Genomic DNA, 55195 nt, shown 5'->3' with positions numbered 1-55195 from the left:
CGGTGTGGAGAGGGAGCGACGTGGCCGCCTCGGCCCAGGTGGCGGGCTGGGAGGCGATCTCGGCCGAGGTGCGGGAGGAATCTGCGGTGGACATGGGACGAACTCCCCGATGATTGGAACTGCTCAAAGCAGTCAGTTTTCAAGCAGGTTCGAGCGTGGGTCTGTCGTGGGGCGAAGTATCCACGAAGGTGAACACGCAGTCCAGGACACCTTCGTGGGGTTCCCTGGCAGTGCCGCACGCTCCCCGGGGCCGTACCGCCCCGGCGGGCTACCATCACCTTCACGCACGTCTGGCACGAAGGAGTCCGGCCGCATGTCCAAACACGAGCGGTGGAGCGCGCTGCTGGAACTGCTGGCCGCCGAGGGGAGGCTGGAGGTCGAGGAGGCCGCCACCACCCTGGAGGTCTCCGCCGCGACGATCCGCCGGGACCTCGACGAACTCGCGGAGCAGCAGATGCTCGTGCGGACCCGCGGCGGCGCGATCGCGCACGGCGTCTCGTACGAGCTGCCGCTGCGCTACAAGTCCTCCCGGCACGCGTCCGAGAAACAGCGGATCGCCGCGGCCGTGGCCGACCTGGTCGCCGACGGGGAAGTGGTGGGCCTCAACGGCGGCACGACCACGACGGAAGTGGCGCGGGCCCTGGCGCTGCGGACCGGCACCGGACTGCGCGACACGGCCACCGCCCCCACCGCCGGTTCCGTCCCCGCCCCCGTCGGACCGGTCCTGACCGTGGTCACCAACGCGCTCAACATCGCGGGCGAGCTGGCGGTGCGGCCGCAGATCAAGATCGTGGTCACCGGCGGGGTGGCCCGCCCGCAGACGTACGAGCTGGTCGGGCCGCTGACCATGGGCGTACTCAACGAGGTCGTGCTGGACGTCGTCGTCCTCGGCGTCGACGGGGTGGACCCGGACCTGGGCGTCATGGCGCACCAGGAGGACGAGGCGAGCGTCAGCCGGCTGTTCGCCGAACGCGCGCACCGGGTGATCGTGGTGACCGACTCGTCCAAGATGGGCAAGCGTGCCTTCGCCCGGATCTGCGGGCTGGACCGCATCGACGTCCTGGTGACCGACTCCGCCGTCTCCGCCGAGGCGACGGGCCGCCTCACCGACGCCGGAATCAAGGTGATCGCCGTCTGAGGACGGCGCGGCGGGCGTGTCGTCGAAGGCCGGACGGGCTCGTCCGTGCCGTGTGCGGCGGGCTTCGGCCCGTCCGGCGGTCGCGGGCCGGGGCCCGGGGCGGCGCCCCGCGGGGGTCGCCGCCCCTACACGGTCAGGGCGCGATCGCCATGTCGAAGATGTGGACGTTGGCGTTCGAGGGCAGGACCACGAACTCGACCGTCTTGGCCGGATCCAGCGGGACCGAGTGCGCGAAGACGCTGTACTTCACGTCGGCGTTGCCGTATCCGTCCTGCCGGTTGCGGCCGTCGGTCGACTTGACCAGCGTCGCGCCGTGCGCGGTGACCGGATCGAACGACCAGTTGGGGAAGCCGAACGTCCCCGTGCCGGACGACCCGTCGGTGTAGTGCACCGTGGCGCTGCCCGTGGCGGCGCTGGTGACGCCGGAGCCGAGGAACACCAGCTTGCCGCCCTTGCCGCCCAGCGCGACGGCCTGCCCGGAGCCCGCCACGTTGTCCTTCGTGCCGGCCGGCACGTCCGGCCAGGTCAGCTCGGCCCCGAGGGCGTCGACCTTCGCCCCGGGCGTCAGGCCGACGGCCGCCAGCTTCTGCGCCGAGAAGCTGTTGCCCCCGCCGTCGTAGTCACCGGCCCGCGTCGCGGACTCGTCGGTGATCGCCACGTTGTTGTACGCCGCCGACAGGCTCGCCCACGGTGTTCCGCTGCGCTCGGCGCGGGTGCCGGTGGCCGTGCCCTCGCCGTCCCCGCCCCGGTACGTCGCGGTCGCCGTGAACGTACGGATCACGAGCCCGGGCCGCTTCTCCGGCACCTGGATCCGGAACGTCACGTCGGCCGAGGCGCCCGTCGCGAGGGAGCCGTCCACGGCGCGTACGGACGGCTGGACCGCCCACCCGGCCGGCCCGGCGAACGACACCTTCAGCGAGCGCATGCGCTGCGGACCGCCGTTCCTGACGGTCACCTTCACCGTCGAGACGGCCGGGCCGTCGAGGTCCACGGGGGAGATGCCCACCTCGGTCCCGGCCGAAGCCGGTTCCTGCGGCGCGGCCGCCACCGCCGGGGCGGGGACGAGCAGGACCGCTCCCGCCACCGCCGCGGCCAGGGCCCTGAGCGGACTGACCGGTCGTGCTGGTCTCATGACCTGCTTCTCCTTCACGTCCTCAGGAAACGGGGGGCATCTCGGTGGTGCGCGAGTCCAGGCCGGAACGCAGATTGACCCAGCCGCCCCGCGTGAAGTCCGGTATCGCGACCGGACGCCCCTTGTTCGCCAGGGACATGACGCTCAACGGAACCGGCGCGCACCAGGCGGCCGAGTCGTACACGTCGATGTCCGGGACCAGCCCCGCCCGCATCAGCTGCACCGTGCGCCATTGCAGGACGTAGTCCATGCCGCCGTGGCCGCCGTTGTTCGCGGCGTCGTCGCCGATCTTCTTCCACAGCCAGTGGTCGAACTCCTTGCGGTAGGCGTCGAAGGCCCGCCAGGAGTGGCCGCCGTGGTCCGGCTCGACGTAGATGCGGCCGCCGCCGGCCGACGAGACGCCGGCGTAGTCCTCGAAGATGCCGCGGCTGCCGGCGAGGGAGTTGATGCGGCTGTACGGCCGGGGCGAGCTCACGTCGTGCTCGGCCCGGATGACCCGGCCCCTGGCCGTGTCGATCAGGCACGTGACCAGGTCGCCGTTGACGTACGTCTCCCGCCACGAGGGGTGCGACTTCGGGACGAAGCGCTCGCGGTAGTCGGCGAGACCCTTCGGCTCGGTCGCGGTGGCGCGCAGCACGGTCATCCGGTCGCCGCGGTTGATGTCCATGGCCGCCGCGACCGGGGCGAGCCCGTGCATGGCGTAGAAGGACGCGGTGGAGCGGGTGTGCCAGAGCCGGCGCCAGGAGTCCGTGTAGTACGTGTCGGAGAAGAGCAGGGCGCGCAGGTCGTGCAGGTAACCGCCGTGGCCGTTGGTGACGTCGCCGAACAGGCCCTCGTGCGCCATCTTGAGCGTGGCCAGCTCATTGCGGCCGTAGCTGCAGTTCTCGGACAGCATCAGGTTCCTGCGGGTGCGCTCCGAGGTGTCCACGAGGTCCCACAGCTCGCGCAGCTCGGTCGCGACGGGCAGCTCGACGACGACGTGCTTCCCGGCCAGCAGCGCGGCCTTGCCCTGCTCGTAGTGGAACTCCCACGGCGTCGCGATGTACACGAGGTCGATGTCGTCGCGCTTGAGCATGTCCGCGTACGAGTCGGCCGAGCCGCCGTACTCGGCGGGGCGGGGCCTGCCCTTGGAGACCAGCTGGTCGGCCGTGCGCTTCGCGCGGTCGGCGCGGATGTCGCAGACGGCGGTCACGACGCAGCCGGGGACCGCCGACCAGCCGGGGGTCATCCCGGAGCCCCGGTTGCCGAGCCCGATCACCGCGACACGGACCGTCCGGTGGACCTCGAAGGGCACGTTGATCATGGACTTCTGACCCGGTCTGCGGCCGGGCGCCGCGGCGGACGCGTCGGACGCGTCGGAGGCGGCGGACGAGGCCGCCGCCGACGCGCTCCCGGCCGAGCCGATCCCGGCGGCGAGCGCTCCGGTGGCCAGCGTTCCTCCGAGTAGCAAGCGACGTGAGACTGCGGGGATTTCGGGCATGGCGACAACGCTCCTCGTGACGTGACCGGCATCACTTGCGGGGTCGACTCTGGCCGGGTCGCCAGTTACATGTCAATAGGTGTTCGCAGGAACGGTGTTACGAACAGAAACAAGCATCCGGCGGCGTGGAGGCGGCCGGACGAAGGTGTATCCAGGTACACCCGCACAGGGTGTGTACGGCCATCGGCACGGCCCGCCCCCGTCCGTAGCGTCCTTTCCGACGGCACCAGCAGGTGCCACGAGGGAGTGATGACGATGTTCCGGTCCCGCCGCGCGAAGCAGGAGCGCACCCGCAGGCAGGCAGCCCGCGGTCCGGCAGCCGAGGCCCTGCGGCTCGTATCGGTCGGCAAGGTGTACGGGACGGGCGGGAGCGCCGTGACCGCGCTGGACGGGGTGACGCTGAGCCTGGGGGCGGGAACCTTCACCGCCGTGATGGGGCCCTCCGGGTCCGGGAAGTCCACCCTCCTTCAGTGCGCGGCGGGCCTCGACCGGCCGGACACCGGGCAGGTCGTGGTCGACGGCGAGGAGATGACCGGCTCCACGGAGGCCGAGCTGACCAGGTTCCGGCGGCAGCGGATCGGCTTCGTCTTCCAGCAGTACAACCTGCTGCCCACCCTCACCGTCGCGCAGAACACCACCCTGCCGCTGAAGCTCGCCGGCCGCCGCGTCGACCGGGACCGGGCGCGCGAGATCCTCACCGAGGTCGGCCTGGGCGAGCGCCTCGGCCACCGCCCCGACCAGCTGTCCGGCGGCCAGCGCCAGCGCGTCGCCATCGCGCGGGCGCTGGTCACCGAACCCAGCGTGGTCTTCGCCGACGAACCGACCGGCGCGCTGGACACGCGCAGCGCGCGCGACGTCCTGCGGCTGCTCCAGGATGCGGTACGCGTCCACGGCCGCACGGTGGTGATGGTGACGCACGACCCGGTGGCCGCCTCCTACGCGGACTCCGTGCTCTTCCTCGCGGACGGCCGGCTGGCGGGGCACCTGAACGCGCCGACCGTGGACGCGGTCGCGGAGCGGCTCGCGCACCTGGGCGACCGCGTGCACGGCGACGTGCACGACGTGCCGGCGGGGGTGTGAGCGGGATGTTCGCACTGGCCATGAGCTCGGTCCGCCACCGCCCCGGGCGCCTCGTCGCGACGCTGCTGTCCGCCTTCCTGGGGGCCGCGATCATCATGACGTTCCACTCGCTGCACGACACGGCGGGGGCCGAGGGCGTCGACGACGTCAGCGCGGAGTCGATGACCACCACGGCCGCGGTGGTCGGCGGCTACGGATCGCTGCTGGTGTTCTTCGCCGTCGCCTCCACGCTCACCGTGAACGTACGGCAGCGGAGCGCGGAGATCGGCCTGCTGCGCAGCACGGGGGCGACCCCGGCGCAGATCAAGCGGATGGTGCTCGGTGAATCGGCCGTGGTCGCCCTGGGCGGGGCGGCACTGGCGGTCGTCCCCGCGGTGTTCGCGGGGCGGGCGCTTCTGGGGATGTTCCAGGACAGTGGGCAGGTCGCCGGCGGCGTGGAGCACGTCTTCGGTCCCGTCGCGCTCGTGTCCGGCGCCGCCGTCACCCTGCTGGCCTCGGTGGGCGCCGCGTTCCTCGCGGTCCGCCGGGCGACCCGGGCGCCGGGTGCGGGCGACCCGGGTGTGCGCGAACCGGGCGGGCGGGTGCGGAAGTTCGCCGGATACGGCGCGCTCGCGGCCGGTACGGGCTCCGTGCTCACCACCTTCGCCATGGACGGCGCCGACCCCCTGACGATGGCGCCGGCGGCGTACGGCGCGATCCTGCTCGCCGTGGGCTTCGCGCTCTTCTCGCCGGCGCTGCTCCGGGCGGCCGCGGGCCGGCTGGGACGGCCGGCCGAGGCCCTCGCCGGGGCGAGCGGCTATCTGGCGGTGCGCACCATGCGCCGCCGCGCCGGGGAGCTGTCGGGCGTACTGGTGCCGCTGGTTCTCTTCACCGGCATGGCGACGGCGACGCTGTACATGCAGGCCGTCGAGAGCGACGCGGTCACGGCGTCCGGCCTCACCAGGTCGGTCGAGGACAAGAACCTGGAAACCCTGAACCTCGTGGTCGTCGGCATCGTCGTGGTCTTCTCCTGCGTCATGCTGGTCAACAGCCTGTACGCCGCCACCTCCTACCGGAGCCGGGAGTTCGGCGGGCAGCGGCTCGCCGGAGCCACCCCCGGGCAGGTGCTGGGGGCGGTCGGCTGCGAAGGGCTCGTGCTGACGGTGACCGGGGTCTTCTTCGGCACGGCGGCGGGGTTCGCCGGGGTCCTGCCGTTCACGTACGCCCGTACCGGCAGCGTCCTCCCCGGCCAGGGGCCCGGGATCTGGCTCGCCGTCGTGGCGGTCGCCGCCGCGGTGACGCTGGGCACCAGCCTGGGGACGGCCCGCCGGACGCTGCGCACGCCGGCGGTGGACGCGGTGGCGGTGGCTGCCTGAGCGCACCGGAGTCCGGGCCGGCGGGCCGCCGGCCCGGACTCCTTCCGTCTCCCGTGCGCGAGCCGTCTCCTGTGCCCGAGCCGTCTCCTGTGCCCGAGGTGTCAGAGTCCGTCGCCTCAGGCCGGGGCCGGCATGGCCGCCGGGGCCAGCACCACGAATTCGGCGCCGGACGGGTCGTGGCAGACGGCCAGCCGTCCGATGTCCTCGGCGTCCTCCGGCCCCATCTGCACGCTGCCGCCGCCGCTGGTGACCTTGGCGACCGTCGCGTCGCAGTCCTCGACCGCGAAGACCGGGTGCCAGTAGGGCTTGCCGCCGTTCGGCGCGAGTGCGTCCGGGGGGAGCTGCATGAGGCCGCCGTGCATGCGCTCCGGGGGGAGGCCGGGGGGAACGATCATCGAGTACGTCCCGCCCCCGCCCGGGAGTTCCATGTCCTGCGTCTCCCAGCCGAAGAGGCCGCCGTAGAACTGCTTCGCCGCGGCCGAGTCGGTGGTGTAGAGCTCGGTCCAGCACAGGCTGCAGGGCTGGTCGGTGATCTCCATGCCCCGGGTCCTGCCCGGCTGCCAGACGGCGAACTGACCGCCCTGCGGGTCGGTGTACTGAGCCATCCGCCCCTCGCCGTCGGCGTCCATCGGGGCGACCCGCACCGTGCCGCCCGACCGCTCCACGGCCTCGGTGGTGGCGTCGGCGTCCGGGGTGCAGAAGTAGATCATCCAGGCCGACCGGGCCCCTTCCTCGGTGAGCGGGCCGATTCCGGCGACGGTCTTGCCGTCCTGTTTGAAGAAGCCGAAGTCGGCGGCGTCCGGGGCTTCGGCGTCGGCGGTGTAACTCTGGAACTGCCAGCCGAACACCGAGCCGTAGAAGGCGGTCGTGGCGGGTACGTCGGGGGAGCCGAGGTCGATCCAACAGGGGGAACCGGGCACGAAGTCAGTGGTGATCATGGTGTTTCCTCTCGTCGCAGATCCTCGTAAATCCTCGTAAAGCAGCCTGTCATCCGTCACTGACAACCGCCTGTCGGCTTTCTCAGATCGTGCGGCCGGGGGACAGCGCCTGCTCGATCTGCCGGGCGACCTCCGGACCCGGCAGGGCCCGGCCCTCCTTGTCGAAGGCGTGCAGGGAGCGGCCGTTCAGGCGCAGGGACGGCGTGCCGCGCACGCCGCTGCGGTCGAAGGCGTCGGCCACCGCCGCCGCCCACGGGAGGTAAGCGCCGTTCTCGACCGCCTGCTTGAACGCTTCGGAGGGCAGGCCGGCGACCGTTCCGGCGACCACCAGCAGATGGGCCGTGTCGCCGTACGCGTCGTCGCTCTCGGCGGGCTGGTTCGCGTACAGCGCCTCGTGGAGGCCCTTGAACACGGCCTGCCCCTCGTCGGCCGCCGCGCCCAGCGCGCCCAGGGCCAGCCGCGAGCCGCGGCCGCCCAGCGAGGCGTCGAGGAAGGTGGCGAAGTGGTATTCGAGGCGCAGCCGGCCGTCGTCCGCGAAGGCGCGGATCGCGGCGCCCGAGGACCGTTCCATGGCCGCGCAGTACGGGCAGCGCGGGTCCTCGTACACGGAGAGGACCGGCACGTCGTCGCCGTCTGGGCCGTACGGGACGACGAGCCCTCCCGGACCGGTCGTGTGGTCCGGCACGGCTGCCAAGACCCCTGCGGCACCGGGCCCCGGCGGGGGCGTGCGGCTCATGGCGCTTTTCCTCCGTACCCCTCGGATCGTCCCTCTCGAGCGGTCCCGTCCAGCTACGCACGAAGGGGCGCGCGCCGCATCATTTCGTCCGGGGGGCCCGGCGGGGCGTGGCTCTCCGGGCCCTGCTCACCGGGCCCTGCTCTCACCGTGTCTCGCGGTGACGGTGAAGCACAGGGCGAAGTGATCGAGGGTGTACGGCAGCGGACGGCCGGGACGCAGCCGCGCCGGACCGTGCAGCCAGAAGTCGTGACGCTCCATGAGCGCGGCGACGAGCGTCGACGTGACGAGGAGGGCGAGGTCCTCGCCGGGGCACACGCCGGGCCCCGAACCGAACGGCACCAGCGCGGGGCCGGTGTGCGCCGTGCCGTCCAGCCAGATCTCCGGTACGAAGCGGTCGCCGTACGCGGCGGATCCGTCCCGGTGGAAGAAGGGGGCGTACACCAGGAACACCGTGCCCGCGGGCAGGACGGCCCCCTCGCCCCACCGCGTCTGCCGGGTGCTCTCGCGCAGCAGGAACGGCGTCGTCGGCCACAGCCGCACGGACTCCAGGACGCACGCGCGGGTGTAGGGAAGCAACTGCGGCCGCGACAGGTCGGGTACGGCCAGTTCGTTGTGGACCTGCTGTTCCTGCGCGGGATGGGTGGCCAGCAGGGCCAGCGCCCGTACGGCCGCCGCGCCCGCCGCGTCGAACGCGGACAGCCAGTGCGCCATCTGGTCCGCCGGGTCCGCCGGGCCGGGGCCCGGCCCGGCGGCGGCCCGCGCCGCCGCCCCGGCGAGGCTGCCCGGCTCCGCCCGGTCCAGGTGAGCGCGCAGCCGGCCGGGCCGGCCGGTGAGCGCGGTGTCGTCGCGCGCCGCGTCACCGAGGAGGACACGGCGTACGGCCCGCCACCAGGCGGCGCCGAAGGCGTCCTGGTCCAGCCGGCCGGCATGGGCGCCGGCGCTGTCGAGCAGTTCGCCGGCCTCCTCGCGGACGACGCGTACGAACCGGGGGGCGAGGTGGTGGAGGTGGTGCCCGGTCTCCAGGGCCTTCTCGCCGAAGGCCCGGCGTGCCGCGCGTTCCGGACCCGTGGAGAACGGCACGCCGTGCGGCCGCACACGGCCGAACGGGCCGTACTTCTCGTGGGCCACCGGGCCGAACGGCTCCGGGGTCCCCTCCAGGACGCGGCCCGCGTCCTCGGCGCGCAGGGGGAGCGCGATGTCCCGGCCGGCCGGGCGCAGATGCAGCGGGCCGGGACCGTACCGCGCGCGCAGATGGTTCAGGAACTCCACCGCGCGGCGGTCGCTGTCGAGGCGGGCGGCGAGCGCCAGGCCCTGCCGGCGGCGCCCGGTGATACCGCCACCACCGCTGTCGCCGCCACCGAAACCGCCACCGAGGAGCATCGGCAGGGCCGCCCGGACCGCGAGCCGGGCGGTGTCCCGGCCGGACACGCGGGCGGGGACCGACGCGTGACGCCCGGCCCCTGCGGCCCGTCCCGCCCCTTGCGTATGTCCGGCTCGTCCGGTCCGGGCCATCCGGCGGCTCCTTCGGTGCGGGCCGGCCTCAGTGCTGGTTCTCGGCCTGGAACATCCAGCGCTGCTTCTCGAGCTCCGCGGTGAGGCCGATGAAGATGTCCTGGGTCACGGGGTCGGCCTTCTCGGTCGCCTCGATCCGCTCCCGCATCCTGAGGCCGACGGTGCCGAGCGCGTCGACGATCAGGGTCACGACGTCGTTGTCCTGGTTCCAGCCGTTCGGGGGCTCGGGAAGCTCGCTGGTCTTGGCGACCGTCCCGGCCCGGCCGTCCGGTGCGACGCCGATGGCCGACGAGCGCTCGGCGACCACGTCGGCGTACGAACGGGCGAAGGACACCACCTCGTCGAGCTGGAGGTGGATGGACCGGAAGCGCGGGCCCACGATCGTCCAGTGCGCCTGCTTGGCCAGGAGCGACAGGCCGAGCAGATCCACCAGCGCGCCCTGGAGGGCGTCCGCGGTGGTCTGGCGGGCAGCTTCGGGCAGGGTGCTCTTCAGGGCGGTCATGCAGTAGCTCCTTCTCGATGCTCTGTCGTCTGTCGTCTGTCGTCTGTCGTCTGTCGTCTCTGTCGTCTGTCGTGTCGTCCGTCTTCACTTGCGGCCCGGCCGGACCGGCCGTCCCTCCTCACCGGTCCGCCGACGCCCGCAGGCGCCCGGCGTCATGCCGGCTGCCGGCGAGTCAGCCGCCGGGGCCTCCGCTGCCGAACGAACCGCCGGAGTTCTCACTCCACTGCCGTCGCTCGTGGGGGTCCTTGTCGCTGTGCTTGCCGGACGCGTTCCCGGTGTTCCTGAGCTCGTGCGGCAGGAGCCGCCTGCCTTCCGGAGGCACCACCTCGTCGGGCTCCCGGTACTCCACGTCCTCGGGCAGCTCCGCGTCGGGCGGGCGGTGCGGCTGCTCCTCGGGCGTAGGAGGAGCCGACTCACGACTTCTGATGCGGATGCCCCACCACACGGCAGCGGTCAGAGCGGCCACGACGGCCAGACCCGCGATGAACGGCGCGATGCCGACGACCAGGTCACTCGCGGCCACGGGGTCCGTGAGCCCTGCGATTCCACTGGCTCTTGTGCTCTGGAATGCGCTCATGCGCGGCGAGTACCCACGGGCGCCCGACTCATGAGCTTTCGTACAGGTGAAACATTTCCTCACTTCGCGTCGGCATAGCACTCCACGACCGCCGTCGTGAAGGGGAAGCGCACCGGCGTCTGCCCGAAGGCGGCCCGTCCGGCCAGATCACCGGCCGCGCGGATCGCCTCCGCGACCGCCTCCGCCTCCTCGGCGGGACAGTGCACGATCACCTCGTCGTGCTGGAAGAAGACCAGCTCCGCCCGGAGCCCCGCCGCCCGCAGACTCTGCCGCAGCGCCGCCGTCATCAGCAGCGCCCAGTCGGCGGCGCTGCCCTGCACCACGAAGTTCCGGGTGAAACGGCCCCGCGCGCGGGCGTTCACCGACGCGTACCCCGGCGTGAACCCCCCGTCGCGCGCCGCCGCCACCGGTGTGTCGTCGTCCTGCGGAATGCCCGCCTCGCCGTTGCTGTCACCGTCGTCGCCCGACCCCGCGGCCGGCGGGCACGTCCGCCCCAGCCAGGTCCGTACGAGCCGCTTCTCCTCGCCCGCGCGCGCCGCGTCGTCCACGTACGCGACGGCACGCGGGAAGCGTCTTCGCAGCGCCGCGAGGTTCTTCAGGCCGTCCCCGGAGGTCTGCCCGTACACCGCGCCGAGCACCGCGAGCTTCGCCATGTCGCGGTCACCGGCGAACGCCCGGTCCGACACCGCCTTGTAGAGGTCGCCGGGCCAGCCCGCCACCTCCATCAGTCCCGGGTCGCGCGAGATCGCGGCCAGGACGCGCGGCTCCATCTGGTCCGCGTCGGCCACCACGAGCCGCCAGCCGTCGTCGGCGATCACCGCACGCCGGATCACCTTCGGGATCTGGAGCGCGCCGCCGCCATGGGTGACCCACCTGCCCGTGATCGTCCCGCCCGGCAGGTACTGGGGCCGGAAACGGCCTCCGCGCACCCAGTCCTGGAGCCAGCCCCAGCCGTGCGCCGTGTAGATCCGGTACAGCTTCTTGTACGCGATGAGCGGCTCCACCGCCGGATGGTCGATCTCCTTCAGCTCCCACCGCCGCGTCGACCCGACCTTGATCCCGGCCTGCGCGAACGCCTTGATCACATCGGCGGGCAGCTCCGGCCGCACGCGCCGCCCGAAGGCCGCCGACACCTGGTCCGTCAGCTCCGCCAGGCGCCGCGGCTCGCCGCCGCCCGCGTACCGCTCGCCGAGCAGCTCCTCCAGCAGCGCCCGGTGGACGTCCGCCCGCCACGGCAGCCCCGTCCGGTTCATCTCGGCGGCCACCAGCATCCCCGCCGACTCGGCGGCCGTCAGCAGCCGCATCCGGCCGGGGTGCTCCGCCGCGCCGTGTCTGCGCTGCTGATCGGCGTACACCTCCAGCAGGTCCTCGAACGGCACCGCCACCGGCTGCGGCTCGAAGAGCGAGGACTGCGAGCCGGGCTCGGCGGCGCGCTGCGGCGGATCGGGCGGTACGGGCAGGCCGTGCAGCCGCGCCCGGGCCGCCGCCGCCGAGTGCGGCTCGCCGTGCCGCCCCTCGTGGCCGAGCAGCAGGGACTCCGCGTCCTCGATGTCGTAGCACCGCCCGACCCGCACGCCGGCGGCGAGCAGGTGCGGATAGATCCCGGCGGTGGACCGCCACACCCACCGCCCGACCTCGGGCCGGGAGCCGACCGCGGCCACGAGATCGGGCTCTTCGCGCACGTCACCGGCCGGCCGCCCGTCCCGCCCCAGCGGCACGAGCAGCGCCCCACCCCCGTCCGTCGCGGCGACGGCCCAGCGCTCGCTCATGGGTGCGAGTCTGGCACCCGGCACTGACAACGGCCGTGCGCCGGCGGGGTCCGAAGCGGGTCGCGGCGCCCGGTCAGGCCGCCCGCAGCGTGTGCGCCAGGGCGGCGGCCTCACCGCGCGTGCTGACGCTCAGTTTGCTGAGGATGTTCGCCACGTGGAACTTCACCGTGGACTCGCTGATGTGCAGCTCCTGCGCGATGGCCCGGTTCCGGTGCCCCCGCGCGAGATGTGCGAGGACCTCCCGTTCGCGCGCCCCGAGCGCCGCCAGCGAGTCGGCGGGCGCGGCCTCCGGCGCACCCAGCGGGAGGACCGCCGTGACCGTGGTGCCCCAGCCGGGCACCGCGTCGACGTCCAGGCGGCCGCCGAGCGCGGCGAGCCGTTCGCCCACGCGGTGGACGGTGACGGCGTCGCGGGACAGGTCGCCGGGGCCGTCGTCCCGCACGGTCGCGCGCAGTTCGGTGCCCGAGGAGCCGTTCACGCCCCCGTCGCCGATCTGCCAGCCGACGTGGACGCGGCCCAGCGGATCCTGTTCCAGTACGGCGAGGACCACGGCCCGTACGACCGCACGCGCCGCGTGCACGACGTCGGCGGCCAGCGGACGGCTGTCGCCGGGCGGGCCGAGTTCCAGCCGGACCGGCCCGTGGCTCAGCAGCGGACGCAGCGATTCCGCCAGCCGGGCGAAGGCCTGGTCGGCGGGCTCTTCGGCGACGGCCTGGTCCCGTTCCGCTGCGGCGCGCAGCTCGACCAGCGAGGTCACGGCGAGCTCGGTGGCGTGGGCACGGGCCGCCGTGTCGTCGAGGCCGCGGCTGCGCAGTACGCCCAGCAGGGCGGTCAGGGCCGCGGCGTGCGCCTCGCTCAGCTCGGCGATGGCGCGCGCCCGTTCGTCGGCGGCGGTGCGCGACTGGGCGAGCGGGCCGGGCACGGCCTCGGTGGAGAGGCGGTCCGGATGGCCGGTGACGAGGTCCCAGAACGCCTGGACGGCGGTGGCGTCGGCCTCCGGAACCGGGGCGTCCTCCGTCCGTACGAGCACGAGCAGCGCACCGCGGGCCGTCGCGTCGCCGGCCACGGCCAGTACGGGACGCTCCTCCCCGGCGATACGGGCGTGCCCCTGCCAGGGCCGCCCGGCCCGCACGCCGGCGGCGATCGCCGCCAGCTCGGAGCCGGTGATGCGGCCCGCGAGCCCCGGCTCGCCGTGCGCCTCGAAGGGGGAGTGCGCGCGAGCGCCGGGCAGCTCGGCGAAAGCGCGGTGCGGGACGAGCCCGCCCAGCACGGCCGACAGCCTCCCGTGCGCCTGCCCCAGCGGCGCGCCGATCACCTCGGCGGCAGCGGCGGGGGCGGCGTTTCCTGTGTTTCTGTCGGCCTTCGGCTCCATGGCAGACAGCGTAAGACGGCGTTCCCACCCGCCTGCCCGCCTTCCGGACAGGTGGAACCGGCCAAAAGGCGGGCCCTGTCTGGGCACGGCAGGGTCGACGCCGAGAGGGCGGGTGACGATCCCCACAGAGGAGAGACCGTGGACGTGGTCGTTTTCGACGGGTTCGGCGGCCCCGGAGTGCTGCGGCTCACAGAGACCGAGGAGCCGTGCACCGGCCCCGGCCAGGTGCGGGTGAAGGTACGGGCGGCGGCACGGCCCGCCCGCAGGACCGGCTGGCCGAGGACGCCCGGCCGGCGGCGGACGGAGCGCTGCGGCTGACGGTGGCGAAGACGTTCCCGCCGGCGCAGGCGCACGAACTGAGCGAGTCGGGACACGCGGACGGCAAGGCGGCGCCTCTCCTCCCCCGACGGGACGGCTCTCCCCGCGTTCGTGGTTCCTGTGCGTGACTGGGACCATCGTCGGTGGCGGCGCGCGGTCGCGTAAGGAGGCACTCCCATGTCAGCGGGGCACAGGAAGACAACCACCGGATCCGTGACCGGCTGCGGCGAACCGCGGGAGGGCCACGGAATCCCGGCCGTCGCCGGACCGGCAGCGGGAGCCCGCTGATGGAACAGATCGAGAAGGCGGTCGCGGCAGCGGTGTACGCCGAGGACGACGCGGGCCTGGACCTGGGGGCCTCCCTGGTCGCCGCCGCGCCCTGGCCCGAAGCGGGCCGTGAGCTCCTGCGCCGGGGCGAGGAGTCCGTACGCCGGGCCTGGGAGCGCGGCTGGCAGCCCGCCGACGTCGTCCGCGTCGTCCGGCGCGACCTCGACGACCTGCACGTGCGCCTGACGGCCGACCTGATCGCGGCCGAGAACCGCAGGTACGCCACCACGGCCCCCCGCTGGGAGGCGCAGCTGCGCGACCTGGCGGCGACGGAGCCCTGGTGGGGCAGCGACGACCGTTACGCCGACGCGCTCGCCGCCCGCGAGCGGACGGACCGCTTCTCCCTCGCCACGGCCCTCCTCGAACTCTTCCGCCTCCTGATCCGCCTCCCCGCGATCGAGCCGGTGGGCCCGCCCCCGGGCGAACCCGTCCACGCACGCCCGCACGCGCCCACCCCCGACGAACCGCGCATGCTCACCCGCATCCGCGCGCTGCTGGCCAAGGCGGAGGCCACCGACTACCCCGACGAGGCGGAAGCCCTGACCGCCAAGGCGCAGGAGCTGATGGCACGCCACAGCATCGACGCCGCACTGCTCGCCGCCCGGGGCCACACCGGTGACGCGCCGGCCGCCTGCCGGATCGGCGTCGACGCCCCGTACGAGACGGCCAAGGCGATCCTCCTCGACGCCGCCGCCTCCGCGAACCGCTGCCGCGCGGTATGGAACAGCGCCCTGGGCTTCTCCACGGTCATCGGCTTCGAACCCGACCTCGAAGCCGTGGAGCTGCTCTACACCTCCCTCCTCGTGCAGGGCACAACGGCGATGACCCGCGCGGAGGCGGCCCAGCGCGCGGCCGGCCGCAAGCGCACGAAGGCATTCCGCCAGGCGTTCCTGACGGCGTACGCGAGCCGGGTGGGCCACCGCCTGTCCGAGGCGACGCAGCACGTGACCGAGGAGGCCGGGGGTTCGCTGCTGCCGGTGCTGGCGGCGCGGGACGTGGCGGTGGAGGACCGCGCGGAGCGGATGTTCCCGCAGACGACGTCGACGCGGGTACGGGGCGTCAACGACCACGCGGGCTGGGAACACGGCACGGCCGCCGCCGACCAGGCGAAAATGCCCGGCCGCCCGGGCCTCACCCCCTGACCCGCGGCCCGCCCCCACCGGCACGGGAAACCAGCGCCCGGCCCGCACTGCGCCCACCCGGGGGCGCCCCCCGGCCCCCCGGCCCCCCGGCCGAAGGCCCGGGGACTGCCCGCCCCCGCCCAGCCCCCACGGCGCCGGACGGCGAAGGGCCGCGGCCCCGTGAGGGAACCGCGGCCCGCGCGCAGCCCGGCCCGGCCGGCGGGCCGACCGGCCCACCGACCGTCAGGAACCCGGCAGCTTCGGCATGTCCGTGGGAATCCCCTCCGGCAGCGTGCCGCCGGCGGACTTCCTGAAGGAGTCCTTGAGCCCGCTGTCCCACTTCACCGTGAGGGTGCCGCCGTCGGCCCCCGGCGTGACCAGCCCGGCCGTACGGTCGGTGTTGCCGTCGGCGCACCTCAGGTCCAGCGTCACCGTGTCCTCCTTGTTGACCTTGCCGGAGCAGACGTGCTCACCCGCGACGGCCGCGTCGGAACCCTGGACGATCAGTGCGACGACCTTGCCGTCGGTCGTCGCGATCCAGGACCCGGTGACGTCCGCCGACGCCCCCGCCCCCTGGCCGCCGCCGGACGGCGTGCTGCTCTGCCCGGTGCTGCCGCCCTTGTCCTCGTCCTTGCCGCCGTCCGTGCCGCCGCTGTCACCACTGCAGCCGGTCAGGACGAGGGCGGCAGCGACGGCCGCCGCCGCGACGGTGGTACGTACGTACTCACGCACTCCGGGCTCCCCAGTTTCGTCAGGTCAGAACGCGCCAAGCTACCAGGAGGACTTGCGCACACCGGGGAGGAAACCGGCGTGTGCCTGTTCCCGCACCCGGACCCGCGACAGCCCGAACTTCCTGAGGTGGCCCCGGGGCCGGCCGTCCACGCTGTCCCGGTTGCGTACGCGCGTCGGGCTCGCGTCGCGCGGCTGACGGGCCAGCTCCTCCCGCGCCGACCGGCGTTCGGCCTCGCTCGTCCCGGGCCTGCGGAGGATCTCCTTCAGCTCCGCCCGCCGCACGGCGTACCGCTCGACGACGGCCTTGCGCCGCTCATTGCGGGCGATCTTGCTCTTCTTCGCCATCAGACCTTCACCCCCCGGGCGCGGATCCGGGCCACGGCCGCCTCGACGCCGATCACGTCGACGGTCTTGACCGCCCTGGCGCTGAGCGTGAGGCGCACATGGCGGCCCTCGCTCGCCAGCCAGTAGCGCTTGCGCTGGATGTTCGGGTCGAAGCGGCGGGAGGTGCGCCGGTGCGAGTGGGAGATGCGGTTGCCGAATCCCGGCACGGCGCCGGTCAGCTGGCAGTGGGCGGACAAGGTGCGATCACTCCTTTTTGAAAATGAGAACCATTTCCATATACTAACCACATGGCACGCAACGAAATCCGCCCGATCATCAAGCTCAGGTCCACGGCGGGGACCGGCTACACGTACGTGACCCGCAAGAACCGCCGCAACGACCCCGACCGCATGACGCTCCGCAAGTTCGACCCGGTGGTCCGCCGCCACGTCGACTTCCGCGAAGAGCGCTGACCGGCACGGCACCACGCGCTGGCCGGCACCACGGCCTGACCGAACCAACCGCACCAGCCACACCAGAAGGGGGCATCACGCCATGAAGCCCGGAATCCACCCGCCGTACGGCCCCGTCGTCTTCCGCGACAAGGCCGGCGGCTTCGCCTTCCTCACCCGCTCCACCATGACCGGCGACAAGACGGTGGAGTGGGAGGACGGCCGCACGTACCCCGTCGTCGACGTGGAGATCTCCTCGCGGAGCCACCCCTTCTACACGGGGACGGCGCGCGTACTGGACACCGCCGGACGCGTGGAGCGCTTCGAGCGCCGTTACGGGGCGGAGAAGAGGTGAGCGGGAAGGCATCGAAGCTGCCGGTCGTCATCGTCGGCGGGCTGCACTCCGACGCCCGCAAGGAGGTCGTGGAGCAACTGCTGAGCAGGGTCCCCGGCAGCGTCGCCCTGCACCACGACCTCTCGACCGCGGCCGAAGGGACGGTACGCCGCACCGTCCGCGACGCCGGGGGCATATGCGCGTCCGGCGAGGCGCCGCTGGTCAACGACTGCGCCTGCTGCGCGCTGCGCGAAGACCTCGTGCCCGAGCTGGAGCGGCTGGCCGGCGGCGGGCTCACCCGCCTCGCGGTCGTCGAGCTGTGGGACTCGGTCGAGCCCAAGGCGATGGCCGAGGTCGTCGTCGCGCACGGTGGGGACGTACTCGACCTCACCGCCGTCATGACCGCCGTCGACCCCGCGCTGCTCCTGCCCTACCTCGGCTGCGGCGACGACCTGGCGGAGGCCGGCCTGGCCGCGGCCGCCACCGACCGGCGGACGGTCGCCGACACCTGGGCGCGGCAGCTGGAGTACGCGCCCGTCCTGGCCGTCGTGGACAGCGAGGAGGCGGACGAGCAGGACGAGGCGCTGCTGGCGCAGCTGCACCCGACGGCCCGCCGGGTCCGGGCCGCCTCGGACGAGCCGGCCGAGGCGGCCTTCGCCGGCTTCGACATCGAGGCGGCGGCCGACCGTCAGCACCCGGCGTGCGCGCTGCTTCCGCAGGACGCGGACGACAAGGGCGTCTCCACGCTGGTGTGGCGCCGCCACCGCCCCTTCCACCCGGAGCGGCTGTACGCGGCGCTGGAGGACCTGACCTGCGCCGCCGCCCGCAGCCGGGGCCGCTTCTGGCTCGCCGACCGGCCGGACACGCTGATGGCGTGGGACGCGGCGGGCGGAGCGCTGTGCGTGGAGAGCGCGGGGCCGTGGCTGGCGTCGCTGCCGGACGCCGCGTGGGAGATGGTCCCGCCGGTCCGCAGGGCGGCGGCCGCACTCGACTGGCACCCCGAGCACGGGGACTGCTGCCAGCACCTGGTCTTCACGTCCCCCGGGCTCGACCGCGACGGACTCGAAGGGCTCCTCGAATCCTGCTTGCTGACCGACACCGAATACGCGGCGGGGCGTGATGCGTGGAAGCGCCTGCCGTCCGCTTTTGATTCCCTCCTGGAGGCGTGATGTCCCGTCCGTTCCGAGGTAATGACCCCCGCAAATCCGCCGGGTCCCGCCCCAATCCGCTGGACGAGGCGGGTATTACGTACATTGACTACAAGGACACCGATCTGCTGCGGAAATTCATTTCGGATCGCGGGAAGATCCGCAGCCGCCGTGTGACAAGGGTCTCGGCCCAGCAGCAGCGGCAGCTGTCACGGGCCGTCAAGAACGCCAGGGAGATGGCCCTTCTGCCGTACTCCTCGCGCTGAGCGGAAGATCTGTAACCGAGGGAACACCCCGCGTGCACGTGCATCTGCCCATGCATCAGCAAGTGAACAAAGCTATGATCCGGGGCAGTTGACATCTGCACTTTCCGGGAGCGACCTGTGCACCACGCGTACAACGGCATGGCGGCCACAGAGCTTCACGGGGTGGTCTGGCAGAAGAGCAGGCACAGCAACTCGCAGGGCTCCTGCGTGGAGTTCGCCAAATTGCCGGGCGGGAATGTGGCGGTCCGCAATTCGCGCCACCCGGACGGGCCCGCTCTCGTCTACACGCCCGCCGAGATCGAGGCGATGCTGCTCGGCATCAAGGACGGCGAGTTCGACCACCTGACAGCCGGCGGCTGACCGGAAACCACCGGTCGCCGGCCGCCAGCCGTCGGACATCGGCCGCAGGACACCGGTCGACCGCCGCGGCGGTCACGGTCTCCGCCGCTACTGCTCGGTTCTCAGGCGGAACAGCGCCCAGACGACCTTGCCGCTCGGCCTCCCGGCGAGCGGGTGCCAGCCCCAGCTGTCGCTGAACGAATCCACCAGGAACAGGCCGCGCCCCGACTCGGCGGAGAAGTCGTCCGTCTCACGTGTCACCGGACTCTCGTCACTGGGGTCGCGCACCGCGCACACCAGGCGCGAGGTCCAGCGCATCAGGTGCAGCCGTACGGGCGGATCCTGCTCGTCCGTACGCGGGACGTCGGCCGGCAGGGCGTGCCGCAGCGCGTTGGTGACGAGTTCGGAGACGACCAGGGCCACGTCGTCGAAGCGCTCGCCGAGCTCCCACTGGGCCAGCGTCGACTTGGTGAACTGCCGTGCTCCGCCCACCGCTTCGTACCTGGCGGGCAGCGCGCAGGAGGCCGAGCTGGAGACCGCCCCGGGGTCGATGGGCGGAAGGCCCTGCCTTAAAGGCTCGAACGGCTCGAGCACGGTCGATCCATTCGTCCCCATGCGAGGCACTCCCGGGATTCGCGGTCGTTGCGATACAGCGGTAGTGATGCGGCGGTAGTACGGCGTCAGCACGAAAGAGCATGCAGGTGCGCGCGGACCATGGTTCCGAATGCGTACGGCAGATGCAAGGGCAGATGCACGTGCACGTGCCGGACCTGTCCGGCCCCGTGGCGGTTCTTGCGCATTTCTTCCCCTGTCCTCTTTCGGCGCCTTGTGCAGCTCTTGCCGTTTCCGTAATCGGATGAGTACGGGGTGAAGCATTTTGATGGCAGACTGCGCCTCTCGGGGCCCGGGGGGAGGGCTTCCGCTGCCGACTGTCGGACTGGGGAGGGCCGGAGAAGTGACCGCAGGCGAGTCGAGCGGCTCCGTGGTGCGGCGCATCCTGCTGGGGTCCCAGCTCAGGCGGTTGCGCGAGTCGCGTGGTGTCACCCGCGAGGCGGCCGGCTACTCGATCCGAGCGTCCGAATCGAAGATCAGCCGCATGGAGTTGGGACGGGTGAGCTTCAAGGCCAGAGATGTCGAGGACCTGCTGACCCTCTACGGCGTCACGGACGCGGCGGAGCGCGAGTCTCTGCTGAGCCTGGCGCGGGAGGCCAACGTGGCGGGCTGGTGGCACAGTTACGGCGATGTGCTGCCCGGCTGGTTCCAGACGTACATCGGGCTGGAGGGCGCCGCCTCCCTCATCCGGATCTACGAAGTCCAGTTCGTGCACGGTCTGTTGCAGACCGAGAGTTACGCCCACGCGGTCGTCTCCCGCGGCATGCCCCACGCGAGCGCCGCCGAGATCGACCGCAGGGTCGCTCTGCGCCTGGAGCGCCAGAAGGTGCTCGTGTCCGAGCGCGCGCCGCACTTCCACGCCGTGCTCGACGAGGCCGCGCTGCGCCGCCCGTACGGCGACCGGGCCGTGATGCGGAACCAGTTGAAGCACCTCATCGAGGTCTCGGAGCAGCCGAACATCACGCTCCAGGTCATGCCGTTCAGCTTCGGCGGCCACGCGGGCGAGAGCGGCGCGTTCACGATGCTGCGGTTCCCCGAGTCGGACCTCTCGGACCTCGTCTACCTGGAGCAGCTCACCAGCGCGCTCTATCTGGACAAGCGCGAGGAGGTCGCCCAGTACGAGCGGGTGATGGAGCGGCTCCAGAAGGACAGTCCGAGCCCCGCCGAGACCCGGGACGTGCTCCGTGGTCTGCTCCAACTGACGTGACCCACCAGTAGGATGACGTTCCGACAGGAGTCCGCACCTGCTCACCCTGCAGTAAGGGATCGCATGTCCTTCTTCACCGACCTGGCCCACCAGTACATCGACGGCGAGTGGCGGACCGGCAGCGGCTCGTGGGACATCATCGACTTCAATCCCTACAGCGGGGAGAAGCTCGCCGCGATCACGGTGGCCTCGGTGGACGAGGTCGACGAGGCGTACCTGGCGGCGGAGCGCGCGCAGCCCGCCTGGGCCGCGTCGAGCGCGTACCGCAGGAGGGACGTCCTCGAACGCGCCCTGCGGATCACGGAGGAGCGGGAGGAGGAGATAGCCCGGGCCATCACCGACGAGCTCGGCGGCACGCGGCTGAAGGCGTCGTACGAGATCGGCCTCGCCAAGGAGTTCCTGCGCGAGGCGATGCGGACGGCACTGCGCCCCGGGGCGAGCATCCTGCCCTCGCCCGTGGAGGGCAAGGAGAACCGCGTCCACCGGCTGCCGGTCGGCGTGGTCGGGGTCATAAGCCCCTTCAACTTCCCGTTCCTGGTGACGCTCAAGTCGGTCGCCCCCGCGCTGGCGCTCGGCAACGCGGTCGTGATCAAGCCGAACCAGAACACCCCCGTCGTCGGCGGCGGCCTGATCGCCAGGATCTTCGAGGACGCCGGGCTGCCGGCCGGGCTGCTCAACGTGCTGGTCACCGACATCGCGGAGATCGGTGACGCGCTGATAGAGCACCGGGTGCCGAAGGTGATCTCCTTCGCCGGCTCCGACAAGGTGGGGCGGCACGTCGCCTCCGTCGCCGCGAGCCACTTCAAGCGCGCGGTGCTCGAACTGAGCGGCAACAGCGCGCTGGTCGTCCTGGACGACGCGGACGTCGACTACGCGGTGGACGCGGCGGTCTTCAGCCGCTTCGTGTACCAGGGGCAGGTCTGCATGGCCGCCAACCGCATCCTGGTGGACCGGTCGGTCGAGGCGGAGTTCACGGAGAAGTTCGTCGCGAAGGTGCGGTCCCTGGTGACCGGCGACCCGGCGGACCCCGGGACCCACATCGGCCCGGTCATCAACACCTTCCAGGCGGACGCCCTGACGGCTCTGGTGGAGCAGGCGCTCGCGGAGGGCGCGACCGCGCTCGTGCGGGGGGCCACGCGCGGCAACCTCGTCGAGCCGACCGTACTGGGCGGCCTGCCGGCCGGCTCCTCGGTCCTGGAGCAGGAGATCTTCGGGCCCGTGGTGCTGCTGCTGCCCTTCGACGGCGAGGAAGAGGCCGTACGGATCGCCAATGACAGCCAGTACGGGCTGAGCGGGGCGGTGCACACGGGGAACCTGGAGCGGGGCGTGCGGTTCGCCGAGCGGATCGAGACCGGGATGATCCACATCAACGACTCGACCGTCCAGGACGAACCGCAGGTGGCCTTCGGCGGCGAGAAGCTCTCGGGAATCGGGCGGCTGAACGGGGAGTCGGCGGTGGAGGCGTTCACCACCCAGAAGTGGATCTCGGTGCAGCACGGCCGGACGAAGTTTCCCTTCTGACGCGGCCCGTTGCGGACAGAACCTGTCCGCGACGATGCATAACGTGGTTCTTGTCAGCAGGGCGGCACAGCGCCTGAACACCCTTCGGCAAGAGGCGGACACCATGGTCGTACACGTGAACCCGGAGGCCCCCGGCGACGAGCGCGGAGCGCTCCTGGCCTTCCTGGACGCCGAGCGCGGCGGCATCCGCCGGGCGCTGCTGGGCCTGACGGACGAGCAGGCGGCGACGAGGCCGAGCGCGAGCGAGCTCTCACTCTCCGGGCTCCTCAAGCACGTGTCCGAGACCGAGCAGAGCTGGCTGTCCCGGGCGAAGCAGGTCGCACCGGAGGTGCAGCGGTCCGAGGAGGACTGGCACGAGAGCTTCCGCCTCGTCGGTGACGAGACGGTCGAGGGCCGCCTGGCGTACTGGGAGAAGGTCGCCCGGCAGACCGAGGAGTTCATCCGCTCCGTGCCCAGCCTGGACGACACCTTCCCGCTGCCCGACGAGCCCTGGTTCCCCGGCGCGCAGCGGGTGTCCATGCGCTGGCTGCTGCTCCGGCTGATCACCGAGATGTCCCGGCACTCCGGCCACGCCGACATCGTCCGCGAGAGCCTGGACGGCAGGACGGCGTTCGAGCTGGTGGCGCTGGAGCGCGGCGAAACCTGGGGCTGAGCTGGTCGTTTGCGCGTCGCGTGCGCCCGCTACCCTCGGAGCGGAGTTGAGCAGAAGGGTGCGGCGATGTCAGCTATCAGGCTGCTGGTCCTCGGTGCCGTCCGTCAGCACGGGCGCGCGCACGGCTATCAGGTACGCAACGACCTGGAGTACTGGGGCGCCCACGAGTGGTCCAACGCCAAACCCGGGTCGATCTACCACGCGCTCAAGCAGATGGCCAAGCAGGGCCTGCTGCACGCCCACGAGATCGCGCCGAGCACGGCCGGCGGGCCGCCGAGGACCGAGTACGAGGTCACGGAGAAGGGCACCGAGGAGTACTTCCGGCTGCTCCGCGAGGCCCTGACGACGTACGACCAGAAGATGGACGTGCTGTCGGCGGGCATCGGCTTCATCGTCGACCTGGAGCGGGCCGAGGCGGTCGAGCTGCTCAGGGAGCGGATGCGGACCCTGGAGACGTGGCGGTCGGCCGTCACGGAGCACTACACGCCGGAGGAGGGGCCCGAGTCGCTCGGCCACATCGGCGAGATCATGAACATGTGGGTCCACTCGGCGGACGCGGGGGGCGAGTGGACGCGCGGCCTGATCGCCCGGATCGAGGGCGGGGCGTACACCTTCGCGGGCGAGGGCGGTGAGCCCTTCGTGGGGGTGCTCGCGGAGGGCCAGGAGAACCCGTACGCCAGCTAATCAAGTTTGACGAGCGGAAGAAGCGGGTTTACCTTTTCCCTTGTAGTCAAGTTTGACTACGAGGTGGGAGGAGACCGGATGGCACGGGCTGACGCCGACGCGGTGATCGTCGTCGAAGGAGCGCGGAAGCGGTACGGGGAGAAGCGGGCCCTGGACGGACTCGATCTGAGGGTGGGGCGCGGCACGGTGCACGGCGTGCTGGGGCCCAACGGCGCGGGCAAGACCACGATCGTCCGCATCCTGGCCACGCTGCTGCGGCACGACGGGGGACGGGTGGAGGTGGCCGGGTACGACGTACGGTCGCGGGCCGGCGAGGTGCGGCGGCGGATCGGGCTGCTCGGGCAGCACGCGGCGGTGGACGAGGAACTGGGCGGGCGGCAGAACCTGGAGATGTTCGGCCGCCTGTACCACCTGGGAGCGCGCCGGGCGGGCGCGCGGGCCGACGAACTCCTGGAGCGGTTCGGACTCGCGGACGCGGGGCGCAAGGCGGTCTCGAAGTACAGCGGCGGCATGCGGCGGCGGCTCGACCTGGCGGCCTCGCTCATCACGGATCCGCAGGTGCTGTTCCTGGACGAGCCGACGACTGGGCTCGACCCGCGCGGCCGGGCGGAGGTGTGGGGCGCGGTGCGCTCACTGGTCGGGGGAGGCGCGACCGTACTGCTCACGACGCAGTACCTGGAGGAGGCCGACCAGCTGGCCGACCGGATCACGGTGGTCGACCACGGCAGGGCCGTCGCGGAGGGCACGCCGGACGAGCTGAAGGGCCGGGTCGGCGGTGACCGCATCGACGTGGTGCTGCGCGACGTGCGCCGGCTGGGGGACGCGGCCGCACTGCTGGGCCCGGACGCGGAGACGGACGCGGACCGGCGGCGGATCACCGCGCCCGTGACGGACCGGATGGCGGCGCTGACCGGGACCGTACGGGCGCTGGAGACGGCCGGGATCGAGGCCGAGGACATCGCGCTGCGCAGGCCGACGCTCGACGAGGTGTTCCTGCACCTCACGAAGGAGACCGGCGGGAGCAAGGACGGGAGCGAGAACGAGAACGAGAGCAAGGGGGTGGCGGCATGAGCGCGGGCGCGGCCGGGTGGGCGGTCACCGATGCGTGGACCATGACGCGGCGCGAGCTCGCCCACTGGGCGCGGCAGCCGGTACAGGTGATCGTCGGCCTGGTCTTCCCGGTGATGCTGCTGCTGATGTTCGGGTTCCTGGTCGGCGGCGGCAGGGGCGTGTCGGGGGAGTACATCGACTTCCTGGTGCCCGGCATGCTGGCGCTGACCATGGCCTTCGGCCTGGAGGCGACGATGCTCGCGGTCACCCAGGACCTCAACAAAGGGGTGATCGACCGGTTCCGCTCCATGCCGATGGCCTCGGGGACGGTACTGGTGGGGCGCGCGGTCGCGGACATGCTCCAGTCGGCGGCCGGCCTGGCCGTCATGATCGCCGTCGGCCGGGCGATCGGCTGGCGCTGGCACGGCGGTCCGCTCGCGCTCCTGGGCGCGATCGGGCTGTTGCTGCTGCTCCGCTTCGCGATGCTGTGGATCGGCATCCAGCTGGCGATGGTCGCGGGCCGGCCGGAGATGGTCCAGGCGGTGCAGATCCTGGTCTGGCCGGTGGGCTTCCTCTCCAACGCCTTCGCGGCCCCGGACTCGATGCCGGGCTGGCTCGGTGCGGTCGTCGAATGGAACCCGCTGTCGGCGACGGCCACGGCGGTACGGGACCTGCTGGGCAGCCCGGCGGCGGCCGGATCCTCCTGGCCCGCCGACCACGCGGGGCTGCTGGCGGTGGTGTGGCCGGTGGCGCTGGTGGCGGTGTTCTTCCCGCTGGCGGTACGGCGGTTCGGGCGGCTGAGCCACTGAAAGTGACGGCCTGAGAAGGGGAACCCGGGCGCGGTCCGCGGTGTACCAGAAGGACAAGCGGTCCACCGTGGGACCGCAGACCGCGAGACCGGGGGGCTTCGATGCGCAGGCCGTTCAGATCAGCAGGGGCGCTGACCGGCGCCGTTCTCGCGGCGCCGGCACCGGCACCGGTGCCGAAGGTGCCGTCCGGGAGCGACCTGCTCGGCTGGGCGCACAGGGTGGGGTTCGCCTCGGACGGCAGCGGCTTCGCGCTGCTCGCGCGGTGCGTGCAGGACGCGGAGCGGCCCCGGAACGGATTCTGCCGTCAGTACGTGGCGGCCTTGGACCGGGGAGCGTCGCAGTGGCGGCGGCGCGCGTCACCACTGGGCGAGCGGCCCGGCACGGACGGGGTGTCGGCGCAGCTGGGGGTCCTCGGCCCCGGCCGGGCGTGGGTGCACGAGGCGTCGGACGAGGGCCGGGACCGCACCTGGTTCACGGCGGACGGCGGACGGTCCTGGCAGGCGCGCGGCGTGAAGCCCGCCGGGAAGACGCGGTCGGTACCGACTCGACGGGCCGGTGGAGAGGCCGGGCTGGGACGTGCGGGTCTCGGTGGGCGACGGCGTGGTCTACGCGGCGGAGACGGGAGAACTGCCGGCCGGCGAGCCGGTCAAGCATCCGTTACGGGCCGTTCACCGCAGCAGGGACGGCGGCCGCACCTTCAGGCGGACGGGCCCGGGCCCGGAGCACGCGTCGACGGTCCCGCTCGGCCGGCTGGTGGCGGGGAGCGGCTGCCGGTACCGGATATCGGCCGACGGGGAGCGGTGGGACACCTTCGAGGTGGGCGGCTGCCGGGACTGGCCTCGACGGCCGGCACCCGGGACTTGCACCTCACGTGACGTGAGGACTCAGGCTGAGGTGCGTACCGAGAAGAAGAAGGAGCGGAAAGCGATGAGCTACTCCGTGGGACAGGTCGCCGGATTCGCCGGAGTGACGGTGCGCACGCTGCACCACTACGACGGGATCGGACTGCTCTCCCCGAGCGGCCGCAGCCACGCGGGCCACCGGCGCTATGACGACGCCGACCTCGACCGGCTGCAGCAGATCCTGTTCTACCGGGAGCTCGGCTTCCCGCTCGACGAGGTGGCGGCCCTCCTCGACGACCCGGACGCGGACCCGCAGGAACACCTGCGGCGCCGGCACGAGCTGCTGTCCGGCCGGATCAGGAAACTTCAGGAGATGGCCGCCGCCGTCGAGACCGCCTTGGAGGCACGGAAGATGGGCATCAACCTCACCCCGGAAGAGAAGTTCGAGGTCTTCGGCGACCACGACCCCGAGCAGTACGCCGAGGAGGCCGAGCAGCGCTGGGGCGCCGGCGAGGCGTACAGGCAGTCGCGGCGCAGGACCGCGTCGTACACCAAGGAGGACTGGCTGCGGATCAAGGCGGAGAGCGAGGAGAACACCGCCCGCCTGGTCGCCGCCATGGAGGAGGGCGCGGCGCCCGACTCGGTCCGGGCCATGGACCTGGCCGAGGAGCACCGCGCCCTGATCAGCGGCAGTTACTACGACTGCGGCTACGCCATGCACGTCGGTCTCGCCGAGATGTACGTCACGGACGAGCGCTTCACCGCGTCCATCGACGCGGCGAAGCCCGGCCTGGCCGCCTATCTGCGTGAGGCGATCCTGGCCAACGCCGCCCGTCACGCGTAGCACGGCGGAACGGCGCAACGGCGGAGCGAGCGACAGGACAAACGGCCCATGTGGGCTCCGGAGGCGCCCCGGGGCCCACAAGAACGCCTCCTGGAACCCGGAGTACCCCGGCCACGTTGATAGCTTTGGTCGGCAACCCCGCCGCAGACGATCCCACCCTGGAGCCGGTACCCGATGAATACGCTTGCGCTCGGACCGGCCTGGCTGGATCCGGACTACCTGCTGGAGCAGTTCGGCCTGATCGGCCTGCTGGTCATCGTCTTCGCCGAGTCCGGCCTGCTCATCGGCTTCTTCCTGCCGGGCGACTCGCTGCTGTTCACCACCGGTCTGCTGGTGACCACGGGGGTCCTGGACACCCCGCTGTGGCTGGTGTGCACGCTGGTCTGCATCGCGGCGATCGTCGGCGACCAGGTCGGCTACCTCTTCGGCCGGAAGGTCGGCCCCGCCCTCTTCAAGCGCCCGGACTCCAAGTTCTTCAAGCAGGAGAACGTCGAGAAGGCACACGACTTCTTCGAGAAGTACGGCCCGAAGTCGCTGGTCCTGGCCCGCTTCGTGCCGATCGTCCGCACCTTCACGCCGATCATCGCCGGTGTCAGCCGGATGAACTACCGCTCGTTCATCACGTTCAACATCATCGGCGGTGTGCTCTGGGGCGCCGGCGTCACGCTGCTCGGCGCCTCGCTCGGCAAGATCGACTTCGTTCACAAGAACATCGAGGCGATCCTGATCCTGATCGTGCTGATCTCGGTCCTCCCGATCGTCGTCGAGTACCTGCGCGCCCGCAGCAAGGGCAAGAAGGCCGCCGCGGCCGAGGCCGCCGACGGCACGTCCCCGGCCCCCCAGCGCGGCCGCCACGCCAAGCGCTGACCGGGCGGATCCGCGTACGTACGAGACCTAGAAGCCGCGCGTCCGCTTGGCCGCGCGGCGGCTGGCCCCACGCCCCGCCCCCGGCATCTTCAGGAACAGCCGGGAGATCTCGCCACCCAGGTTCACCCCGATGGCGATCGCGAGCGACAGCGCCGCCGCCTTCGACAGCGACGCGAGCCCGGAGTTCAGGTCGTTCTGCGCGATGGCCAGCAGGCCGAAGTACGTCGCCGAACCCGGCAGCAGCGGTCCGATCGCCGCCGTGACGTACGGCAGCGCCGAGGCGTACTGGTAGCGCGAGAACAGCTGCCCGAAGAGCCCCACGAGCCCGGCCGCGACGGCCGTCGAAGCCACCTGCGAGATCCCGCCGACGTCGTGCATCGCACCGTAGACGAGCCAGGCCACTCCGCCGTTCAGCGTCACTATCAGCACGGTGTTGCGTTCCTGCTGGAGCAGGATCGCGAAGGCGAAACAGAGCAGCATCGACGCCAGGATCTGCGTCACCGGTCGCTCGACCGTCTCCAGCGCCGTCGCCGCGTGCAGCTCCGCGTCCAGCTGCACCCCCAGGTAGAGCACGACCAGCACGCCGATGACGATCGCGATGAAGAAGTACATGACTTCGAGCAGCCGCGCCGAGGCGGTGATGTAGTAGCCGGTCAGGCCGTCCTGGACCCCCGCGACCAGGGCCCGCCCCGGCAGCAGCGCGAAGAGCCCACCGGTGATCACGGCGGAGGGCCGGACGTCCCACATCGTCGTCGTCGGCGCCAGCGTGAGCGCCACCCCTATCGCGGCGGGCGGCATCGCCGCCACCAGGAACTGGTAGAACTCCGGCAGCCCGCGCCCCGCGCACAGCCACGCCAGCCGGTCGCCGAGCATCGCGCCGATCGCGGCCGCCAGGAACACCACGGGCCCACCGCCGACCAGTACGGAGGCCGCGCCGGCCAGCAGCCCGCTGGCCGACGTCAGTGCCCAGCCGGGGTACGGGTGGCGGTTGCGGCGTATCTCCGCGAGCGTGCGGTACGCCTCCTCCAGCGTGACGTCGGTGTCCGGCGAGGTGATGTCGTCGATGAGGTGGTAGACCGCGGCCAGCCGCGTGTAGTCGGTGCCCCGGCGGCGTACGGTCCTGCTCGCCGTGACCGGGTCCTCCACCAGCGACGGCTGGTACGAGATCGACAGCAGCGTGAAGGTGACGTTCGGCTCGCAGCGGTCGAGCCCGTACGCCCGGCTGACGCCGAACATCGCCGCCTCGACGTCCTCGGCCCCCTCGCCGCCCGCGAGCAGCAGCTCCCCGATACGCAGTGTCAGGTCCAGCACGCGCGGTACGGCGGGCCCGGCCTCGTCGTGCCGCTGCACCGGCTCCGGCACGGGCCGGTCGCCCACCGGCATGCGCAGCAGCGTACGCATCCGGTCCTGCCAGGGCGCCTCCTTGATCAGCTTGACCATGGGCATGCCGTGGGCCGGGGTGAACGCGGGCGGCGCGTTGCGGGAGCTGTAGGTGCTCGGGGTGTCGAAGGCCGACGCCTCCGGCACCACGGGGTGCTCCCCGGTGGTCAGCCCCGGCGGAAGGGCGAACTCGGAGGTCGGACTGTCCTCGTCGGCCGGCCCCGGCTGCTCGACCCCGGCCGGTGGCGCGAAGGCGCTGCGCGCCTCGTCCGACTGCGGCTTGCGGTCCTCGGAGCCCTCGCTCTCGGCCCCGCTGCCGCCGCGCTTCGGCTCCGCCACCACTTGCCTCGCTTCGATTCCTTGATCCAACAAGCCCGTCCGCCCGGTGAACGGCCAGGCCGTTCCCAGTCAGTGCCCAGTATGCGGACGGACACCTTCCCCCTGCGCGTGGCTCAACACACGGCGGGCGGTGCGCCCCCGTTGGGGTGCACCGCCCGCCGTCGTGGTGTCGCGTGAGCCCGGGGGCTCGTCAGTGGCTGCCGCCCTGCGCCTGCAGGCGCTTGTACGAGGCCTCGACCTCGGCCTCGGCCTCGGTGCGGCCGACCCAGTCGGCGCCCTCGACGGACTTGCCGGGCTCCAGGTCCTTGTAGACCTCGAAGAAGTGCTGGATCTCCAGGCGGTCGAACTCCGACACGTGGTGGATGTCGCGCAGGTGCTCCACCCGCGGGTCCGACGCCGGGACGCACAGCAGCTTGTCGTCGCCGCCGGCCTCGTCGGTCATCCGGAACATGCCGATCGCGCGGCACTTGATGACACAGCCGGGGAACGTGGGCTCGTCCAGCAGTACGAGCGCGTCCAGCGGGTCGCCGTCCTCGCCGAGGGTGTTCTCGACGAAGCCGTAGTCCGCCGGGTAGCTCGTGGAAGTGAAGAGTCGACGGTCCAGGCGGATCCGACCGGTCTCGTGGTCCACCTCGTACTTGTTCCGCGAACCCTTCGGGATCTCGATGGTGACGTCGAACTCCACGGGTGGCTCCTCCATGATCAGCACATGCTTCGGGTGGTGCTGCGTCCTCCCGGGGGAGCGACCCCCGGACCTCCCGGCCGGTTCGGTAGGCCGGACGAGCCGGGGCGTCATGCTCCCGGCAACACGCAGTGGTTAAGTGTCCCTCACGCAGGTGTGTGATCGCGAAAGGGGCTGGTCCGAGGTGCCGGAGCGAAAAACATGGCAGCTCGCGGCGGTCGCGGCCGTGGCCGGTCTCGCCCTCTCCGCCGGGGCGGTGGCCGCGGCGGGCCCCTGGGACTCAGGTCAGCGTAAGGCCGAGCGGGCGTGGGCCGCCTCCCGTACCCCCGAGGCCGCGGGGGAAGGTGGCGCACGTCACGAACCGCCGGCGCCCGACGCCCCGGCGCCCGCCCCCAGCGCGCCCGGTGTGCTCACCGCGCTCGGTTCCCCCGTGCCGCCGCCGGCCCCCGGCGCGCTCGCGGACGCCCTCGAACCGCTGCTGCGCGACCCCGCGCTCGGCACGCTGCGTACCGCGTCGGTGCTCGACACCGCGACGGGCACGCGGGTGTACGGAAAGGGCGACGGCGACGAGCTGGTCCCGGCGTCCACCGTCAAGATCGCGACGTCGGCCGCCGCGCTCCTGGCCCTCGGCCCCGACCACCGCATCGCCACCACCGTCACCGCGGTCCCCGACGGCAGGAAGGTCGTGCTGGCCGGCGGCGGCGACCCCACGCTCGACCGGGAGGACCTGGCCTCCCTGGCCGACGACACCGTACGGGTGCTGCGGGACCGCGGTGTCACCAGGACGGAGCTGACGTACGACGTCTCGCTGTACTCGGGGCCCGTACATCACCCCATCAGCCCCAACGAGAACATCAGCCCCGTCACCCCCCTGATGCTGGAGGAGGGCCGCCTCGACGGCTCCCGCAGCGGCCCCGCCCCGCGCAGCGCCGACCCGGCGGGCGACGCGGCCCGCGCCTTCGCCGAAATGCTGCGCAAGCGCGGAGTGGAGGTGAAGAGGCCCCCGGCCCCCGGGAAGGCGCCCGGCGGCGCCGCACCGGTCGCCAGGGCCCTCTCCGCGCCCCTCTCCGCCCTCGTCGAGCGCACCCTCACCCACAGCGACAACGACCTCGCCGAGGCCCTCGCCCGCCAGACCGCGCTCGCCTCGGACGAACCGGCCAGTTTCGAAGGCGCGGGCCGGGCCGTCGGGGCGCGGCTGAAGAAACTCCGGCTGCCACTGGCCGGCGCCCGTTTCGCCGACGGCAGCGGCCTGGACCGCGCCGGCAGCCTCTCGGCGGCCCTGCTGTCCGGACTCCTCGCCCGCGCCGCCGACCCGGCCCGCCCCGAGCTGCGGCCCGTCCTGACCGGCCTCCCCGTGGCCGGTTTCAGCGGCACCCTGAAGAGCCGGTACGCCGAGGACTCCGCGGGCACGGGCATGGTCCGCGCCAAGACCGGCACCCTCACCGGCGTGAACGCACTGGCCGGAACCGTCGTCGACGCGGACGGCCGGCTCCTCTCCTTCGCCTTCCTCACCGAGGGCGCCCAGGACCCCGGCGCGGCCCAGTCCGCCCTGGACCGGCTGGCCTCCACGATCGCCAACTGCGGCTGCGAGCCCTCCGGGGGACGGCCGGGGCGTACGTGAACCCCGAGGAAGTTCAGGGGTACGGGTGGAGGACAACACCTGACCGCGGGCCCGGTCGACAACGTACGGTTGACGCATGACGAGCATCAGTGGTGCGGAGATGGTCGACTGGAACCTCGCGGTGGCGACCGCGACCCGACTGGTGAGGCCGGGCCCCGACGTGAGCCGGGACGAGGCGCGAGCCGTCGTCGCCGAGCTCCGCCGGCACGCCAAGGCCTCCGAGGAGCACGTCCGCTCCTTCACGCGGATGATCCCCGAGGGGCACGAGCCGCAGGACACCCCGGTTCTCGTCGTCGACCGGGCCGGCTGGATCAGGGCGAACGTCGCCGGATTCCGGGAGGTGCTGCGGCCGCTCCTCGGCAAGATGCAGGAACGCAGGGGCTCGGGCCCCGGCAACGCCGTGCTCGGCGCGGTCGGCGGCAAGGTGACCGGCGTCGAGGTCGGCATGCTGCTCTCCTTCCTCGCCTCGCGCGTCCTCGGGCAGTACGAGACGTTCGCCCCGCCCTCCCGCGAGCTGCCCGCCGGTACCGGCGGCGGCCGCCTCCTGCTCGTCGCCCCCAACATCGTGCACGTCGAGCGGGAGCTCGAAGTGGACCCGCACGACTTCCGGCTCTGGGTCTGCCTGCACGAGGAGACCCACCGCACCCAGTTCACGGCCGTGCCCTGGCTGCGCGACCACCTGGAGGGCGAAATCCAGTCGTTCCTCGCCGAGACCGAGGTCGACCCGATGACGGTCCTGGAGCGGCTGCGCGAGGCGGCCCAGTCGCTGGCCGGCGGCCGTCCCGAGGGCGAGGAGGGCGAGGACGGCGGCCGCAGCCTCGTCGAGATCGTCCAGACCCCCGCCCAGCGCGAGATCCTGGGCCGCCTGACCGCGGTCATGTCGCTGCTCGAGGGCCACGCCGACTTCGTGATGGACGGCGTGGGCCCCGACGTGGTGCCGTCCGTCGCCGAGATCCGCGAGAAGTTCCAGCAGCGCAGGGCCCGCGGCGCGAGCCGCCTCGACCTCGCCCTGCGCAAACTGCTCGGTCTGGACGCCAAGCTCCGCCAGTACCGGGACGGTGAGCGTTTCGTGCGGGCCGTGGTGGAGGAGGTCGGGACGGACGGCTTCAACCGCGTCTGGACCTCCCCGAACACGCTTCCCACCAAGGCCGAGATCGCCAAACCGGCGGACTGGGTCGCGCGGGTGCACCGTAGGGGAGAGCCGTGAGCCGGATCCGGCCGACGGCAGGAGAACGCCCCTTCAATCACCCATCCGAGGGACCGTGAGGGCTGAGTAGGCGTGCGATGCTCGGGTAATGGCTCGGCTCTGTCACCATCGACGCACTCTGAGTGACTGGCTTCTCCTCCCGAGGCACCCCCAACTTCACCGAAGGGCACCGGACATGGGTCCCCATCCTGCGGTCGCAGCGATACGCCTGGCGGTCCGCCGCGTACTCCACGACGTACTCAACGACATCACCTCACGCACGGCCACGGCACCGGTCGCCGTACCGGGCGCACCCCCGCACGAGCCGCCCCCGCCGCTCGTGCTGGTGGCGTGCTCCGGCGGCGCCGACTCCATGGCGCTCGCCTCCGCCCTCGCCTTCGAAGCACCCAAGCTCGGCATCCAGGCAGGCGGCGTCACCGTCGACCACGGCCTCCAGGAGGGCTCCGGCGTACGGGCCGACGAGGTCGTCAACCGCCTCGCCGCACTGCGTCTCGACCCCGTCGAGGCCGTCGCGGTGACCGTCGGCCGCGCCGGCGGCCCCGAAGCGGCCGCCCGCGACGCCCGCTACGCCGCGCTGGACGCCGCCGCGGAGCGCCACGGCGCCGCCGCGGTGCTGCTCGGCCACACGCGCGACGACCAGGCCGAGACGGTCCTGCTCGGCCTCGCCCGCGGGTCCGGCATCCGCTCGCTGTCCGGCATGGCCGCCGTGACCGGCGCCGGCCGCTACCGCAGGCCCTTCCTCCAGCTCGACCGGCAGACCGCCCGCAAGGCGTGCATGGTCCAGTCGCTGCCCGTCTGGGACGACCCGCACAACACCGACCCCGCCTACACGCGCTCGCGGCTGCGCCACGACGGCCTGCCGGCCCTGGAGAAGGCACTCGGCAAAGGCGTCGTCGAGGCCCTGGCCCGGACGGCACAGCTCTCCCGGGACGACGCCGACGCCCTGGACGGCTGGGCCGCCGAGGCGGACGCGTCCGTACGGGACGAATCCGGCCACCTGGAGTGCGTCAAGCTCTACGCCCTGCCCCCGGCCGTACGCCGCCGCGTCCTGCGCCGGGCGGCCATCTCGGCGGGCTCGCCGGCCGGAGCGCTCTTCGCACGGCACGTCGAAGAGGTCGACCGGCTGATCACCGGCTGGCGCGGGCAGGGAGCCATCAACCTCCCCGGCCGGGTGGAGGCGCGGCGGCAGGGTGGCAGACTGGTCATTCGGCAGGGCTGATGCGCTGAAGCACTACGAAAGTGACCCGGGTGAACGAGAAGGACATGGGCACCGACCTCAAGTCGGTGCTCATCACCAAGGAAGAAATCGACGCGAAGCTGGCCGAGCTGGCCGCGAAGATCGATGCGGAGTACGCGGGCAAGGACCTGCTCATCGTCGGTGTCCTCAAGGGCGCCGTGATGGTCATGGCGGACCTGGCGCGTGCCCTGTCCACCCCCGTCACGATGGACTGGATGGCCGTCTCGTCGTACGGCGCGGGCACCCAGTCCTCCGGTGTCGTGCGCATCCTCAAGGACCTCGACACCGACATCAAGGGCAAGCACGTCCTGATCGTCGAGGACATCATCGACTCGGGCCTGACGCTCTCCTGGCTGCTGTCGAACCTCGGGTCGCGTGAGCCCGCCTCCCTGAACGTGTGCACGCTGCTGCGCAAGCCCGAGGCGGCGAAGGTCCAGCTCGACGTGAAGTGGGTCGGCTTCGACATCCCCAACGAGTTCGTCGTCGGCTACGGCCTGGACTACGCCGAGAAGTACCGGAACCTGCCTTTCGTCGGCACGCTCGCGCCGCACGTCTACGGCGGCTGAGCCGGCAGGCGGAGCCGCGCCCCGCTTGCCGGGAACCTCCGACCGTGTCCCGCCGTTGGAGCATGGGAAGGCAGGTTCACCGGCCGTCCCCGGCAGTCGCGGGTGACAATGCTGGGGTACCGTCCGAAGGACAGTCTTTTTAAACAGCAGCATTTACCTACGGGCAGGAGGGACGGGGCGACTACCGCCCCGTATGGATGGACGTGAAGCGATACTTCCGTGGGCCGGTCATGTGGATCGTGCTGGCCGTCCTCGCCGTGGTCGTGTTGATGCAGGTTGTCGGCTCGTCCGGCGGCTACAAGACGGTGGACACTGCCGAGGTCGTCCAGACGATCGACAAGAACCAGGTCAAGCAGGCCAAGCTGACGACCGGTGACGAACAGGTCATCAAGGTCGAGCTGAAGAACGGCCAGAAGGTCAAGGACAGCAGCAAGATCCAGGCGAGCTACATCGGCGACCAGGGCGTCGCGCTCGCCAACAAGCTGCAGTCGAAGTTCGACAGCGGGGACATCGAAAAGGGCTACACGGTCTCCCCCACCAAGCAGAACGCCTTCGTCGGGATTCTGCTCTCCCTGCTCCCCTTCGTCCTCATCGTGGTCGTCTTCCTGTTCCTGATGAACCAGATGCAGGGCGGCGGCTCCCGGGTCATGCAGTTCGGGAAGTCCAAGGCCAAGCTCATCACCAAGGACACCCCGAAGACGACGTTCGCCGACGTGGCGGGGTCCGACGAGGCGGTCGAGGAGCTCCACGAGATCAAGGAGTTCCTCCAGGAGCCGGCGAAGTTCCAGGCCGTCGGCGCCAAGATCCCCAAGGGTGTGCTGCTGTACGGCCCGCCCGGTACGGGCAAGACGCTGCTCGCGCGTGCTGTCGCGGGCGAGGCCGGCGTCCCGTTCTACTCGATCTCCGGTTCCGACTTCGTCGAGATGTTCGTCGGTGTCGGTGCCTCGCGTGTGCGTGACCTCTTCGAGCAGGCCAAGGCGAACGCCCCGGCGATCGTCTTCGTCGACGAGATCGACGCCGTCGGCCGGCACCGCGGTGCCGGCATGGGCGGCGGTCACGACGAGCGCGAGCAGACCCTCAACCAGCTGCTCGTCGAGATGGACGGCTTCGACGTGAAGGGCGGCGTCATCCTGATCGCCGCCACGAACCGGCCCGACATCCTCGACCCGGCGCTGCTGCGCCCGGGCCGCTTCGACCGGCAGATCGCGGTCGACCGCCCGGACCTCCAGGGCCGTCTCGAGATCCTCAAGGTGCACGCGAAGGGCAAGCCGGTCACGCCGGAGGTCGACCTGCGGGCCGTCGCCCGTCGTACGCCCGGCTTCACCGGCGCCGACCTGGCGAACGTGCTGAACGAGGCCGCGCTGCTGACCGCCCGCAGTGACAAGAAGCTGGTCGACAACCACTCCTTGGACGAGGCGATCGACCGCGTCGTGGCCGGACCGCAGAAGCGGACCCGGATCATGAGCGAGAAGGAGAAGAAGATCACCGCGTACCACGAGGGCGGACACGCCCTGGTCGCGGCGGCCTCTCCGAACAGCGACCCGGTGCACAAGGTCACCATCCTGTCCCGCGGGCGCGCCCTCGGTTACACGATGGTGCTCCCGGACGAGGACAAGTACTCGACCACGCGCAACGAGATGCTGGACCAGCTCGCCTACATGATGGGCGGCCGTGCGGCCGAGGAACTGGTGTTCCACGACCCGACCACGGGCGCTTCGAACGACATCGAGAAGGCCACCGCCACGGCCCGCGCGATGGTCACGCAGTACGGCATGACCGAGCGTCTCGGCGCGATCAAGTTCGGCCAGGACGGCTCCGAGCCGTTCCTCGGCCGTGACATGGGTCACCAGCGCGACTACTCGGAAGAGGTCGCCGCACTGGTCGACGAAGAGGTCAAGAAGCTCATCGAGACCGCGCACAACGAGGCGTGGGAGATCCTCGTCGAGAACCGCGACGTTCTCGACAACCTGGTTCTGGCCCTCCTGGAGAAGGAGACGCTGAACAAGGAGGAGATCGCCGAGATCTTCAGCCCGATCGTGAAGCGTCCGGCCCGCCCCGCGTGGACCGGTTCTTCCCGCCGTACGCCGTCCACGCGGCCGCCGGTGCTCTCCCCGAAGGAGCTCTCCCTCACCAACGGCGCCGCTGCCAACGGTGTGACTCCCGCGGTGACGGCCGGCTCCACGGACGTCCAGGCCACCGAGGCGATTCCCGAGGAGCGCCCCGAGAGCTGATCGCTCCGGAGCCCCCGCGGGGCCCGGAATGAACGCCGCGTCCCCCAGGTTTTAGCCTGGGGGACGCGGCGTTTTCGTACGCCGGAACGTTTGCGTCATGTGAAAGCACAGGAACGAGGCACAGATGACCGACCCGGTGACGTTGGACGGCGAAGGCTCGATCGGCGAGTTCGACGAGAAGCGGGCCGAGAACGCCGTGCGCGAGCTCCTCATCGCGGTCGGGGAGGACCCGGACCGGGAGGGGCTGCTGGCCACTCCGGGGCGCGTGGCACGGGCGTACAGGGAGATATTCGCCGGCCTGTGGCAGAAGCCCGAGGACGTACTGACGACGACGTTCGACCTGGGTCACGACGAGATGATCCTGGTCAAGGACATCGAGGTGTTCAGTACGTGTGAACACCACCTGGTCCCGTTCCGCGGGGTCGCCCACGTCGGGTACATCCCGGCGACCAGTGGCAAGATCACCGGCCTGTCGAAGCTGGCGCGGCTGGTCGACGTCTTCGCCCGCCGTCCGCAGGTGCAGGAGCGGCTCACCACGCAGGTCGCCGACTCCCTGATGGAGATCCTGGAGCCGCGCGGCGTGATCGTGGTCATCGAGTGCGAGCACATGTGCATGTCGATGCGCGGTATCCGCAAGCCCGGCGCGAAGACCATCACCTCCGCGGTGCGCGGGCAGCTCAGGGACGCGGCGACGCGCAACGAGGCGATGAGCCTGATCATGGCCCGCTGATATCCGGCCAACTTCCCCTGGCGGAAGCGGTGTTGTGCAAGCATCGGGCGCATGACTGAGAACCTGCTGCCCATACGCCGCCTGGGCGGCCTGGACGTGTCCGCACTCGGCTTCGGCGCGATGGTCCTCTCGCCCGGGGTCTACGGGGAGATCGACGACGAGCGCGGCGAGCGGGCGATGCTCGCCGCGCTCGACGCGGGCGCCACCTTCGTCGACACCTCCGACGGCTACGGCCAGGACGGCCACAACGAGCGGCTCGTCGGCAAGGCCCTGCGCGGCCGGCGCGACGAGGTCGTCATCGCGACCAAGTTCGGTTTCCGGCTCCCGGAGGGCGTCGAGGCGCACCCCTTCCCGGTCGGCTTCGCCTTCGGCGAGCTGGCGGTCAATGCCGATCCCAAGCACGTACGCGGTTACGCCGAGGCCAGCCTGCGCGAGCTCGGCACCGACCGCATCGACCTGTACTACCCGCACTTCCCGGACCCGCAGGTGCCGCTGGCCGACACCGTGGGCGCCGTGGCCGACCTGATCAGTGCCGGCCTGGTGCGCCACCTGGGACTCTCGAACGTGACGGCCGGACAGCTGCGCGCCGCGCACGCGGTGCACCCGGTGGCGGCCGTGCAGACCGAGTGGTCGATGTGGCGGCCCGTGGACCCGGAGCTGCTGGCCGCCGCCCGTGAGCTGGGTGTGGGCCTCGTCGCCTGGTCGCCGCTGGGTGCCGGTTTCCTCACCGGCACGGTCGGCGAGGTGAAGGAGGGCGACTTCCGGCGGCAGATGCCGCGTTTCGACGCCGCCAACCAGCAGACGAACAAGGACCGGTTCGCGCCGGTGCGGGCCGTCGCCGAGGAGCTCTCGATCACCCCGGCGCAGCTGGCACTGGCCTGGCTGCTGCACCAGGACGAGCACGTCGTGCCGATCCCCGGCAGCCGTACGCCCGCCCACATCCGGGAGAACCTGGCAGCCGCGCGGGTGGAGCTGCCCGCCGGCGTACTGGAGCGGCTGGACGCGATCCTCGCGCAGACCAGCGTCGAGGGCGGCACGCTGCTGTAGGGCGCCCGCGAGAAGCACGGAGGGCGCTCCCTCCCCGCGCCGGTCCCCCGGTCCGGAAGGGCTCAGGCCGCGGGGGCGGCGCCCTTGTCCTCGTCGTCGGGGAGCTTGCAGACCCGCTCCAGGAAGAACGCCGCCGCGACGACGCCCGCGCCCGCCAGGACGGACAGGCCCGCGTAAATGGCCTGGTCCCGGCGGGCGGGGACGTCGAGGCTGTTCATCAGCAGGAAGACACCCACGCCGCCGTACATCCCGCAGACCAGGGACGTGACGAGCGCGCTCGCCTGGCCGAACACCACCGCGCGGGCCGCCATCAGCGGCTCCACGCCCTTCGCGCCCGGGCGGCGCTCACGCTGGGCGCGCAGCCGGGAACGGATCGAGAGCGCGGTCGCCAGGAGCACGACGGCGATCACGGCCAGCACGACGGGCGCCGCGAGCGGCACGCTCGGCAGTGTGCCGACGGTGTCCCAGAGGCGGGCGCCGCCCCAGGACAGGACTCCTGCCGCGGCGAAGAGACCGGCCAGTACCCCGAGCCGAAGTTGCTTCACCGAGAGCGCCCCTCACATGCGGTCACGATCATCCAGTCATGATCATCAGGTCGTGGTCACTGCCGGGCCGCCAGCGGTCCGTCACTGATCCGTCACTGGCCCGTCAGCCTAACGACTACTCGGGCAGACGGAGTTCCAGGTCGGGGCGGGGGAGTACGCCGCCCGCGCCGACGCCGTCGAGCAGCTCCACGACGGGGCCGCGGCCGGGCAGCTGGGCCTCGGGATCCACGTCGCGCCACGGGGCGAGCACGAAGGCCCGCTCGTGGGCGCGGGGGTGGGGAAGGGTGAGGGCCGGGTCCTCGGAGACCACGTCGGCGTACGCCACGATGTCCACGTCGATCGTGCGCGGACCCCAGCGCTCCTCCCTGACCCGGTCGAAGGCTTCCTCGATGGCCTGGCCGCGCTCCAGCAGGGAGGACGGCGGCAGGGTGGTCTTGACGACGACGACCGCGTTGAAGTACGACGGCTGGGAGCCGGGGTCGACGCCCCAGGGCTCCGTCTCGTACACCGGGGAGACGGCCTTGACCCGCAGGCCCGGGGTGTCCTCCAGGGCGTCGATCGCGCCCTGGATGGTCTCCAGGCGGTTGCCCAGGTTCGAGCCGAGGGAGATCACGGCCCGTTTCGGGTTGGACAGCGTGATGTCCGCGGCGTCCACCTGCTCCACCACGGAGGCGGGTACCGGCTGCACGGTGGGGTCACTCGGTGTGCGGTTCATACTCGGCTCCGGGTGATGGTGATGGTCACGTCGTCGAAGGGGACCGTGATCGGGGCGTCCGGCTTGTGGACGCAGACCTCGACCTCCTCCACACCGTCGTGCTTGAGGCACTGCTGGGCGATCCGCTCGGCGAGCGTCTCGATCAGGTCGACCGGTTCGCCCTGGACGACTTCCACGACCTCCTCCGCCACGACGCCGTAGTGCACGGTCTTCGCCAGGTCGTCGTCGGCCGCCGCGGGGCGGGTGTCGAGACCGAGAACCAGGTCGACGATGAAGGTCTGGCCTTCCTCGCGCTCCCGGGGGAACACGCCGTGGTGCCCACGGGCCTTGAGGCCGCGCAGCGCGACACGATCCACGCGAATCACTCCTGCTGTCGTAGAGAACAAGGGCACATGCCGAGTGCGGTCGGCATGCCACCCTTGCCCGAATCTACCTGCGGGTACTGACACCGGGCGCCCATGGGGGCTATGGACAGAAGCGCGTCCGGCTGGTAGCCGCCCCTACCCAGGGAGTCCGGACGCCAACCTTCCACAGGCCCCTACCCACTCAGGCGGGTGTCTCGTCGTCCTCTTCGTCATCGGTTTCGGCCAGAACGGGAGACCCGTGGTGCGACCACAGCTTCCAGCCCTCCCGGGTGCGCCGGAACACGTTGGTGGCCACGATCAGCTGGCCGACCAGCGGGCCCAGCTCGCCGGCCTCCTCGGCCGGGCCGCCGCTGAGCGTGTTCTCGGTGCAGGTCACCACCGCGGTGTCGGCGAGCACCGTCACCTTCACGTCTGTGAGGAAGAACTGGATGTACTCCGTGTTGGCCATGATCAGGGCGTACGAGCGGAGCACCTCGCCGCGTCCCGTCAGCACCGGCCAGCCCGGGTGGACGCAGGAGACCTCGTCCTCGAGCCAGAGCGTCGACAGCTCCTCGAAGTCACCGCGCTCCACGGCCTCGTAGAACGCCGTGTTGGCCAGTTCGACCTGCTCGGCGTCCGTGGGCGCGGGGCTCACCGGGCTCCCTCTACGGCCCTGGCGACCCGTACGGCGTCGGCGGTCGCCCGTACCTCGTGGACGCGCACCGCCCAGGCGCCCTCGTGGGCGGCGATGGCGGAGACGGCGGCGGTGGCCGCGTCCCGTTCGCGGGCGGGCGGCGGGGAGGCTCCCTCGCCGGCCTCGGCCGCCAGCACACGGCCGAGGAACCGCTTGCGGGAGGCGGCGACCAGGAGGGGGTGGCCCAGGGCGCGCAGGTCGGCGAGGTGGGCGACCAGGGCCAGGTCGTGTTCGGCCTGCTTGGCGAAACCCAGGCCCGGGTCGACGACGATGCGCTCGGGGGCGATGCCGCCCGCGATCACGGCCTCCACGCGCGCGCGCAGTTCGGAGACGACCTCGCCGACCACGTCGGCGTAGACCGCACGGCTGTTCATCTGCTCGCTGAAGCCGCGCCAGTGCATGACGACGAAGGGCGCTCCGGCCGCCGCGACCGCCGGGATCATGGCGGGGTCGGCCAGACCGCCGCTGACGTCGTTGACCAGGACCGCGCCCGCCGCGACCGCCTGTTCGGCGACGGCGGCGCGCATGGTGTCCACGGAGACGGTGACGCCCTCGGAGGCGAGGCCGCGCACCACGGGGATCACCCGCTTCAGTTCTTCGTCCGCGTCGACGCGGGAGGCACCGGGGCGGGTCGACTCGCCGCCGACGTCGATCAGGTCGGCGCCCTCGGCGACGAGGGTCAGGCCGCGCTTGACCGCGGCGGTCGTGTCGAACCAGCGGCCGCCGTCGGAGAAGGAGTCGGGCGTCACATTGACGACCCCCATCACCGCACAGCGGTCCCACTCCGGCAGACCCTCGACCCGGCCACGCGTGCGCAACGTACTCATGCGTCCAGCGTAGGCGTCAGGCGGTGGTGCCCGGACCGCGCGAACCGCAGAAGACGCGCCCGAGGAGGTCGTGGAGGATGGCGCGGCCGGAGTCGTCGAGGGCGCCGAGGGCGGCGCGGGTGGTGTGCATGCGGGCCCGGATGGCGTCGATGGTCTCCTCGCCCGCGGGGGTGAGGACGACGTTCTTGACGCGGCGGTCGGTGGGGCTGACCTCGCGGCGTACGAGATCGCGCTTCTCCAGCCGGTCGATGATCCCGGTGATGTTGGAGGCGTCGCAGGCCAGGGTGGTGGCGAGGGCGCGCATCGAGGCGGGGGCCGCGCGCAGCACACCGAGGGTCTTGGCCTGGCTGGCGGTGAGGCCCGCCTCGGCGGCGGCCAGGGAGAAGTCGCCGTAGTAGCCGCTGAAGGCCTCGGCGAGCCGTTCCATGAGCTGGGCCTCGGTGGGGATCGTCCGGATTGTCTCTGCCATGGGGGGCAGCCTATCGCGCGAAACTTGATGATCTAAAGCATTGATGCCTGCCATTCGCCCGCGGGGCCGCGTGGGCGGTCGCGATCACACGGTCCCCGCCGCCGGGCTCCCCGATGCGGCCGAGGGGCATGGAGAAAACGCGCCCGGTGTCCGTGCCGCGCCGGTCGGCGGCCCGCCCGACGCGCTCCGGCTCGCCGACGCCGACGCCGATGTCACGGACGCGGTGCGCACGGGTTCCGTAATCGCTCCGTTCGATGCGCCTGGCCCTCCGGCGTACGGTGCGCATGGCACGCCGGGCCAGGGAGAAATCCGGCACGTGCACCACCGCTTCGTCCCCGGGCCCCAGTGCGTCGAGCCCGCTCTCGCGGGTCCACACCTCACCGCCGGCCTCGCTGCAGCCCATCACGGCGGGGGTCCAGGAGTGGGTCCTGGCCTCGTCCAGGAAGCGTTCGATGGCTCCCGGCCAGGCCTCCACGTCGCCGATCGGGTCGCCGCTGGCGAGCATCACGCCGGAGACGACGCGGTAGGTGACGGCGGCCTTGCCGCTGGGGGAGAAGACGACGGCCTTGTCGTGGCGCAGCGCGAAGTGGCCCAGGGGGTCGCGGCCGCCGTGCCGGGCCAGCAGGGCGCGCAGCCGCTGCTCCTCGTCGGCGGTGAGACGGGTCGCCGGGTGCTCGGGCCGCAGGGCCAGGTAGAGGGTGGTGACGGCGGTGAGCAGGCCCAGGGCGCCGAGCGAGTGGCCGACGGCCGAGGAGGCCCCGCCCGTGTAGCCGACGGGGCCCTCGAAGCCGAAGAGCCCGTACAGTACGTGTTCCAGACGCTCCGCCACGCTCGGGTCGCCTATCACCTTCGCCGGGTGCGAGCTGACGACGGCGAGGCCGATGACGAGCGAACCGGCGCCCAGGAGAAAGAAGTTGGCGAGCGCCTTCCAGCGGCTGCGCGGATCGGGCAGGGCCGCGAACTCGCCGCGGTGGCGCCCCAGGAGCACCAGCAGCGCCACCGGGAGCAGTACGCCGATGACCGAGTGACGGTATGTGAACTGCGCCGCCGCTCCGGCGGGCAGCAGGACCACGGCGGCCCGCCAGGAACGGAGTTTGCGGCGCCTGAGGCCGTGCGCGAGAAACAGCAGCAGTACGCCCGCGCTGATCGCGAGGGCGGCCGCGAACGGGCCGAGCGCCCCGGGCGGCACCTCCGCGGCGGCGTGCATCCTGCTGTGCCGAAAGCGCGGGAAGACGCCGGCGGCGATGTCGAGGATCCCCACGACCGCGCAGGCCGTACCGGCCAGGGAGGGCACCCGCTCGGGACGCGGGCCCCGCAGGATCCGCCGTACACCCCGGACACCCCGTATCCGTCGTGTCCGGTCCGGAACCGCCCCTGAGTCGTCCGCGTCCAGGCTGATAGACATCGCTTCCCGTGGCTCTGCGAGAGATCTTCTGTCCGTGCCGAAGCATTCGGACAATTTGCGCCCTCTAGGACGGAGCATCCGGGGGCCGGGTTCACTCGCGCGCGGAAAATCATCAGCCGGAAAGCCGGTGGACGGGCCGGCGGACGGGCCGGCGGCTCAGCCTCGGCCGACGGACTCCACCTCCACCGCCGTACGGGGAACGGCCTGCGCGTCCGCGTCGATGGAACGGCGCAGCGCCTCGTGGAGACGGGCCGGTGTGAGGACGCCGAGGAAGCGTCCCGCGCCCTCCTCGTCGATGACCGCGATCCACCCCGCGTCGTGCTGGAGCATCGTGGAGAAGGCCTGCTTGAGGGAGGCGCCGACGGGCAGCCACGCCTCCATGCGGCGGGCGTGCTCGCGTACGGTCCCGGTGGCCGTCCGCGCCTGTTCCGCGGAGATCCAGCCGTGCAGATCGTCGGAGCTGTCGAGGACGACGGCCCACCGGGCCCCCTCGGAGCTCAGCTCGGCGGCAGCCTTCCCGACCGGGTCGTCGAGATGGACGACCGGCGGCTGCTCCAGGTCGCCCGGCTCGATGGGCGTGACGGAGAGGCGCTTGAGGCCGCGGTCCGCGCCCACGAAATCCGCGACGTACGGGGTGGCGGGCGCCCCGAGGACGGCGGCCGGGGCGTCGAACTGCTCGATCGTGCCCTGTCCGTAGACGGCGATGCGGTCGCCGAGCCGGACGGCCTCCTCGATGTCGTGGGTGACGAAGAGGACGGTCTTGCGCACCTGGGACTGGAGCCGCAGGAATTCGTTCTGGAGATGCTCGCGGACCACCGGGTCGACCGCGCCGAAGGGCTCGTCCATCAGGAGTACGGGCGGGTCGGCCGCCAGGGCCCTGGCCACACCGACGCGTTGGCGCTGGCCGCCGGAGAGCTGGTCGGGGTAGCGGTGGCCGTGGACGGACGGGTCGAGGCCGACCAGGTCGAGGAGTTCGGCGGCGCGCTCGCGGGCCTTGGCACGTTTGACACCGAGGAGGTGGGGCACGGTCGCGGTGTTGTCCAGAACCGTCTTGTGGGGGAAGAGGCCGACCTGCTGGATCACATAGCCGATGCGGCGGCGCAGCCGTACCGGGTCGATGGTGGAGATGTCGTCCCCGTCGAGGAATATCCGGCCGCCGGTCGGCTCCGTCAGCCGGTTCACCATCTTCATGGTGGTGGTCTTGCCGCAGCCGGAAGGCCCGACGAGCGTGACCAGTTCACCCTCGGCGACTTCGAAGGAGAGGTCGTCGACGGCGGTGGTGCCGTCGGCGTACCGCTTGGTGACGTGCTCGAATCGGATCATGAGTCCCCCTTGTGGCCGTTCCGGTGTCAGGACCATGGTGCGGGAACACGGCGGATTCCGGTGGCTGTCAGTGGCCGGGGATAGGGTCGTCAGACATGAGTTCGGGATCTCGGGGGGAGGCGGGGCGGCATGAGCGGCCAAAGCTGCCTGACGGCGAACGACTGGATCTGCGGGGAGTACGTCCGCTCCCGGGGCCAGGAGTTGACCGACGCGACCGTCCAGCATGTGTGGATCACCCTGGTCTCCGTGCTGATCGGCCTGCTGATCGCCTTCCCGCTGGCCCTGCTCGCGCGTGACCGGGACGGCCGCCGGTCCCGGTTCGCGGGACCGGTCCTCGGCCTCACGACCGTGCTCTACACGGTCCCTTCACTCGCGATGTTCTCGCTGCTGCTGCCGGTGTTCGGGCTTTCGGCGGCCGTGGTGGTCACGGGGCTGGTCCTCTATTCGCTGACCGTTCTCGTGCGCAACATCCTGGCCGGGCTCGAAGCGGTGCCGGCGGAGGCGCGGGAGGCCGCGCTGGGCATGGGGTACGGACGCGGGCGGCTGCTGTGGGAGGTCGAGCTGCCGCTGGCGCTCCCGGCGCTGCTCGCCGGGGTGCGGATCGCGACCGTCTCGACGGTCGCCCTGACGACGGTCGGCGCGATCGTGGGATACGGCGGTCTGGGGACGCTGATCGTGGACGGCCTCGACTCCCTCTTCAAGGCGCAGGTGCTCACCGCTTCGGTGATCTGTGTGCTGCTGGCGGTGGCGGCCGACCTGCTGCTGCTCGGGCTGCAAAGACTGCTGACGCCGTGGACCCGGCCGCGTGCACCGCGCATACGTACCGCCCGCACCGCCCCTGTCCCCGCCTCTGCCGCCAAGGCCGGCTGAGCCGTGGGAGCGATCGGGGAAGCCTTCGCCTGGCTGGCGTCCGGTGCCAACTGGCAGGGCGAGAGCGGCATCTGGAACCGGCTCGCCGAGCATCTGTACTTCAGCGGTGTGTGCCTGCTGCTGTCCTGTCTGATCGCGCTGCCGGTGGCGCTCTGGCTCGGGCACGTGGGCCGGGGCGGCGCGCTCGCCGTCAACCTCTCCAACGCGGGGCGGGCGGTCCCCACCCTCGCGGTGCTGGTCCTGCTGACGCTCACCCCGCTGGGCAGGCAGGGTGACCTGCCGACGATCATCGCGCTGGTGCTGTTCGCCGTACCGCCGTTGCTGACCAACGCGTACATCGGCATGCGGGAGGTGGACCGGGCGGTGGTGGAGGCCGCGCGCGGGATGGGCATGTCGGGGTGGCAGGTGTTCGTACGGGTCGAGCTGCCCCTCGCGTACCCGCTGGTCATGACCGGGCTCAGGTCGGCGGCCGTCCAGGTGGTCGCCACGGCCACGCTCGCCGCGATGGCGGGCGAGGGCGGCCTCGGCCGGATCATCACGGCCGGTTTCAACACGTACGACACGCCGCAGGTGGTGGCGGGAGCACTGCTCGTCGCCGTCCTCGCGCTCCTGGTCGAGGGAGTGCTGGTGGCGGCGGACCGGCTGCTCGACCCGATGCGGCGGCGGCGCGGCGCGGACCGGCCGGCCGCCTGACGGACTCTCCGGATTGTTTCCCCTATTTCTCCTCTTGGATGGTGAACGTCATGAGCAGGACCTCGCGCACAGCGGGTGCGGTAGTGGCCGTGATCGCGCTGGCCGGCGGGCTGGCGGCATGCGGCGGTGAGAGCCTGGAGAAGGGCAGGGACGGCGGCGCGGCCGAGACCGGCGAGGCCGGCAAGAAGGGCTCACTGGTGGTGGGTTCGGCCGGATTCACCGAGTCGAAGGTGCTGGCCGAGCTGTACGCGCAGCTCCTCTCCGACGCCGGATACGGCACCTCCGTCAAGACCGTGGAGAACCGCGAACTGTACGCACCCGCCCTGGAGAAGGGCGAGATCGACGTCGTACCGGAATACGCCGCTACGCTTGCCGAATTTCTCAACGCGAAGGCGAACGGACCCGAGGCGCCGGAGAAGAATCCGGTCGCGTCCAGCGATGTGACCGCCACCTTCGAAGCGCTGGAGAAGCTCGCGGAGCCGCGCGGACTGAAGGTGCTGCCGGCCGGCGGGGCGGTCGACCAGAACGCCTTCGCGGTGAGCAAGGAATACGCCGAGAAGAACAACCTCAAGACGCTTTCCGATCTTGGTAAGTCCAAGCTGAAGGTGAAGATCGCGGCGGGCGACGAATGCGAGATCCGGCCCTTCTGCGCACCGGGCCTGAAGAAGGAGTACGGGATCGACGTCACCGGCGTCGACCCCAAGGGCGTAGGCACTCCGCAGTCCAAGCAGGCCGTCAAGGACGGCGCCGATCAGCTGGTGCTGACCACGACGACCGACGCGACGCTGGAGAGCTTCGGGCTCGTACTCCTGGAAGACGACAAGAAGCTCCAGAACGCCGACAACGTACTGCCGGTGGTCAATGCGAAGGACGCCGGAACGCAGGAGATAGCCGATGCTCTCGGCAAGCTCACCAAGGTGCTGACGACCGATGATCTGGTGGAGCTGAACCGCAAGATCGACTCCGACCGGGCGAAGCCCGCCGACGCGGCGAAGGAGTATCTGGAGTCCAAGGGCCTGATCAAGAAGTAGATCACGCAAGGAATTGGGTAACCGCCCGGGAACAGATTGCCGGGCGGGTCCCCATCTCCCGCGTACGCACGGTAAATTTCAGGCCATGCCACGTGGACGCCACCGCCATTCGCCACCCCTGCACAGGATCCTTCCGCCTTCGGCGGTCGCCGGCGCGTCGATACTCTGCGCCGCCGGCGCCTGGTTGTTCGCGGAACCGGTGGTGCTGCGCGGCCTGGTGGCCGCGGCCTCGGCCGCGGCGGTCACCGGCGCGGTCCTCATGCGCGGCTGGGACCGGTCGGCGGGCCGGCGGGTGGCCGAGCTGACGCGGGCCCGCGTCAGCGACGAGTGGAAGACCGAGGAGCGGATAGCGGACCTCGAGTCGGACCTGGAGGAGTCGCGCGAGCTGCGCGCCAGGCTCGACGCGAAACTGCGCAGCAAGCGGGTCGAACTGGCCGCCCTGCGCGGCGAGCACGCCGCGCTGCTGCGGCGCTACGCGACCGCGGAGACCGAGCGGGCCAGCGCACTGGAGGGCCGGCGGCTGCTGGCGATCGAGGCGTCGGCTCCCGCGAAGGCGCTGCCCGCGGCGGGCAGTTCGCCGACGCCGTCCGCGTACCTGCGGGCTTCCATGGCGCTGGACAAGCTCGCGCGCGACGCGGCGGACCAGGAGGCCCGGAGGTCGCGCGAAGTGCGGAGCCGTGACGTACGGGGCGCCGTCGGCCAGGGGCGCGAGGCCCAGGGACGCGGGGTGGCGGAGCCGGAGGGGAAGCACGAGGCGGCCGCCGGCACCGACGCCGTGTCCCTTCCGGACCGCGCGCGCCCGTCGTCCGCCATCGTCTCGCGCCGCGCCGCGGCGGCCTCCGCCGACATGCCGTACGCCGCCCAGCGCCGCCGCGCCTCGCGCGTGCAGGGCGGCTTCGACTTCTTCGGCACCCAGAAGTCGGCCGAGGCGGCGATCGAAGCCGTCCAGGACGAGGACCTCGCGGACGTGGTCGGCCAGGAGGCCTTGGCGGCTGCGCGCCGGGACTCGGCGGCCCCGGTGGTGGGCCAGGTCATCGACCTGACGGCCCACGACGAGACGGAACAGCTCGACGTGGTGGAGCTGCGCAGCGCCATCTCGTGAACGGGGCCGGCGGCCGACGGCCGGCGCGGCCGGCTCGTCCTGCGTGCCCTACGCGCCCTACGCGGACGCGTGGCCGCCGCCCGCGCGGATCAGCCCCGACTCGTACGCCAGGACCACGACCTGGACGCGGTCGCGCAGGTTGAGCTTGGCCAGGATGCGGCCGACATGGGTCTTGACGGTGGCCTCCGACAGCACCAGCCGGGCCGCGATCTCGCCGTTCGACAGCCCCTGCGCCACAAGCAGCATCACCTCCCGCTCACGGTCGGTCAGCCGGGCCAGCGCGGTGTCGGCCGCCTTCGTCTCCTTGCCCGTGCCCGGCAGCATCGGCGAGAAGCGGTCCAGCAGGCGCCGCGTGGTCGACGGCGCGACGACCGCGTCCCCGCTGTGCACCGAGCGGATGGCGGCCAGCAGTTCGGCCGGCGGCACGTCCTTCAGCATGAAGCCGCTGGCCCCCGCCTTCAGCCCGGAGAACGCGTACTCGTCCAGGTCGAAGGTGGTCAGGATGAGGACCTTCGGTGCCCCGGGGTCCGCGCAGATGCGCCGCGTCGCCTCGACCCCGTCCAGCTTCGGCATCCGTACGTCCATCAGAACGACGTCCACCGCCGTGGCGCGCAGCACCTCGATCGCCTCCGCCCCGTCACCGGCCTCGGCGACGACCTCCATGTCCGGCTGGGCGGCGAGGACCATCCGGAAGCCGGTGCGCAGCAGCACCTGGTCGTCTACGAGCATCACGCGGATGGACATGGGATGGGGTGCCTTTCGTCGGCGCAGGCGGGGGAACGGGCAGGGGAAGGGGACAGGGGAGGGGCTCAGTGGGCCGGCTTGAGCGGGAGCAGCGCGCTGATCCGGAAGCCGCCGCCCGGCCGCGGCCCCGCGTCGAGCGTGCCGCCGACCATACCGACGCGCTCGCGCATGCCGATGAGGCCGTGGCCCTGCCCGTCCGCGCCGCCGTCCTCGTACAGGTCGTGCGTCGCGCCCCGCCCGTCGTCCTCGACGAGCAGGCCCAGCCCGTCGTCGAAGTAGACGAGCCGTACGCTCGCGCCCACGTCCGGACCGCCGTGCTTGCGCGCGTTGGTGAGGGCCTCCTGCACGATGCGGTACGCCGTGAGCTCCACCCCGCTCGGCAGTGGCCGCGGCGTGCCCTCGACCTTGAAGTCGACCGTCAGCCCGGCCGTCCGTACCTGCTCCACGAGGTCCTCGATCTGCTCGACGTCGGGCTGCGGCACGTACTCGCCGCCCTCCTGCGGCTCGCCGGTCCGCAGGACGCCCAGCAGCCGCCGCATCTCGGCGAGCGCCTGGCGCCCGGTCGTCGAGATGGTCTCCAGCGCCTGCCTGGCCTGGGCGGGCGAGGCGTCCAGGACGTACGCCGCGCCGTCCGCCTGGACCACCATCACGGAGACGTTGTGCGCGACGACGTCGTGCAGTTCACGGGCGATACGGGCCCGTTCGGCGGCGACGGCCACCTTCGACTGCGCCTCGCGCTCCTTCTCCAGGCGCGTGGCGCGCTTCTCCAGCTCGGCGAAGTACGCGCGCCGGGTCCGCAGCGAGTCGCCGAGCACCCACGCCAGCGCGAACGGCAGGGCCATGACGATCACGAAGAAGACCGACGCGAGGGCCGGGCCGCTGTCCGGCGGGGGCCAGCGCAGTTGCGCCAGGGGAGCCGCGGCCAGGCCGCCGGCGAGCGCGACCCGTGAGGCCCAGCGGGGCCCGTCGCTCGCGGCGACGGTGTAGATGATGACGAGCATGGCCCAGTCGGCCGGGTTGATCTCCACGTCGAACACGAGCTGGGCGACGCCCATCAGGAGGGCCAGCAGCAGCATCTTCTCCGGCGCGCGGCGGCGCAGGGCCACCACGAGGGAGAGCAGCGTGATGATCGGGACGGCCGCGATGCGTGGCTCGGTGCCCATGGACGCCTGGACGGCCCACAGCAGGGAGAACCCGAAGAGCGTCACAGCCCAGAAGCTGTCGACACTCGTCGGGTGCCTGCGGATGAAATCGTAGAGGCGTTGCACGTAACCCAGCGTAGGGAAAACGAAGAGGTGCAGGGGTCAACCGGAGGAGCGATCCGGTGAGCCGGAGCCTACTCCCCAAGGTGGAGACTTGGTGTCGTGACGGATGAGTGGCATGGGTGGCGGGAGGCGGCGGAGCAGGCGCTGTACGGCCCCGGGGGTTTCTACGTGGCCCCCGAAGGACCGGGCCCCTCGGGGCACTTCCGTACGTCGGTGCACGCGTCCGCGCTGTTCGCGGGAGCGGTCGCCCGGCTGCTCGGGGACGTCGACGCGTCGCTCGGCCACCCGAGGGAGCTCGCGCTGGTCGACGTCGCGGCGGGCCGGGGCGAGCTGGTGACGGCGGTACTCGCGGCGCTGGAGCCGGAGCTTTCGGCGCGAGTGAGGGCGTACGCCGTGGAACGCGCGCCCCGCCCGGCCGGTCTGGACGACCGCGTCGAGTGGCTCGCCGAGCCGCCGTCGGGCGTGGCCGGGCTGCTGTTCGCGAACGAGTGGCTGGACAACGTCCCGGTGGAGGTGGCCGAGACGGACACGGCGGGTGCCGCGCGGTACGTGCTCGTACGCCGGGACGGAGAGGAGCGCCTCGGCGACCCGGTGACCGGGGCGGACGCCGAGTGGCTCGCGCGCTGGTGGCCGTGGCCGCACGGCGGCGGGCCCGGACTGCGGGCGGAGATCGGCCGCCCGCGCGACGCGGCGTGGGCGGCGGCGGTCGCGACGCTCGACGCGGGCCTGGCGGTCGCCGTCGACTACGCCCACACGCGCGCGGCGCGACCGCCCTTCGGCACGCTGACGGGTTTCCGGGCGGGCCGGGAGGTACGCCCGGTCCCGGACGGCACATGCGACCTCACGTCCCACGTCGCACTGGACGCGTGCGCGCTGCCGGGCGCGGAGCTGCTGTCGCAGCGGGAGGCGCTGCACCGCCTGGGCGTGACGGCGGGCCGCCCCCCGCTGGCCCTGGCGTCCACGGACCCGGCGGCGTACGTACGAGCGCTGGCGGGGGCGGGCGAGGCGGCGGAGCTCACGGCCCGGGGCGGCCTGGGCGACTTCACCTGGCTGACCCAGCCGCTCCCGCCGGCCGGGTGAGAGACCCCGGGGACCGGCCACCGCTCCCGCGTCGCACGCCACCGGCCCCACACCCCGCCCCCACGCGACCCCGCGCCCGCACCGCCCACCCCGACCCCGCACCTCCACGCGACCCCGCGCCCGCCCCGCCCGCCGGCCCGTCCACCCGCCCCGTCCCCGCCCCACCCCGCCGGGGGATACTGTCCGCATGACGGAGACCACGGTCGGCATCGGCGGCGCGGCGGAGAGCACCGACATGGTGCTCAACATCGGCCCCCAGCATCCCTCCACGCACGGCGTCCTCCGCCTCAAACTCGTGCTCGACGGCGAGCGCATCCAGCACGCCGAGCCGGTCATCGGCTACATGCACCGGGGTGCGGAGAAGCTCTTCGAGGCCCGCGACTACCGCCAGATCGTGATGCTCGCGAACCGTCACGACTGGCTGTCCGCCTTCTCCAACGAGCTGGGCGTCGTCATGGCCGTCGAGCGCATGCTCGGCATGGAGGTCCCGGAGCGCGCCGTGTGGACCCGCACGCTCCTCGCCGAGCTGAACCGGGTGCTCAACCACCTGATGTTCCTCGGGTCGTACCCCCTCGAACTCGGCGGAATCACCCCCGTCTTCTACGCCTTCCGCGAGCGCGAAGAGCTCCAGGCCGTCATGGAGGAGGTCTCCGGCGGCCGCATCCACTACATGTTCAACCGGGTCGGCGGCCTCAAGGAGGACCTGCCCGCGGGCTGGCTCGGCCGGGCCCGCGAGGCCGTCGCGGACGTCCGGTCCCGGATGGAGGTGTACGACAGCCTCGTCCTCGGCAACGAGATCTTCCGCGGCCGTACGCGCGACGTCGGCGTGCTGTCGCCCGAGGCCGTGCACGCGTACGGGGTGAGCGGCCCCATCGCCCGCGCCTCCGGCGTCGACTTCGACCTCCGGCGCGACGAGCCGTACCTCGCCTACGGAGAGCTCCAGGACACCCTCAAGGTGGCCACCCGGACCGAGGGCGACTGCCTCGCCCGCTTCGAGGTCCTCCTCGACCAGACGCACAACGCCCTGGACCTGGCGGACGCCTGCCTGGACCGCATGGCCGACCTCGCGCCCGGCCCGATCAACCAGCGGCTGCCGAAGGTGCTGAAGGCCCCGGAGGGCCACACCTACGCCTGGACCGAGAACCCGCTCGGCATCAACGGCTACTACCTCGTCTCGAAGGGCGAGAAGACGCCGTACCGCCTGAAGCTGCGCTCGGCGTCGTTCAACAACATCCAGGCCCTGACGGAGCTGCTCCCGGGAACGCTCGTCGCCGACATGGTGGCGATCCTCGGGTCGCTCTTCTTCGTCGTCGGCGACATCGACAAATAACCGGGGCACCGCCACCCGACCGGGCCCCCCCGGGAAGTGCGCGCCGGCGTGCGAGGACGGGCAAGGCCGCGCAAGAACGGGCGAGGCCGGGCGCGTGTCACCGCCTAGCGCAGTACGCCCTCCAGGAAGTCGCTGCCCAGCCGGGACACCACCTGGAGGTCCAGGCTGTGCAGGACGTACCGGCCGCGGCGCTGTGTCGTCAGCAGGCCGGCCTTCTTCAGGACCGACAGGTGGCGGGAGACCTCGGGCGCGGTGATGCCGTGCGTGTCGGCGAGCTCGCCCGTCGTGTACGGAGAGCGGGCCAGGTTGCGGCACAGGCGCATGCGCATCGGGTGGGCCAGCGCCTCCATCCGCAGCTTCAGCAGCTCCACCGAGGCCGGGCTCGGCAGTTCGGGGGCGCCGACCGGGTAGTGGATCACCGGCCGCCAGCCGGGAGCGTGCAGGACGGACAGGTGCGGCCAGCCGAAGCTGGACGGGACGAAGGTGAGCCCCGCGCCGACCGCCGCCTCCACGGCGCTGGTGCGGCCGTCGGCCAGCTTGTCGACGTGGATACGGATCCTGGCCCCGCCCGCGCCGCCGCTCTCCACCAGGGTCAGCGCGGGGGAGACCGCGTGCAGCGCCTCCGCCAGGCCCTTGTGGCGCAGCAGTTCGCCCTTGTGCCGGGCGTCGGCGGCCAGCTGGACCCGTGTGCGGCGCCAGGTGTCGGCGAAGAACGCCTGGTCGCAGTCTTCGAAGAGCCGCCGCAGCCAGGCCCGTACGGACGCGGGGCCGGCCAGCAGCCGCCGCGCGAAGTCCGTCTGCTTCGGCCCGCGCGCGGCGGCGAGGTCCAGCGCGCGTTCGCGCACCGCCGGATCGACGAGCGGGGAGGGGCCGCCGGTGCCGTACGTACTGGAGCAGGTGAACTCCAGTGCCGAGGAGACGAACCGCTCGTCGTCCAGCCGGTCCAGCGCGTCCAGGTCCTCGCTGAGTGTCGCGCCCGTCCTGCCGTCGCCGCCCCGCACGCCGGCGAACGGCATGAAGACGTCGGAGAACGTGCTGCGCCACAGGAAGTCCGCCTCGCTCAGCCGGTCGGCGAGGTCCGGCTTCAGGGAGGCGGCGGTCGCGGTCGCCCAGCCGTGCAGCCCCGGATGGTGGCCGGATTCGGACAGGGCGTGCAGGGCCATGCCGAGCTCCGCCAGCGGGGAGGTCTCGAAGGCGATGCGCTCGGACGGCAGGCCGGTGATGTCGATGGACACGCTCATGGGCCCATCGTGCCCGCCGGCACCGACAGTGCGGCCGCCGATTGACGGGGGTCGTCAAACGAAGCGCGGTGCGCGGTGCGGTGTACGCATGGTGAGGACATGAACGCCACTCAGCAGCACATGCTCGACGCCTGTCGCGCCACCCGGCTCGGCGCCCCCGTCCCGCCGGCGCCCGGCCTCAACGACTGGCAGGCGGTCCGGGAGGTCCGCGACTACTGGCGCTTCCGCGCGGTGGTCGAGGGCCGGCCGCCGCTGGCCCGCCGGCTCCGGACCGCACTGACGAACCTGCTCGCGCTCCGCGCTCCGCGCCCCGGCCGCCCGCCGCTCCGTACCCCGCCCCCGCACCGCGCGAACCCGCCCGGCGGGTCCCGGCGCCCCCCGCGCGGACCGGCAACCTCCGCAACTCCGGCTTCGCCCGTCAGCTCCTGGCCGACGCC

Annotated in this window: 58 protein-coding genes and 1 pseudogene (1 of these 59 cut by a window edge); 32 read left to right on the top strand and 27 right to left on the bottom strand. The window is 72.2% G+C overall.

All coding sequences use genetic code 11. The annotated features are described in order from the left end of the window. A protein-coding gene (locus ACWD0Y_RS14850; RefSeq protein WP_450260737.1) for an SIS domain-containing protein crosses the window boundary here: on the bottom strand, positions 1–94 show its 5' end (the start). Its footprint begins 857 nt before the window's first position; only the first 94 of its 951 coding nucleotides appear in the window; it begins with the start codon at positions 92–94; its stop codon lies beyond the left edge, outside the window. Between the two features lie 219 nt (positions 95–313). Here ACWD0Y_RS14850 and ACWD0Y_RS14845 point away from each other — a divergent pair, with 219 nt between their 5' ends. Then, positions 314–1138 carry a DeoR/GlpR family DNA-binding transcription regulator gene (locus ACWD0Y_RS14845; protein ID WP_450260736.1) on the top strand — a complete coding sequence of 275 codons (825 nt, stop codon included), beginning with the start codon at positions 314–316 and terminating at the stop codon, positions 1136–1138. Positions 1139–1271: 133 nt separating this feature from the next. Here the strand turns inward: ACWD0Y_RS14845 and ACWD0Y_RS14840 are convergent, their stop codons facing one another. Next, positions 1272–2270, bottom strand: a complete 999-nt coding sequence (locus ACWD0Y_RS14840; protein WP_450260735.1) for an NEW3 domain-containing protein — start codon at positions 2268–2270, stop codon at positions 1272–1274. A gap of 22 nt (positions 2271–2292) precedes the next feature. Further along, positions 2293–3750, bottom strand: coding sequence for a Gfo/Idh/MocA family protein (locus ACWD0Y_RS14835; protein WP_450260734.1), 1458 nt, complete (start codon positions 3748–3750; stop codon positions 2293–2295). Positions 3751–3999: 249 nt separating this feature from the next. On the opposite strand from ACWD0Y_RS14835, the gene ACWD0Y_RS14830 reads away from it, so the two are divergent. Together ACWD0Y_RS14830 and ACWD0Y_RS14825 are read left to right on the top strand one after the other, a co-directional pair. Continuing rightward, positions 4000–4830, top strand: a complete 831-nt coding sequence (locus ACWD0Y_RS14830; protein WP_450260733.1) for an ABC transporter ATP-binding protein — start codon at positions 4000–4002, stop codon at positions 4828–4830. A gap of 5 nt (positions 4831–4835) precedes the next feature. Then, positions 4836–6185 (top strand): FtsX-like permease family protein, encoded by a 1350-nt coding sequence (locus tag ACWD0Y_RS14825; protein WP_450260732.1) that lies wholly within the window; start codon positions 4836–4838, stop codon positions 6183–6185. A gap of 116 nt (positions 6186–6301) precedes the next feature. Here ACWD0Y_RS14825 and ACWD0Y_RS14820 read toward each other — a convergent pair whose 3' ends face one another. From ACWD0Y_RS14820 to ACWD0Y_RS14790, 7 genes are all read right to left on the bottom strand, one after another. Further along, the gene (locus ACWD0Y_RS14820) at positions 6302–7123 is read right to left on the bottom strand and encodes a VOC family protein (protein ID WP_450260731.1); all 822 of its coding nucleotides are present in this window, start codon (positions 7121–7123) and stop codon (positions 6302–6304) included. An 82-nt stretch (positions 7124–7205) separates the two neighbouring features. Next, the gene (locus ACWD0Y_RS14815) at positions 7206–7859 is read right to left on the bottom strand and encodes a DsbA family protein (protein ID WP_450260730.1); all 654 of its coding nucleotides are present in this window, start codon (positions 7857–7859) and stop codon (positions 7206–7208) included. Positions 7860–7985: 126 nt separating this feature from the next. Further along, entirely contained in the window at positions 7986–9287 is a 1302-nt protein-coding gene (locus ACWD0Y_RS14810; protein ID WP_450260729.1) for a cytochrome P450, read from the bottom strand. A 112-nt stretch (positions 9288–9399) separates the two neighbouring features. After that, complete coding sequence (locus tag ACWD0Y_RS14805) at positions 9400–9873, bottom strand: Dps family protein (protein ID WP_093799772.1); 474 nt, start codon at positions 9871–9873, stop codon at positions 9400–9402. Positions 9874–10045: 172 nt separating this feature from the next. Then, entirely contained in the window at positions 10046–10450 is a 405-nt protein-coding gene (locus ACWD0Y_RS14800) for a DUF6479 family protein (RefSeq protein ID WP_450260728.1), read from the bottom strand. Positions 10451–10509: 59 nt separating this feature from the next. Continuing rightward, a complete protein-coding gene (locus tag ACWD0Y_RS14795; protein WP_450260727.1) occupies positions 10510–12219 on the bottom strand; it encodes a bifunctional 3'-5' exonuclease/DNA polymerase in 1710 nt (569 codons plus the stop codon). A gap of 73 nt (positions 12220–12292) precedes the next feature. Further along, positions 12293–13591: a LuxR C-terminal-related transcriptional regulator gene (locus ACWD0Y_RS14790; protein ID WP_450260726.1), complete on the bottom strand. Its 1299-nt coding sequence runs from the start codon at positions 13589–13591 to the stop codon at positions 12293–12295. Between the two features lie 138 nt (positions 13592–13729). Between ACWD0Y_RS14790 and ACWD0Y_RS14785 the strand changes: the two genes are divergently transcribed. Together ACWD0Y_RS14785 and ACWD0Y_RS14780 are read left to right on the top strand one after the other, a co-directional pair. After that, entirely contained in the window at positions 13730–13909 is a 180-nt protein-coding gene (locus tag ACWD0Y_RS14785) for a hypothetical protein (protein WP_450260725.1), read from the top strand. Between the two features lie 287 nt (positions 13910–14196). Continuing rightward, the gene (locus ACWD0Y_RS14780; RefSeq protein WP_450260724.1) at positions 14197–15378 is read left to right on the top strand and encodes a DUF2786 domain-containing protein; all 1182 of its coding nucleotides are present in this window, start codon (positions 14197–14199) and stop codon (positions 15376–15378) included. A gap of 222 nt (positions 15379–15600) precedes the next feature. Here the strand turns inward: ACWD0Y_RS14780 and ACWD0Y_RS14775 are convergent, their stop codons facing one another. The 3 genes from ACWD0Y_RS14775 to rpmB are packed head-to-tail and all read right to left on the bottom strand — an operon-like array spanning position 15601 to position 16670. Further along, a complete protein-coding gene (locus tag ACWD0Y_RS14775; protein WP_450260723.1) occupies positions 15601–16089 on the bottom strand; it encodes a hypothetical protein in 489 nt (162 codons plus the stop codon). A gap of 39 nt (positions 16090–16128) precedes the next feature. Further along, a complete protein-coding gene (rpsN, locus tag ACWD0Y_RS14770; RefSeq protein WP_450260722.1) occupies positions 16129–16434 on the bottom strand; it encodes a 30S ribosomal protein S14 in 306 nt (101 codons plus the stop codon). Continuing rightward, on the bottom strand, positions 16434–16670 hold the full coding sequence (gene rpmB / locus ACWD0Y_RS14765; protein WP_093799765.1) for a 50S ribosomal protein L28: 237 nt from the start codon (positions 16668–16670) through the stop codon (positions 16434–16436). Before rpmB ends, rpsN begins: the two co-directional genes overlap by 1 nt. Before the next feature lie 51 nt (positions 16671–16721). Between rpmB and rpmG the strand changes: the two genes are divergently transcribed. The 5 genes from rpmG (at position 16722) to ACWD0Y_RS14740 (ending at position 18973) form a co-directional block, all read left to right on the top strand. Then, complete coding sequence (rpmG, locus tag ACWD0Y_RS14760; RefSeq protein ID WP_450260721.1) at positions 16722–16886, top strand: 50S ribosomal protein L33; 165 nt, start codon at positions 16722–16724, stop codon at positions 16884–16886. 82 nt (positions 16887–16968) lie between these two features. After that, positions 16969–17220 carry a type B 50S ribosomal protein L31 gene (locus ACWD0Y_RS14755; protein WP_450260720.1) on the top strand — a complete coding sequence of 84 codons (252 nt, stop codon included), beginning with the start codon at positions 16969–16971 and terminating at the stop codon, positions 17218–17220. Continuing rightward, positions 17217–18368, top strand: coding sequence for a CobW family GTP-binding protein (locus ACWD0Y_RS14750; protein ID WP_450260719.1), 1152 nt, complete (start codon positions 17217–17219; stop codon positions 18366–18368). The genes ACWD0Y_RS14755 and ACWD0Y_RS14750 overlap by 4 nt, the downstream gene beginning before the upstream one ends. Beyond that, positions 18368–18613 (top strand): 30S ribosomal protein S18, encoded by a 246-nt coding sequence (rpsR, locus tag ACWD0Y_RS14745; RefSeq protein ID WP_450260718.1) that lies wholly within the window; start codon positions 18368–18370, stop codon positions 18611–18613. The genes ACWD0Y_RS14750 and rpsR overlap by 1 nt, the downstream gene beginning before the upstream one ends. A 117-nt stretch (positions 18614–18730) precedes the next feature. Continuing rightward, positions 18731–18973, top strand: a complete 243-nt coding sequence (locus ACWD0Y_RS14740; RefSeq protein WP_189715548.1) for a DUF397 domain-containing protein — start codon at positions 18731–18733, stop codon at positions 18971–18973. A gap of 87 nt (positions 18974–19060) precedes the next feature. Here the strand turns inward: ACWD0Y_RS14740 and ACWD0Y_RS14735 are convergent, their stop codons facing one another. Beyond that, on the bottom strand, positions 19061–19567 hold the full coding sequence (locus ACWD0Y_RS14735; RefSeq protein WP_450260717.1) for an ATP-binding protein: 507 nt from the start codon (positions 19565–19567) through the stop codon (positions 19061–19063). Positions 19568–19907: 340 nt separating this feature from the next. Here ACWD0Y_RS14735 and ACWD0Y_RS14730 point away from each other — a divergent pair, with 340 nt between their 5' ends. The 8 genes from ACWD0Y_RS14730 to ACWD0Y_RS14695 all read left to right on the top strand — a co-directional run bounded on the left by ACWD0Y_RS14730 (position 19908) and on the right by ACWD0Y_RS14695 (position 28040). Then, on the top strand, positions 19908–20771 hold the full coding sequence (locus tag ACWD0Y_RS14730) for a helix-turn-helix domain-containing protein (RefSeq protein ID WP_450260716.1): 864 nt from the start codon (positions 19908–19910) through the stop codon (positions 20769–20771). A gap of 63 nt (positions 20772–20834) precedes the next feature. Next, the gene (locus ACWD0Y_RS14725; protein ID WP_450260715.1) at positions 20835–22292 is read left to right on the top strand and encodes an aldehyde dehydrogenase family protein; all 1458 of its coding nucleotides are present in this window, start codon (positions 20835–20837) and stop codon (positions 22290–22292) included. Between the two features lie 103 nt (positions 22293–22395). Then, positions 22396–22944, top strand: a complete 549-nt coding sequence (locus ACWD0Y_RS14720) for a DinB family protein (protein WP_450260714.1) — start codon at positions 22396–22398, stop codon at positions 22942–22944. Between the two features lie 66 nt (positions 22945–23010). Continuing rightward, a complete protein-coding gene (locus ACWD0Y_RS14715; protein WP_450260713.1) occupies positions 23011–23628 on the top strand; it encodes a PadR family transcriptional regulator in 618 nt (205 codons plus the stop codon). 78 nt (positions 23629–23706) lie between these two features. Continuing rightward, the gene (locus tag ACWD0Y_RS14710) at positions 23707–24699 is read left to right on the top strand and encodes an ATP-binding cassette domain-containing protein (protein WP_450260712.1); all 993 of its coding nucleotides are present in this window, start codon (positions 23707–23709) and stop codon (positions 24697–24699) included. After that, a complete protein-coding gene (locus tag ACWD0Y_RS14705) occupies positions 24696–25487 on the top strand; it encodes an ABC transporter permease (protein WP_450260711.1) in 792 nt (263 codons plus the stop codon). The genes ACWD0Y_RS14710 and ACWD0Y_RS14705 overlap by 4 nt, the downstream gene beginning before the upstream one ends. A 927-nt stretch (positions 25488–26414) precedes the next feature. After that, positions 26415–27173 carry a MerR family transcriptional regulator gene (locus tag ACWD0Y_RS14700; RefSeq protein ID WP_450260710.1) on the top strand — a complete coding sequence of 253 codons (759 nt, stop codon included), beginning with the start codon at positions 26415–26417 and terminating at the stop codon, positions 27171–27173. A 174-nt stretch (positions 27174–27347) separates the two neighbouring features. Continuing rightward, positions 27348–28040: a DedA family protein gene (locus tag ACWD0Y_RS14695; RefSeq protein ID WP_450260709.1), complete on the top strand. Its 693-nt coding sequence runs from the start codon at positions 27348–27350 to the stop codon at positions 28038–28040. Positions 28041–28067: 27 nt separating this feature from the next. Here ACWD0Y_RS14695 and ACWD0Y_RS14690 read toward each other — a convergent pair whose 3' ends face one another. Together ACWD0Y_RS14690 and ACWD0Y_RS14685 are read right to left on the bottom strand one after the other, a co-directional pair. Then, a complete protein-coding gene (locus ACWD0Y_RS14690) occupies positions 28068–29762 on the bottom strand; it encodes a threonine/serine ThrE exporter family protein (protein ID WP_450260708.1) in 1695 nt (564 codons plus the stop codon). A gap of 187 nt (positions 29763–29949) precedes the next feature. Next, positions 29950–30444 (bottom strand): inorganic diphosphatase, encoded by a 495-nt coding sequence (locus ACWD0Y_RS14685; RefSeq protein WP_069930540.1) that lies wholly within the window; start codon positions 30442–30444, stop codon positions 29950–29952. Positions 30445–30625: 181 nt separating this feature from the next. On the opposite strand from ACWD0Y_RS14685, the gene dacB reads away from it, so the two are divergent. The 7 genes from dacB to ACWD0Y_RS14650 all read left to right on the top strand — a co-directional run bounded on the left by dacB (position 30626) and on the right by ACWD0Y_RS14650 (position 39080). Further along, positions 30626–32062, top strand: coding sequence for a D-alanyl-D-alanine carboxypeptidase/D-alanyl-D-alanine endopeptidase (gene dacB / locus ACWD0Y_RS14680; RefSeq protein ID WP_450260707.1), 1437 nt, complete (start codon positions 30626–30628; stop codon positions 32060–32062). Positions 32063–32138: 76 nt separating this feature from the next. After that, complete coding sequence (locus tag ACWD0Y_RS14675; RefSeq protein WP_450260706.1) at positions 32139–33269, top strand: zinc-dependent metalloprotease; 1131 nt, start codon at positions 32139–32141, stop codon at positions 33267–33269. 175 nt (positions 33270–33444) lie between these two features. Further along, positions 33445–34488, top strand: a complete 1044-nt coding sequence (gene tilS / locus ACWD0Y_RS14670; protein WP_450260705.1) for a tRNA lysidine(34) synthetase TilS — start codon at positions 33445–33447, stop codon at positions 34486–34488. 44 nt (positions 34489–34532) lie between these two features. Next, on the top strand, positions 34533–35072 hold the full coding sequence (hpt, locus tag ACWD0Y_RS14665; RefSeq protein WP_037647340.1) for a hypoxanthine phosphoribosyltransferase: 540 nt from the start codon (positions 34533–34535) through the stop codon (positions 35070–35072). Positions 35073–35269: 197 nt separating this feature from the next. Then, positions 35270–37303 (top strand): ATP-dependent zinc metalloprotease FtsH, encoded by a 2034-nt coding sequence (gene ftsH / locus ACWD0Y_RS14660; RefSeq protein WP_450260704.1) that lies wholly within the window; start codon positions 35270–35272, stop codon positions 37301–37303. Positions 37304–37427: 124 nt separating this feature from the next. After that, complete coding sequence (gene folE, locus ACWD0Y_RS14655) at positions 37428–38033, top strand: GTP cyclohydrolase I FolE (RefSeq protein WP_093799747.1); 606 nt, start codon at positions 37428–37430, stop codon at positions 38031–38033. Positions 38034–38084: 51 nt separating this feature from the next. After that, positions 38085–39080 carry an aldo/keto reductase gene (locus ACWD0Y_RS14650; RefSeq protein ID WP_450260703.1) on the top strand — a complete coding sequence of 332 codons (996 nt, stop codon included), beginning with the start codon at positions 38085–38087 and terminating at the stop codon, positions 39078–39080. 62 nt (positions 39081–39142) lie between these two features. Here the strand turns inward: ACWD0Y_RS14650 and ACWD0Y_RS14645 are convergent, their stop codons facing one another. The 8 genes and pseudogenes from ACWD0Y_RS14645 to ACWD0Y_RS14610 form a co-directional block, all read right to left on the bottom strand. Beyond that, positions 39143–39625, bottom strand: a complete 483-nt coding sequence (locus ACWD0Y_RS14645; protein WP_450260702.1) for a DUF3180 domain-containing protein — start codon at positions 39623–39625, stop codon at positions 39143–39145. Positions 39626–39740: 115 nt separating this feature from the next. Continuing rightward, entirely contained in the window at positions 39741–40340 is a 600-nt protein-coding gene (gene folK, locus ACWD0Y_RS14640; protein WP_450260701.1) for a 2-amino-4-hydroxy-6-hydroxymethyldihydropteridine diphosphokinase, read from the bottom strand. Beyond that, positions 40337–40696 carry a dihydroneopterin aldolase gene (gene folB / locus ACWD0Y_RS14635; protein WP_093799744.1) on the bottom strand — a complete coding sequence of 120 codons (360 nt, stop codon included), beginning with the start codon at positions 40694–40696 and terminating at the stop codon, positions 40337–40339. Before folB ends, folK begins: the two co-directional genes overlap by 4 nt. A 190-nt stretch (positions 40697–40886) precedes the next feature. After that, entirely contained in the window at positions 40887–41339 is a 453-nt protein-coding gene (locus ACWD0Y_RS14630; RefSeq protein WP_450260700.1) for a nuclear transport factor 2 family protein, read from the bottom strand. Continuing rightward, positions 41336–42205: a dihydropteroate synthase gene (gene folP / locus ACWD0Y_RS14625; RefSeq protein WP_450260699.1), complete on the bottom strand. Its 870-nt coding sequence runs from the start codon at positions 42203–42205 to the stop codon at positions 41336–41338. Before folP ends, ACWD0Y_RS14630 begins: the two co-directional genes overlap by 4 nt. Before the next feature lie 16 nt (positions 42206–42221). Continuing rightward, a complete protein-coding gene (locus ACWD0Y_RS14620) occupies positions 42222–42674 on the bottom strand; it encodes a MarR family winged helix-turn-helix transcriptional regulator (protein ID WP_255306033.1) in 453 nt (150 codons plus the stop codon). A gap of 64 nt (positions 42675–42738) precedes the next feature. Beyond that, positions 42739–44079 (bottom strand): annotated as a pseudogene (locus tag ACWD0Y_RS14615) (phosphatidylglycerol lysyltransferase domain-containing protein); the annotation flags it as partial. Positions 44080–44235: 156 nt separating this feature from the next. Continuing rightward, positions 44236–45402 carry an ABC transporter ATP-binding protein gene (locus ACWD0Y_RS14610; RefSeq protein ID WP_450260698.1) on the bottom strand — a complete coding sequence of 389 codons (1167 nt, stop codon included), beginning with the start codon at positions 45400–45402 and terminating at the stop codon, positions 44236–44238. A gap of 129 nt (positions 45403–45531) precedes the next feature. On the opposite strand from ACWD0Y_RS14610, the gene ACWD0Y_RS14605 reads away from it, so the two are divergent. From ACWD0Y_RS14605 to ACWD0Y_RS14590, 4 genes are all read left to right on the top strand, one after another. After that, positions 45532–46272 (top strand): ABC transporter permease, encoded by a 741-nt coding sequence (locus ACWD0Y_RS14605; protein ID WP_450260697.1) that lies wholly within the window; start codon positions 45532–45534, stop codon positions 46270–46272. A gap of 3 nt (positions 46273–46275) precedes the next feature. Beyond that, positions 46276–46965: an ABC transporter permease gene (locus ACWD0Y_RS14600; protein WP_450260696.1), complete on the top strand. Its 690-nt coding sequence runs from the start codon at positions 46276–46278 to the stop codon at positions 46963–46965. A gap of 50 nt (positions 46966–47015) precedes the next feature. Further along, the gene (locus ACWD0Y_RS14595; RefSeq protein WP_450260695.1) at positions 47016–47996 is read left to right on the top strand and encodes an ABC transporter substrate-binding protein; all 981 of its coding nucleotides are present in this window, start codon (positions 47016–47018) and stop codon (positions 47994–47996) included. An 85-nt stretch (positions 47997–48081) separates the two neighbouring features. Continuing rightward, a complete protein-coding gene (locus ACWD0Y_RS14590) occupies positions 48082–49098 on the top strand; it encodes a hypothetical protein (RefSeq protein ID WP_450260694.1) in 1017 nt (338 codons plus the stop codon). A gap of 57 nt (positions 49099–49155) precedes the next feature. Here the strand turns inward: ACWD0Y_RS14590 and ACWD0Y_RS14585 are convergent, their stop codons facing one another. Together ACWD0Y_RS14585 and ACWD0Y_RS14580 are read right to left on the bottom strand one after the other, a co-directional pair. After that, positions 49156–49842 (bottom strand): response regulator, encoded by a 687-nt coding sequence (locus ACWD0Y_RS14585; protein WP_450260693.1) that lies wholly within the window; start codon positions 49840–49842, stop codon positions 49156–49158. A 65-nt stretch (positions 49843–49907) separates the two neighbouring features. Beyond that, entirely contained in the window at positions 49908–51110 is a 1203-nt protein-coding gene (locus tag ACWD0Y_RS14580) for a sensor histidine kinase (RefSeq protein ID WP_450260692.1), read from the bottom strand. Positions 51111–51206: 96 nt separating this feature from the next. Here ACWD0Y_RS14580 and ACWD0Y_RS14575 point away from each other — a divergent pair, with 96 nt between their 5' ends. Both ACWD0Y_RS14575 and ACWD0Y_RS14570 read left to right on the top strand, forming a co-directional pair. Then, positions 51207–52187: an SAM-dependent methyltransferase gene (locus ACWD0Y_RS14575; protein WP_450260691.1), complete on the top strand. Its 981-nt coding sequence runs from the start codon at positions 51207–51209 to the stop codon at positions 52185–52187. Between the two features lie 187 nt (positions 52188–52374). Next, on the top strand, positions 52375–53517 hold the full coding sequence (locus ACWD0Y_RS14570) for an NADH-quinone oxidoreductase subunit D (protein ID WP_450260690.1): 1143 nt from the start codon (positions 52375–52377) through the stop codon (positions 53515–53517). Between the two features lie 104 nt (positions 53518–53621). Here the strand turns inward: ACWD0Y_RS14570 and ACWD0Y_RS14565 are convergent, their stop codons facing one another. Next, positions 53622–54752, bottom strand: a complete 1131-nt coding sequence (locus tag ACWD0Y_RS14565) for a DUF5937 family protein (RefSeq protein WP_450260749.1) — start codon at positions 54750–54752, stop codon at positions 53622–53624. 105 nt (positions 54753–54857) lie between these two features. Here ACWD0Y_RS14565 and ACWD0Y_RS14560 point away from each other — a divergent pair. After that, positions 54858–55195 (top strand): hypothetical protein (locus tag ACWD0Y_RS14560; RefSeq protein WP_450260689.1); only part of this gene is annotated, 338 nt, incomplete at its 3' end.

Source organism: Streptomyces altiplanensis, assembly GCF_053591575.1.
The sequence above is the reverse complement of the archived record's forward strand: the minus strand, read 5'-3'. Positions and strand labels throughout refer to the sequence as shown.

Bases quoted from the DNA above. Each gene is read 5' to 3' on its own strand.
- folE (WP_093799747.1), top strand. From the start codon at position 37,428: ATGACCGACCCGGTGACGTTGGACGGCGAAGGCTCGATCGGCGAGTTC.
- ACWD0Y_RS14795 (WP_450260727.1), bottom strand. From the start codon at position 12,219: ATGAGCGAGCGCTGGGCCGTCGCCGCGACGGACGGGGGTGGGGCGCTG.
- hpt (WP_037647340.1), top strand. From the start codon at position 34,533: ATGGGCACCGACCTCAAGTCGGTGCTCATCACCAAGGAAGAAATCGAC.
- ACWD0Y_RS14820 (WP_450260731.1), bottom strand. From the start codon at position 7,123: ATGATCACCACTGACTTCGTGCCCGGTTCCCCCTGTTGGATCGACCTC.
- ACWD0Y_RS14825 (WP_450260732.1), top strand. From the start codon at position 4,836: ATGTTCGCACTGGCCATGAGCTCGGTCCGCCACCGCCCCGGGCGCCTC.
- ACWD0Y_RS14805 (WP_093799772.1), bottom strand. From the start codon at position 9,873: ATGACCGCCCTGAAGAGCACCCTGCCCGAAGCTGCCCGCCAGACCACC.
- ACWD0Y_RS14695 (WP_450260709.1), top strand. From the start codon at position 27,348: ATGAATACGCTTGCGCTCGGACCGGCCTGGCTGGATCCGGACTACCTG.
- tilS (WP_450260705.1), top strand. From the start codon at position 33,445: ATGGGTCCCCATCCTGCGGTCGCAGCGATACGCCTGGCGGTCCGCCGC.
- ACWD0Y_RS14610 (WP_450260698.1), bottom strand. From the start codon at position 45,402: ATGATCCGATTCGAGCACGTCACCAAGCGGTACGCCGACGGCACCACC.
- ACWD0Y_RS14735 (WP_450260717.1), bottom strand. From the start codon at position 19,567: ATGGGGACGAATGGATCGACCGTGCTCGAGCCGTTCGAGCCTTTAAGG.
- ACWD0Y_RS14675 (WP_450260706.1), top strand. From the start codon at position 32,139: ATGACGAGCATCAGTGGTGCGGAGATGGTCGACTGGAACCTCGCGGTG.
- ACWD0Y_RS14815 (WP_450260730.1), bottom strand. From the start codon at position 7,859: ATGAGCCGCACGCCCCCGCCGGGGCCCGGTGCCGCAGGGGTCTTGGCA.
- ACWD0Y_RS14700 (WP_450260710.1), top strand. From the start codon at position 26,415: ATGAGCTACTCCGTGGGACAGGTCGCCGGATTCGCCGGAGTGACGGTG.
- folK (WP_450260701.1), bottom strand. From the start codon at position 40,340: ATGAACCGCACACCGAGTGACCCCACCGTGCAGCCGGTACCCGCCTCC.
- ACWD0Y_RS14830 (WP_450260733.1), top strand. From the start codon at position 4,000: ATGACGATGTTCCGGTCCCGCCGCGCGAAGCAGGAGCGCACCCGCAGG.
- ACWD0Y_RS14790 (WP_450260726.1), bottom strand. From the start codon at position 13,591: ATGGAGCCGAAGGCCGACAGAAACACAGGAAACGCCGCCCCCGCCGCT.
- rpsN (WP_450260722.1), bottom strand. From the start codon at position 16,434: ATGGCGAAGAAGAGCAAGATCGCCCGCAATGAGCGGCGCAAGGCCGTC.
- ACWD0Y_RS14595 (WP_450260695.1), top strand. From the start codon at position 47,016: ATGAGCAGGACCTCGCGCACAGCGGGTGCGGTAGTGGCCGTGATCGCG.
- ACWD0Y_RS14605 (WP_450260697.1), top strand. From the start codon at position 45,532: ATGAGCGGCCAAAGCTGCCTGACGGCGAACGACTGGATCTGCGGGGAG.
- ACWD0Y_RS14845 (WP_450260736.1), top strand. From the start codon at position 314: ATGTCCAAACACGAGCGGTGGAGCGCGCTGCTGGAACTGCTGGCCGCC.
- rpsR (WP_450260718.1), top strand. From the start codon at position 18,368: ATGTCCCGTCCGTTCCGAGGTAATGACCCCCGCAAATCCGCCGGGTCC.
- ACWD0Y_RS14705 (WP_450260711.1), top strand. From the start codon at position 24,696: ATGAGCGCGGGCGCGGCCGGGTGGGCGGTCACCGATGCGTGGACCATG.
- ftsH (WP_450260704.1), top strand. From the start codon at position 35,270: ATGGACGTGAAGCGATACTTCCGTGGGCCGGTCATGTGGATCGTGCTG.
- folP (WP_450260699.1), bottom strand. From the start codon at position 42,205: ATGAGTACGTTGCGCACGCGTGGCCGGGTCGAGGGTCTGCCGGAGTGG.
- ACWD0Y_RS14840 (WP_450260735.1), bottom strand. From the start codon at position 2,270: ATGAGACCAGCACGACCGGTCAGTCCGCTCAGGGCCCTGGCCGCGGCG.
- ACWD0Y_RS14715 (WP_450260713.1), top strand. From the start codon at position 23,011: ATGTCAGCTATCAGGCTGCTGGTCCTCGGTGCCGTCCGTCAGCACGGG.
- ACWD0Y_RS14620 (WP_255306033.1), bottom strand. From the start codon at position 42,674: ATGGCAGAGACAATCCGGACGATCCCCACCGAGGCCCAGCTCATGGAA.
- ACWD0Y_RS14755 (WP_450260720.1), top strand. From the start codon at position 16,969: ATGAAGCCCGGAATCCACCCGCCGTACGGCCCCGTCGTCTTCCGCGAC.
- ACWD0Y_RS14780 (WP_450260724.1), top strand. From the start codon at position 14,197: ATGGAACAGATCGAGAAGGCGGTCGCGGCAGCGGTGTACGCCGAGGAC.
- ACWD0Y_RS14570 (WP_450260690.1), top strand. From the start codon at position 52,375: ATGACGGAGACCACGGTCGGCATCGGCGGCGCGGCGGAGAGCACCGAC.
- ACWD0Y_RS14650 (WP_450260703.1), top strand. From the start codon at position 38,085: ATGACTGAGAACCTGCTGCCCATACGCCGCCTGGGCGGCCTGGACGTG.
- ACWD0Y_RS14710 (WP_450260712.1), top strand. From the start codon at position 23,707: ATGGCACGGGCTGACGCCGACGCGGTGATCGTCGTCGAAGGAGCGCGG.
- ACWD0Y_RS14590 (WP_450260694.1), top strand. From the start codon at position 48,082: ATGCCACGTGGACGCCACCGCCATTCGCCACCCCTGCACAGGATCCTT.
- rpmG (WP_450260721.1), top strand. From the start codon at position 16,722: ATGGCACGCAACGAAATCCGCCCGATCATCAAGCTCAGGTCCACGGCG.
- ACWD0Y_RS14720 (WP_450260714.1), top strand. From the start codon at position 22,396: ATGGTCGTACACGTGAACCCGGAGGCCCCCGGCGACGAGCGCGGAGCG.
- ACWD0Y_RS14800 (WP_450260728.1), bottom strand. From the start codon at position 10,450: ATGAGCGCATTCCAGAGCACAAGAGCCAGTGGAATCGCAGGGCTCACG.
- ACWD0Y_RS14725 (WP_450260715.1), top strand. From the start codon at position 20,835: ATGTCCTTCTTCACCGACCTGGCCCACCAGTACATCGACGGCGAGTGG.
- ACWD0Y_RS14585 (WP_450260693.1), bottom strand. From the start codon at position 49,842: ATGTCCATCCGCGTGATGCTCGTAGACGACCAGGTGCTGCTGCGCACC.
- ACWD0Y_RS14835 (WP_450260734.1), bottom strand. From the start codon at position 3,750: ATGCCCGAAATCCCCGCAGTCTCACGTCGCTTGCTACTCGGAGGAACG.